The organism is Agromyces sp. CCNWLW203, assembly GCF_036576125.1.
Taxonomy (GTDB): Bacteria; Actinomycetota; Actinomycetes; order Actinomycetales; family Microbacteriaceae; genus Agromyces.
On the sequence record NZ_JAZHYX010000006.1, the window covers coordinates 284,248 to 341,918 of the forward strand.

General features: G+C 67.4%; 50 protein-coding genes and 1 tRNA gene (2 of these 51 only partly in view). 9 read left to right on the forward strand and 42 right to left on the reverse strand.

Annotation, left to right across the window (positions count from 1 at the left end; translation table 11 throughout):
• The 10 genes from VPH61_RS15205 to VPH61_RS15250 form a co-directional block, all read right to left on the reverse strand.
• On the reverse strand, nt 1-279 hold the start of the coding sequence (locus VPH61_RS15205) for an FGGY-family carbohydrate kinase (protein ID WP_332064349.1). The gene continues 1,266 nt to the left of window position 1, outside the view; only the first 279 of its 1,545 coding nucleotides appear in the window; the start codon lies at nt 277-279; its stop codon lies beyond the left edge, outside the window.
• Entirely contained in the window at nt 269-1,087 is an 819-nt protein-coding gene (locus tag VPH61_RS15210; RefSeq protein ID WP_332064350.1) for a class I fructose-bisphosphate aldolase, read from the reverse strand. Before VPH61_RS15210 ends, VPH61_RS15205 begins: the two co-directional genes overlap by 11 nt.
• Nucleotides 1,088-1,110: 23 nt before the next feature.
• Complete coding sequence (locus VPH61_RS15215; protein WP_332064351.1) at nt 1,111-2,832, reverse strand: glycerol-3-phosphate dehydrogenase/oxidase; 1,722 nt, start codon at nt 2,830-2,832, stop codon at nt 1,111-1,113.
• Between the two features lie 59 nt (nt 2,833-2,891).
• Nucleotides 2,892-3,884 (reverse strand): aldo/keto reductase, encoded by a 993-nt coding sequence (locus tag VPH61_RS15220; protein ID WP_332064352.1) that lies wholly within the window; start codon nt 3,882-3,884, stop codon nt 2,892-2,894.
• Complete coding sequence (locus VPH61_RS15225; RefSeq protein WP_332064353.1) at nt 3,881-4,894, reverse strand: sugar-binding transcriptional regulator; 1,014 nt, start codon at nt 4,892-4,894, stop codon at nt 3,881-3,883. The genes VPH61_RS15220 and VPH61_RS15225 overlap by 4 nt, the downstream gene beginning before the upstream one ends.
• On the reverse strand, nt 4,891-5,919 hold the full coding sequence (locus VPH61_RS15230) for an ABC transporter permease (RefSeq protein WP_332064354.1): 1,029 nt from the start codon (nt 5,917-5,919) through the stop codon (nt 4,891-4,893). Before VPH61_RS15230 ends, VPH61_RS15225 begins: the two co-directional genes overlap by 4 nt.
• Nucleotides 5,919-7,436: a sugar ABC transporter ATP-binding protein gene (locus VPH61_RS15235; protein WP_332064355.1), complete on the reverse strand. Its 1,518-nt coding sequence runs from the start codon at nt 7,434-7,436 to the stop codon at nt 5,919-5,921. The genes VPH61_RS15230 and VPH61_RS15235 overlap by 1 nt, the downstream gene beginning before the upstream one ends.
• Before the next feature lie 59 nt (nt 7,437-7,495).
• The gene (locus VPH61_RS15240; protein WP_332064356.1) at nt 7,496-8,536 is read right to left on the reverse strand and encodes a substrate-binding domain-containing protein; all 1,041 of its coding nucleotides are present in this window, start codon (nt 8,534-8,536) and stop codon (nt 7,496-7,498) included.
• A 161-nt stretch (nt 8,537-8,697) separates the two neighbouring features.
• The gene (locus VPH61_RS15245) at nt 8,698-10,101 is read right to left on the reverse strand and encodes an APC family permease (protein WP_332064357.1); all 1,404 of its coding nucleotides are present in this window, start codon (nt 10,099-10,101) and stop codon (nt 8,698-8,700) included.
• A gap of 99 nt (nt 10,102-10,200) precedes the next feature.
• The gene (locus VPH61_RS15250; protein ID WP_332064358.1) at nt 10,201-11,571 is read right to left on the reverse strand and encodes an MFS transporter; all 1,371 of its coding nucleotides are present in this window, start codon (nt 11,569-11,571) and stop codon (nt 10,201-10,203) included.
• Nucleotides 11,572-11,673: 102 nt separating this feature from the next.
• Here VPH61_RS15250 and VPH61_RS15255 point away from each other — a divergent pair, with 102 nt between their 5' ends.
• Both VPH61_RS15255 and VPH61_RS15260 read left to right on the forward strand, forming a co-directional pair.
• Nucleotides 11,674-12,054, forward strand: a complete 381-nt coding sequence (locus VPH61_RS15255) for a winged helix-turn-helix transcriptional regulator (RefSeq protein WP_332064359.1) — start codon at nt 11,674-11,676, stop codon at nt 12,052-12,054.
• Nucleotides 12,055-12,184: 130 nt separating this feature from the next.
• Complete coding sequence (locus tag VPH61_RS15260; RefSeq protein ID WP_332064360.1) at nt 12,185-13,630, forward strand: DUF1254 domain-containing protein; 1,446 nt, start codon at nt 12,185-12,187, stop codon at nt 13,628-13,630.
• 75 nt (nt 13,631-13,705) lie between these two features.
• Here the strand turns inward: VPH61_RS15260 and VPH61_RS15265 are convergent, their stop codons facing one another.
• The 5 genes from VPH61_RS15265 to VPH61_RS15285 form a co-directional block, all read right to left on the reverse strand.
• Nucleotides 13,706-15,943 carry a LuxR C-terminal-related transcriptional regulator gene (locus VPH61_RS15265; protein ID WP_332064361.1) on the reverse strand — a complete coding sequence of 746 codons (2,238 nt, stop codon included), beginning with the start codon at nt 15,941-15,943 and terminating at the stop codon, nt 13,706-13,708.
• Nucleotides 15,944-16,055: 112 nt separating this feature from the next.
• Nucleotides 16,056-17,288, reverse strand: a complete 1,233-nt coding sequence (locus VPH61_RS15270; RefSeq protein WP_332064362.1) for an ROK family transcriptional regulator — start codon at nt 17,286-17,288, stop codon at nt 16,056-16,058.
• Nucleotides 17,289-17,397: 109 nt separating this feature from the next.
• Complete coding sequence (locus tag VPH61_RS15275) at nt 17,398-18,399, reverse strand: sugar phosphate isomerase/epimerase family protein (RefSeq protein WP_332064363.1); 1,002 nt, start codon at nt 18,397-18,399, stop codon at nt 17,398-17,400.
• A gap of 43 nt (nt 18,400-18,442) precedes the next feature.
• On the reverse strand, nt 18,443-19,600 hold the full coding sequence (locus tag VPH61_RS15280) for a Gfo/Idh/MocA family protein (RefSeq protein ID WP_332064414.1): 1,158 nt from the start codon (nt 19,598-19,600) through the stop codon (nt 18,443-18,445).
• A gap of 99 nt (nt 19,601-19,699) precedes the next feature.
• Entirely contained in the window at nt 19,700-20,746 is a 1,047-nt protein-coding gene (locus tag VPH61_RS15285; RefSeq protein ID WP_332064364.1) for a substrate-binding domain-containing protein, read from the reverse strand.
• 231 nt (nt 20,747-20,977) lie between these two features.
• Between VPH61_RS15285 and VPH61_RS15290 the strand changes: the two genes are divergently transcribed.
• Complete coding sequence (locus VPH61_RS15290; protein ID WP_332064365.1) at nt 20,978-22,495, forward strand: sugar ABC transporter ATP-binding protein; 1,518 nt, start codon at nt 20,978-20,980, stop codon at nt 22,493-22,495.
• Nucleotides 22,492-23,556, forward strand: a complete 1,065-nt coding sequence (locus VPH61_RS15295; protein WP_332064366.1) for an ABC transporter permease — start codon at nt 22,492-22,494, stop codon at nt 23,554-23,556. Before VPH61_RS15290 ends, VPH61_RS15295 begins: the two co-directional genes overlap by 4 nt.
• A gap of 69 nt (nt 23,557-23,625) precedes the next feature.
• On the opposite strand, the gene VPH61_RS15300 is transcribed toward VPH61_RS15295, so the two are convergent.
• Nucleotides 23,626-24,720, reverse strand: a complete 1,095-nt coding sequence (locus VPH61_RS15300) for an ROK family protein (RefSeq protein ID WP_332064367.1) — start codon at nt 24,718-24,720, stop codon at nt 23,626-23,628.
• A 421-nt stretch (nt 24,721-25,141) separates the two neighbouring features.
• Here VPH61_RS15300 and VPH61_RS15305 point away from each other — a divergent pair, with 421 nt between their 5' ends.
• Complete coding sequence (locus tag VPH61_RS15305; RefSeq protein WP_332064368.1) at nt 25,142-26,368, forward strand: MFS transporter; 1,227 nt, start codon at nt 25,142-25,144, stop codon at nt 26,366-26,368.
• A gap of 100 nt (nt 26,369-26,468) precedes the next feature.
• Here the strand turns inward: VPH61_RS15305 and VPH61_RS15310 are convergent, their stop codons facing one another.
• From VPH61_RS15310 to VPH61_RS15375, 14 genes are all read right to left on the reverse strand, one after another.
• Nucleotides 26,469-26,996, reverse strand: a complete 528-nt coding sequence (locus VPH61_RS15310; RefSeq protein WP_332064369.1) for a hypothetical protein — start codon at nt 26,994-26,996, stop codon at nt 26,469-26,471.
• 65 nt (nt 26,997-27,061) lie between these two features.
• Nucleotides 27,062-27,676, reverse strand: a complete 615-nt coding sequence (locus VPH61_RS15315; RefSeq protein WP_332064370.1) for a hypothetical protein — start codon at nt 27,674-27,676, stop codon at nt 27,062-27,064.
• Nucleotides 27,677-27,762: 86 nt separating this feature from the next.
• The gene (locus VPH61_RS15320; RefSeq protein WP_332064371.1) at nt 27,763-33,315 is read right to left on the reverse strand and encodes a ThuA domain-containing protein; all 5,553 of its coding nucleotides are present in this window, start codon (nt 33,313-33,315) and stop codon (nt 27,763-27,765) included.
• Between the two features lie 311 nt (nt 33,316-33,626).
• A complete protein-coding gene (locus VPH61_RS15325) occupies nt 33,627-34,217 on the reverse strand; it encodes a thymidine kinase (protein WP_332064372.1) in 591 nt (196 codons plus the stop codon).
• A gap of 156 nt (nt 34,218-34,373) precedes the next feature.
• Nucleotides 34,374-36,212, reverse strand: coding sequence for a glycoside hydrolase family 3 protein (locus VPH61_RS15330; protein WP_332064373.1), 1,839 nt, complete (start codon nt 36,210-36,212; stop codon nt 34,374-34,376).
• 230 nt (nt 36,213-36,442) lie between these two features.
• Nucleotides 36,443-36,865 (reverse strand): DUF7144 family membrane protein, encoded by a 423-nt coding sequence (locus tag VPH61_RS15335; protein ID WP_332064374.1) that lies wholly within the window; start codon nt 36,863-36,865, stop codon nt 36,443-36,445.
• Nucleotides 36,866-36,904: 39 nt separating this feature from the next.
• Complete coding sequence (locus tag VPH61_RS15340) at nt 36,905-38,623, reverse strand: alpha/beta hydrolase (protein ID WP_332064375.1); 1,719 nt, start codon at nt 38,621-38,623, stop codon at nt 36,905-36,907.
• 84 nt (nt 38,624-38,707) lie between these two features.
• Nucleotides 38,708-39,958, reverse strand: a complete 1,251-nt coding sequence (locus tag VPH61_RS15345) for an arginine deiminase (protein WP_332064376.1) — start codon at nt 39,956-39,958, stop codon at nt 38,708-38,710.
• Between the two features lie 19 nt (nt 39,959-39,977).
• The gene (locus VPH61_RS15350) at nt 39,978-41,426 is read right to left on the reverse strand and encodes a basic amino acid/polyamine antiporter (protein ID WP_332064377.1); all 1,449 of its coding nucleotides are present in this window, start codon (nt 41,424-41,426) and stop codon (nt 39,978-39,980) included.
• Nucleotides 41,426-42,934 carry a Na+/H+ antiporter NhaC gene (nhaC, locus tag VPH61_RS15355; protein WP_332064378.1) on the reverse strand — a complete coding sequence of 503 codons (1,509 nt, stop codon included), beginning with the start codon at nt 42,932-42,934 and terminating at the stop codon, nt 41,426-41,428. The genes VPH61_RS15350 and nhaC overlap by 1 nt, the downstream gene beginning before the upstream one ends.
• Nucleotides 42,935-43,122: 188 nt before the next feature.
• Nucleotides 43,123-44,208: a mechanosensitive ion channel family protein gene (locus VPH61_RS15360; RefSeq protein WP_332064379.1), complete on the reverse strand. Its 1,086-nt coding sequence runs from the start codon at nt 44,206-44,208 to the stop codon at nt 43,123-43,125.
• A 33-nt stretch (nt 44,209-44,241) separates the two neighbouring features.
• Complete coding sequence (locus VPH61_RS15365; RefSeq protein ID WP_332064380.1) at nt 44,242-44,643, reverse strand: DUF7144 family membrane protein; 402 nt, start codon at nt 44,641-44,643, stop codon at nt 44,242-44,244.
• Between the two features lie 140 nt (nt 44,644-44,783).
• The gene (locus VPH61_RS15370) at nt 44,784-45,434 is read right to left on the reverse strand and encodes a hypothetical protein (protein WP_332064381.1); all 651 of its coding nucleotides are present in this window, start codon (nt 45,432-45,434) and stop codon (nt 44,784-44,786) included.
• Nucleotides 45,435-46,133: 699 nt separating this feature from the next.
• Nucleotides 46,134-46,523, reverse strand: a complete 390-nt coding sequence (locus VPH61_RS15375; RefSeq protein WP_332064382.1) for a DUF1801 domain-containing protein — start codon at nt 46,521-46,523, stop codon at nt 46,134-46,136.
• A gap of 144 nt (nt 46,524-46,667) precedes the next feature.
• Between VPH61_RS15375 and VPH61_RS15380 the strand changes: the two genes are divergently transcribed.
• Nucleotides 46,668-47,165: a hypothetical protein gene (locus tag VPH61_RS15380; protein ID WP_332064383.1), complete on the forward strand. Its 498-nt coding sequence runs from the start codon at nt 46,668-46,670 to the stop codon at nt 47,163-47,165.
• A gap of 495 nt (nt 47,166-47,660) precedes the next feature.
• On the opposite strand, the gene VPH61_RS15385 is transcribed toward VPH61_RS15380, so the two are convergent.
• Together VPH61_RS15385 and VPH61_RS15390 are read right to left on the reverse strand one after the other, a co-directional pair.
• On the reverse strand, nt 47,661-47,822 hold the full coding sequence (locus tag VPH61_RS15385; protein WP_332064384.1) for a hypothetical protein: 162 nt from the start codon (nt 47,820-47,822) through the stop codon (nt 47,661-47,663).
• 122 nt (nt 47,823-47,944) lie between these two features.
• Complete coding sequence (locus tag VPH61_RS15390; RefSeq protein ID WP_332064385.1) at nt 47,945-48,226, reverse strand: hypothetical protein; 282 nt, start codon at nt 48,224-48,226, stop codon at nt 47,945-47,947.
• 155 nt (nt 48,227-48,381) lie between these two features.
• On the opposite strand from VPH61_RS15390, the gene VPH61_RS15395 reads away from it, so the two are divergent.
• Both VPH61_RS15395 and VPH61_RS15400 read left to right on the forward strand, forming a co-directional pair.
• Nucleotides 48,382-48,726: a hypothetical protein gene (locus tag VPH61_RS15395; RefSeq protein ID WP_332064386.1), complete on the forward strand. Its 345-nt coding sequence runs from the start codon at nt 48,382-48,384 to the stop codon at nt 48,724-48,726.
• Between the two features lie 128 nt (nt 48,727-48,854).
• Nucleotides 48,855-49,451, forward strand: coding sequence for a hypothetical protein (locus tag VPH61_RS15400; protein WP_332064387.1), 597 nt, complete (start codon nt 48,855-48,857; stop codon nt 49,449-49,451).
• A gap of 252 nt (nt 49,452-49,703) precedes the next feature.
• Here VPH61_RS15400 and VPH61_RS15405 read toward each other — a convergent pair.
• From VPH61_RS15405 to VPH61_RS15415, 3 genes are all read right to left on the reverse strand, one after another.
• A tRNA-Pro gene (locus VPH61_RS15405) sits at nt 49,704-49,780 on the reverse strand.
• A 133-nt stretch (nt 49,781-49,913) separates the two neighbouring features.
• Nucleotides 49,914-50,570, reverse strand: a complete 657-nt coding sequence (locus VPH61_RS15410; protein ID WP_332064388.1) for a hypothetical protein — start codon at nt 50,568-50,570, stop codon at nt 49,914-49,916.
• Nucleotides 50,567-51,046 carry a MarR family winged helix-turn-helix transcriptional regulator gene (locus tag VPH61_RS15415; RefSeq protein WP_332064389.1) on the reverse strand — a complete coding sequence of 160 codons (480 nt, stop codon included), beginning with the start codon at nt 51,044-51,046 and terminating at the stop codon, nt 50,567-50,569. The genes VPH61_RS15410 and VPH61_RS15415 overlap by 4 nt, the downstream gene beginning before the upstream one ends.
• Before the next feature lie 121 nt (nt 51,047-51,167).
• On the opposite strand from VPH61_RS15415, the gene VPH61_RS15420 reads away from it, so the two are divergent.
• Nucleotides 51,168-51,800 carry a GNAT family N-acetyltransferase gene (locus VPH61_RS15420; RefSeq protein WP_332064390.1) on the forward strand — a complete coding sequence of 211 codons (633 nt, stop codon included), beginning with the start codon at nt 51,168-51,170 and terminating at the stop codon, nt 51,798-51,800.
• A 36-nt stretch (nt 51,801-51,836) separates the two neighbouring features.
• On the opposite strand, the gene VPH61_RS15425 is transcribed toward VPH61_RS15420, so the two are convergent.
• From VPH61_RS15425 to VPH61_RS15455, 7 genes are all read right to left on the reverse strand, one after another.
• Nucleotides 51,837-52,070: a DUF167 domain-containing protein gene (locus tag VPH61_RS15425; protein ID WP_332064391.1), complete on the reverse strand. Its 234-nt coding sequence runs from the start codon at nt 52,068-52,070 to the stop codon at nt 51,837-51,839.
• Nucleotides 52,071-52,151: 81 nt separating this feature from the next.
• Complete coding sequence (gene der / locus VPH61_RS15430) at nt 52,152-53,666, reverse strand: ribosome biogenesis GTPase Der (RefSeq protein ID WP_332064392.1); 1,515 nt, start codon at nt 53,664-53,666, stop codon at nt 52,152-52,154.
• On the reverse strand, nt 53,663-54,391 hold the full coding sequence (gene cmk / locus VPH61_RS15435) for a (d)CMP kinase (protein WP_332064393.1): 729 nt from the start codon (nt 54,389-54,391) through the stop codon (nt 53,663-53,665). The genes der and cmk overlap by 4 nt, the downstream gene beginning before the upstream one ends.
• Nucleotides 54,392-54,393: 2 nt before the next feature.
• Complete coding sequence (locus VPH61_RS15440; RefSeq protein WP_332064394.1) at nt 54,394-55,476, reverse strand: prephenate dehydrogenase; 1,083 nt, start codon at nt 55,474-55,476, stop codon at nt 54,394-54,396.
• The gene (locus VPH61_RS15445; protein ID WP_332064395.1) at nt 55,473-56,288 is read right to left on the reverse strand and encodes a pseudouridine synthase; all 816 of its coding nucleotides are present in this window, start codon (nt 56,286-56,288) and stop codon (nt 55,473-55,475) included. Before VPH61_RS15445 ends, VPH61_RS15440 begins: the two co-directional genes overlap by 4 nt.
• On the reverse strand, nt 56,281-56,907 hold the full coding sequence (gene scpB, locus VPH61_RS15450; protein ID WP_332064415.1) for an SMC-Scp complex subunit ScpB: 627 nt from the start codon (nt 56,905-56,907) through the stop codon (nt 56,281-56,283). Before scpB ends, VPH61_RS15445 begins: the two co-directional genes overlap by 8 nt.
• Nucleotides 56,908-57,091: 184 nt before the next feature.
• On the reverse strand, nt 57,092-57,671 hold the 3' portion of the coding sequence (locus tag VPH61_RS15455) for a segregation and condensation protein A (RefSeq protein WP_332064396.1). Its footprint extends 242 nt past the window's final position; 580 of the gene's 822 nt are visible here — the last part of the coding sequence; the start codon falls outside the window, past its right edge — the gene reads right to left on this strand; its stop codon occupies nt 57,092-57,094.

A 57,671-nucleotide genomic window follows, 5' to 3' on the forward strand; every position in this document is an offset into this window, starting at 1 on the left:
GTCGAGCAGGTAGAGGCCGTTGCCGTGGCCGGCGCAACCGGCGGCGACGATCTGGCCGGGCTCGATGCCGGCGTCGGCGACGCAGCGTCGGAACGCCTCGCTGGCGTTACGCCACAGCTCCTCGAGATCCCGTTCGACGTGCCCGGGTTCCGGGCGGGTCGATTGCCCGTCGATCGCGTGCGACCCGACCTGGCGCCCCTCGAGATCGAAGAGCACCGCCTTGATCACGGTGTTGCCGACGTCGATTCCGAGCAGGTAGCGCGCCGCGTCATCCGCCATTGTAGATCTCCCATGCTTCGCCGCCCGAGGCTCCGCGGTGCACGATCGCCATCAGGGCGTCGACCACCGCGTTCGGGCTCTCGTGCTGGTAGATGTTGCGGCCGTAGACCAGCCCCGACGCGCCCTGCGCCATCAACGCCGCCGACCTCGCCAGCACCGACTCGAGATCCTCCTTGCCGCCGCCGCGCACGAGCACCGGCACCCGCGCCGCCTCGACGACGCGGTGGAACTCCTCGGCGTCGTCGGTCGGATCGGCCTTGATGATGTCGGCGCCCATCTCGCTCGCGAGGCGCACGAGCGTCACGATCTTCTCGGCATCGCCGTCGACCTGGTAGCCGCCCCGCACCTCGTTCGGCAGCATCACCAACGGCTCGATCATGAGCGGCATGCCGTACTTGCTGCACGAGGCGCGAACCCGGCTGATGTTCTCGACGCACTGACGGAACAGTTCGGGTTCGCCCGGCAGCATGAACAGGTTCACCACCACGCAGGCGGCGTCCATCTCGAGCGCGCCGATGATCGGCTCCTCGTGGTTCTGCAGCATCGACCACATCACCCGGTGGCGCTCGCTGTTGTAGGGGTTGCCCATGTCGATGCGCATGACGAGTGCCGGCTTGTCCTTCGCGGAATGACGCTGCAGCAGGTCGGCCTGGCCGTACGCCATCTGGATCGCATCGGGCTTGGCACCGATCAGGGTCGTGACGACGCCCTCCATGTCCTCGAGGCCGACGAGGAAGCTCGGCTCGTTGCACACGCCGTGGTCGATGGCGACGTCGAGGCAACCTCCGTCGGTGAAGAGGCGATTCATCCTCGCAAGTGTGCTCATGCGCATCAGACTGCAGTCCTTTCCTTGATGCGTCGGTCCAGGACGTCGCGGTCGACGCCGTGGTAGTTCTCGAGGTCCTCGACGAGTCCGTCGATCTCGGCGCGACGTCGCTCGTCGCTCCAGCCGAGTTCCGCGGCCGCGGCGGCTGCGATGGCCTCGATCAGTTCGCCGTCGACGGTGCCGGTGATCACGACCGCCGTGCGGCGCATGATGAGGTCGCTGAGCCGGGTGGCGTGCTCGTGCTGCACGAAGAAGGCGATCTCGGCGGCGGTCAGTTCGATGCCGATGCCGATCGGCTCGTCGTCCGGCCGTTCGGCGCAGAACGCCATGACCTCGCCGGCCCTGGTTCCGTAGGCGTCGACCAGGTGCGCGGCGCGTTCCCGCGAGACGCCCCACGCTCGAACCAGTTCGTGCTCGAGCTCGGCCGCGTCGATGAACCCCAGGCCGCCGCCGATCCCGAGCTCGACGGTCGAGACCGTGCGCGGCCGCCCGAGCTCCGCCAGCACCTCATCGGTCGCATCCTCGGCGAAGGCGCGGAACGTCGTCCACTTGCCGCCGATCATGCAGAACGTCGGCACTTCGCCGTCGACGCGTCGCAGGTCGTGTCCGCGCGTGATCCGCCCGGTGAAGTTGTGCGCGCTCTTCAGCAACGGGCGGATGCCGCTGAAGGAGTAGACGATCTGGTCGGCGGAGAGCTCGATGCCCGGGAAGACGAGCCGCAGCGAACCGAGGATGTAGTCGCGCTCGTCGTCTTCGCAGCGCACCCGTTCCGCTCGTTCCACCTTGATGTCGGTGGAGCCGGCGAGCACCCGCCCGAGGTAGCCGAACACGACGCAGACCCGGCCGTCGGAGTTGTCGAAGTAGACCATGTGCCCGTTGAGGGCCTCGAAGAGCTCGGGACTGTCCAGCACGAGGTGCGAGCCTTTGGTGCCCTCGACCAGTTGCTCCGGCACGTCGGCTGCAGGAAGCAGCTCGGCCAGCGACTCGTCGAGCCAGGCGCCGGTCGCGTTGACCACCGCACGTGCCGTCACCGGGTATCGCACGCCGGTCTCGCCGTCGGTCACGACGAAGCCGGAGCCGGCGACCGCGATCTCGGAGTAGTTGAGCGCGACGGAGGCGGGTGACGAGCGGCAGGCATCGAGGATGAGCTCGACCCCGAGCCGCTCCGGATAGCTGATCCACGCATCGTGGTAGACGGCGGCGTACCGCATGCGCGGCGTGAGCTTCGGCCAGCTTCGGAAGGCCGCGCGCCCGCCGAGGAACCGATGGCGCGGCAGCATCCGCCGCGTGCGACTGACCCAGTCGTAGATCCCGAGCCCGATGCGCACCGGCACCGCGCCTCGCCGGGCGGGCCGGCTGGAGACGTGGAAGAAGCTCGCCGCGGAATTCAGCAGCCCCGAGAACACCGACATGATGGGTACCACGGTCGGCAGGGGCCGCACCATGTGCGGGGCGTTGCGCAGCAGTGCGTCGCGCTCCCGCAGCGACTCGCGCACGAGATCGAACTCGCCGTTCTCGAGGTAGCGCAGACCGCCGTGGATCATGCGCGACGGCGCTGAGCTGCACCCGGAGCAGAAGTCGGCGCGTTCCACGAGCAGCACGCGAAGGCCCTGCATCGCCAGCTCGCGGAAGACGCCTGCGCCGTTGATGCCGCCGCCGACGACGATCACGTCGAATGCGCCATCGGTGCGGAGCGCACCGAATCGCGCGGCTCTGGGATCGGACATGGCTGCGCCTCGAGACGGTTCTGAACGGGCGGGCTGTCGGTCGGTGGTCGGGTCGGGACTCATGCGGCGAGGTCGGTCAGTTCGAGGGCGACGGCCGCGTCGATCACGCGCAGATCGTCGGGCGTCAGTCGGATGCATCCGGCCCTCGCGTTCTCGCGCGCCTGCTGGGGGTTGCGCGCCCCGCACAGCGAGTAGGTGATGCCGGGCTGTTCCAGCGTCCAGGCGATCACCACCTGCGCCTTGGTGGCGGCATGCGCTTCGGCGACGGGCTCGATCGCGTCCATGAGCCGGGCCACCTTCGCTCGATTCGCGAGCGAGAACCGGGGGTTGTCCCTGCGCTGATCGTCGCCCGAGAAGGTGCGCTCGGGTCCCATGCGCCCCGACAGTAGGCCGAGGGCGAGCGACGAGTAGCTGAGGGTCGAGATGCCGGCGTCGGCGGCGATCGGCAGCAGCGTCGACTCGATGTCGCGCGCGACCATGGAGTACTCCTCCTGGATCGCGTCGAGCGCTCCCGTCGCCGCGTACGACCGGAGGTCGTCGACCGACACGTTGCTCGCGCCGATCGACCGGATCTTGCCCTGGTCTCGCAGCAGCACGAGCGTCTCCATCGTCTCCTCGATGGGCGTCGTGCGGTCCTGCCAGTGCGTGAGGTAGAGATCGAGGTAGTCGGTGCCGAGACGCCGGAGGCTCTGCTCGACCTCGTGCACGATCGAGTCTCTGCCGAGGTATCGGTGCACCGGTCGATCGTCGACGTCGAAGAAGTGATCGCCCTGCTGCGTGTGCCAGACGAGCCCGCACTTCGTCGCGAGCACGACCTCATCACGCCGGCCGCGAATGGCCGTGCCCACGATCTCCTCGGCGCGGCCCTGCCCGTACGCGGGTGCCGTGTCGATCAGCGAGACGCCCTCGTCGAGTGAGGCCCGGATCGCGGCGACGGACTCGGCCTCGTCGGTCCCGCCCCACATCCAGCCCCCGATGGCCCAGGTGCCGAGCCCGACGACGGATGCCTCGATCGTCGAGGCACCAAGGGTGCGTGTGCGCATCTCGGTCATTTCACTTCCTGTTCGGTCGATGCCTCGAATGGCGCCCCGGATGTCGCCTCGGTCGAAGCCTGCACCGACGATGCGGTCTCCTCATCGACGATGAGGGAGGAGATGAGGCCGCCCGCGAGGGCGGCGCGGATCGGCCGCACCTTCTCGGGCCCGACCGCGACGCCGATCGTCTTCGGACATGTGGCCAGCTCGGCCGGGTTCAGCGCGACGAGCCTCGAGTTCAGCGGAGAGTCCGCCACCGACCCGTCGTCTCGAATGAGGTGGGCGAGGAACTCGCCGCCGGCGTCGCCGTTCAGCAGCAGCTCGCGCTCCGAGTTCGGCACGAGGTCGTAGTAGCTGGAGCCCTCGGTCGCGATCGAGCCGATGCCGACGAGGGCGACCTGCGCGCGGCGAGCGAGGTCGAGCACCTGACGGATCGAGCCGACCTCCATGAGCGTGTCCCGTTGCTCGCGGCTCTCCGCGAACAGCGGCGCGTGCAGCAACACCGCCGAGCCGCCGAGCTTGTCGGCGAGCTGGGTCGCCAGGTGGTTGACGTCGGTGTAGTACTTGCCCTGCACTCCCCCGGTCAGCGGCACGACGGTGACGTCGAAGGCGCGATCCGGCGCGATGTTCTCCACGATGGCGCTCACCGCCTTGCCGCCGGTGATCGCGATCACGTCTCCGTCTCGGATCGTCTCCAGTAGTTCGTTGGCCGCTGCACGACCCACGACCTGCAGGTTGGTGTCGGGGTTGCCGGGCAGCGACGGCGTCACGACGACCTTGCCGAGACCCGTCGTCAGTGCGAGCGCACGCTCCATGTCGACCAGTCGCTGGAAGGGACCGGCGTCGATCGAGATCCTGACCATGCCGAGTTCGCGCCCCTGCCTGATCAGGCGATTCACCTTCGAGGTCGAGAGGTTCAGCCGTGCAGCGATCTCCGACTGCTTCATGCCTTCGATGAAGTGGAGGGTCAGCACGGTGTGGATCTTGCGGATCGTGGCGGTCTCGTCGTTGCCGTCGGCGATGCTCATCGCTGCACCGTCCTTCCCCGAGTCAGGTAGTGGTCGATCAGGAGCGCCGCGAGCAGGATGGAGCCGCGAACGATCTCCTGCCAGTAGACCGAGACGTCGAGGAGCGCGAGCGAGCTCGACACGACCGAGAGCAGGATCACGCCGAGCGTGGCACCGAGGATCGTGCCGGAACCGCCCTTGAGGCTGGCGCCGCCGATCACGGCGGCGGCGATCACGTTCAGTTCCATGCCGATGCCGAACGTCGGCTGCGCCGACCCGAAGCGGGCCATGTAGATGATGCCGGCGACGCCGCAGAGCGCCGAGCAGAGGGTCGTCGTCAGGAAGATGGCGCGCTTCGTGCGGATTCCCGAGTACGCGGCCGCCCGCTCGTTGCTGCCGGTGTAGAAGACCTTCCGGAACGCCGTCGTGCGGCGCAGCATGAAGTCGAAGGCGATGACCACCGCGAGGAACAGGATGATGACGACGGGGATCGGGCCGATGGAGCCCTGGCCGATGAACTTGAAGCTGTCGGGAAGCGAGTACAGCCCCAGCGGGCGGCCACCCGTCAGGAGGAGGCAGAAACCGCGAGCGATCACCATCACGGCGAGCGTCACGACGAAGTGGTTCAACCCGACCTTCGTGACGAGGAAGCCCATCGAGGCGCCGATGGCGATGCTGGCGAGCAGGGCGACGCCCGACGCGAGCCATGGGTCGATGCCGGCGAGGAACAGCCAGCCGGCGATCACCATGGACAACGCGGTCACCGACCCCACCGAGAGGTCGATGCCGCCCGAGATGAGGAGGATCGTCATGCCGACGACGACGATGCCCTCGACGGCGAAGGCCATCGCCATCGCCTCGATGTTGGCCAGGGTCAGGAAGTACGGCGAGGCGAACGACATGACGATGATGAGAGCGAGCAGGATCAGGAGCAGGCCGGTCTCGCGCATTCGGAGCAGTCGCCCGGCGTAGTACTTCGGCCCGCGGCGCTCGATCGGATCCGGGAGCGCCGGTGGTTCGGTCAGTACGGTCTGTAGTTGGGTCATCACACCAGCTCCTGCTTCCGGTCGGCCATCGAGGCCAGATTCATGATGTTCTCTTCGGTCATCGCGTCGCCGACGACCTCGCCGGCGACCTCGCCCTCGCGGATGACGATCACTCGATCGCAGACGCCGATGAGTTCCGGCATCTCGGAGGAGATCACGACGATGCCGATTCCCTCTCGCGCGAGATCGCGCAAGAGGGTGTGGATCTCTGCCTTCGCTCCGACGTCGACGCCGCGCGTCGGCTCGTCGAGGAAGATCACCTGCGGGTTGACCGCGAGCAGCTTGGCCAGAGCGACCTTCTGCTGGTTGCCGCCCGAGAGCGTGGACACGTCGTCGTCCAGGTGGCCGAACTTCAGTCGCAGGTCGCGACCGGTGCGTTCCGCCAGGCGCCGTTCCCGGCGCCGGTTGATGACACCGAATCGCGAGACCTTGCGCAGCGACATCGCCGAGGTGTTCGCGGCGATCGACATGTCGAGGAACACGCCGTCGCCCTTCCGGTCCTCGGAGAGGTACACGATGCCGTTCGCGATGCAGTCCTGGTAGTGGCGCAGGTCGAGTCGTCGCCCCTTCAGGCTCACCCCACCCGTTACCTCCCCCTCGAGCCGGCAGACGCCCTTGGCGATCTCGCTGCGACCGGCGCCGATGAGCCCGGCGAACCCGAGAATCTCACCTCGCTTCACCTCGAAGGAGATGTCGCGGAAGCGTCGGCGCTCCGTCAGTCCCTGCACCGCGAGGATCACCTCGTCGGAGCGCTCCCCGGCATGCTGCTTCTCGGGATACTGACGGTCGAGCACTCGACCGACCATCGACTTGACCAGCTCCGACGGCGTCGTGTCGGCGACACGACTCGTCATGATGTGCTCGCCGTCGCGGAACACGGAGACCCGGTCGCAATTGCCGAAGATCTCGACCAGCCGGTGCGAAATGTAGATGATCGAGATGCCGCGGGCCGTGAGGCCGCGCATGATGCCGAACAGCGTCTCCGCTTCGACCTCGGTGAGGGCGGCCGTCGGTTCGTCGAGGATCAGCACCCGGCAGTCGAGGGTCAACGCCTTCGCGATCTCGACGAGCTGCTGGTTGGAGATCGACAGGTCGCGCACGAGCGCCTTCGGGTCGATGTCGCCGAGTTGTCGCAGGACCTCGCCCGCCCGCCGCTCGAGCGAGTCCGGATCCATCAGCCAGGACTTGCTGGCGTTGGTGGCGGCCATGAACATGTTCTCCGCCACCGTCACGTCGGGGCAGAGCTCGATCTCCTGGTGGACGAAACCGATGCCGAGCTTCTGCGCGACGGCCGGCGAGGTGATCTCGACCGGCTCGCCGTCGAGCAGGATCGTGCCGCTGTCGGGCCGCACGATCCCGTCGATGACGTTCATCAGCGTGGACTTGCCTGCGCCGTTCTCGCCGGCGACGGCGTGCACTTCCCCTCGGCGTAAGTCGAAGTTGACGGACTTCAGTGCCTGGACCGGGCCGAACGACTTGCTGACGTTCGTGAGGTCGAGGATCTTCGCGGGTTCCATGGTTCTTCCAGCCGTCGAGTTCGAGCACAGGTGTAGATGGGGAGGTGGCAGCCGAGCCGCTACTCCGTGCTGCGACCCTCCATGTACGCCTCGAGGTCGAAGGAGTCGGCGTTCTCCTTCGTGATGACGGAGAATCCGTTGTCGATGAACGGAACCTGGGCCGGGTTGAAGCCCGACGCCTTGTAGTCGTTGAACGGATCGATCAGTTCGGGGTGCGCCGCCATGAAGAGCGTCATGAATCCCATGTATCCCTGGATCCCCTGGTTCGGGTTCAGCGACATGTGGATGGTGCCGTCCTTGATGAGGTCGAGCGCGGTCGGCGTGACGTCGGCGTGCAGGATCAGCACGTCGGAACCGGCCTCGACCACCGCGGCGGCGGCGCCCTCGGCCGAGCCGGCCTCGGGAATCCACATCGCGTCGAGCTCGGGATTGGCCTGCAGGATGGAGCCGGTCGCCTGGTACGCCTTGTTGCTGTCTTGGTTCGTCGCCTGGCGACCGACCAGTTGCATCCCGGGGTAGTTCGCGGCCATGTAGTCGATGAACGCCGTCACGCGCAGGTCGTGGTTGCTCTGGCCGGGGTTCTCGAGCACGGCGTACTCGCCCTCCTCGCCGACGACCTTGATGATCTCCTCGGCCGCGAACGCGGCTTCGGCACGGTTGTCGGAGGTGACGTACGAGGTGCGGTTCGACTCCGGCGAGTCGGCGGCGAAGGTGACGACCTCGATGCCGCCGTCGATGGCCGCGTTGATCGGCTCGATGAAGGGGTCGGACTGCATGGGGTGCAGCAGCACACCGGCCGGGTTCTCGACGAGGTCCTGCTCGAACGAGGCGATCTGCTTGCTGATGTCGTATTCGGGGGTGCCCGAGAACGCGGTCTCGCACCCCATCGCCTCGGCCGCCTGCTTGAAGCCCTGGTACACCGGCACCCAGTACGGGTGGGCCGAGACCATGACGTTCATCACATAGGTCTCGCCCTCTTCGCACTGGAAGCCGCCTGCGGCGTCGGTCTTGGGGGTTTCGGCAGCCGGCATGGTGCAGCCGGCCAAGGCAGTTGCTGCGATCATCGCGCCGAGCACGGCGGCGATACGGGTGATCTTCATTGATGCCCCTATCAGTTGTGAATGGTGAAGGTGGCTCGATACTGCCAAGCATGGTGGCGTTCCGCAAGAGATTTCAGAGACTGAAATTTATTGCAGCCCGCAGTCGCGCAGGACGCAGGTTCGCACATCGCTCGGCCGACCCGAGCTCGGCGAGAGAGGCGTCAGACGCGACGGCGTCGCGAAGCCGTGTACACGCGCTCCACGATCCACAGCACGACACCGATCGCGAGCAGCGCGAGCGCGATGCCGTACTGGCCGGCGGGCCGGCCCGACGTCCACGGGAACACCAGGTACAGGCAGGTGATGGCGCCGATGATCGGCAGGACGGTGGGAGTGCGGAAGTGCCCGTGCTCGACCGGCTGCCGCCGCAGCACCAGCACCGTGACGTTGACGATCGCGAACACCGTCAGCAGCAGGAGCGACGTCGTACCGCCGAGCAGCGCGACGATCGAGCCCTCGGCGTCGAGCGAGACGTACACGATGAGGCCGATGGCGAGCGCACTCGTGAAGAGGATCGCCGCCCAGGGCGTCTGCCGTTTCGGGGCGACCTTGCCGAGGAACGGCGGCAGCACCTGCTGCCGACTCATGCCGTAGAGCAGGCGGCTCGCCATCATCATGTTGATCAGTGCGGTGTTGGCGACCGCGAACATGGAGATGAACGGCAGCAGGTCGTTGATCGGGAACCCGGGCGCTGCGGCCTCGACCGCGGTCACGAGCGGCGTCTCGCTGCCGACGAGATCGCCGATCGGCACGAGCGCGACCACGGTGATCGACACCAGCACGTAGATCACCGCGGCGATGCCGAGCCCGCTCAGCATCATCTTCGGGAAGATGCGGCTCGGGTCCTTCGTCTCCTCGGCCATGTTCACCGAATCCTCGAAGCCGACCATGGCGAAGAACGCGAGGGATGTCGCGGTGCTGACCGCGAGCAGCACACCCTTGTCCTCCGGCGTCTCGAAGGCGACGACGCGCGACCAGTCGGCGTTGCCGCCGGCGATCGCCCACATGCCGATGAGGATCACGAGCAGCAGACCCGACAGCTCGACGAGCGTCAGGAAGACGTTCAGCCATACGCTCTCACTCACGCCGCGCAGGTTCACGAGCATGATGAGCACGATGAACGCGAGCGCGATGAGCATCGTCGTCACCGCGGCATCCGGAATACCGAAGGCGACCAGGAGATTCGCGGCGAATGCGCGCGAGGCCGTCGATGCCGAGGTGATGCCCGAGGTCATCACGATGAAGCACACGATGAACGTGAAGAAGTGGATGCCGAACGCCTTGTGCGTGTAGAGCGCTGCGCCGGCGGCCTGCGGGTACTTCGTGACGAGTTCGAGGTAGGAGAACGCGGTCACGGTCGCCACCGCGAACGCGAGGAGGAACGGCAGCCACGCGGCCCCGCCGACCTCCGCGGCGACCTGACCCGTGAGGGCGTAGATGCCCGTGCCCAGGATGTCGCCGACGATGAACAGGAGCAGGAGTCCCGGCCCCAGCACCCGTTTGAGTTCGGGACGCTCCGGCTCGGCGACCTGCACGACTTTCGTCCACGACGGGTCGTCATTCATGTCGCACCCCTTCCCCCGACCCCAGCCGACCACATCCGGCGCGCCAACTCAACCCATCGCACGCCCGAACGCGGCCGTGCGAGGAACCGGCGCGCGTGGTCAGGAGTCCCCTGGCGTTGCCGGCGCACCGCTCGCTGTCCGGCGGCGAACGAGTGGGAGGATCGCCGCGGCGACGAGCGCGATCGCCGCGACGAGAACAGCGGCGGCGAATCCGCCGCCCGAGACCGCAGCGATCGTCCCGAGGATGGCGATGCCGAGCCCGCCGCCGAGCGCGAAGCCGACCTCCTGGATCGCGCCGACCTGGCCGGCGTCGTCCTCGGTGGTCGCGTCGAACAACGCCGTCGCCGCAAGCGTTCCCGCGATGCCGAATCCGAGGCCGACGCACGCCAGTGGCACGGCGACGAGCTCCGGGTCCATGACGAGCCATCCCATACCGACGGCCTGCAGGAGAAGCGCTACGACGGTGAGTGTCTGTGCGCGCAACCAGCGAAGCGCGATCGGCGCGACCACCCCTCCGATCGCGATCGCCGCCGCCTGGGGCAGGATCGCGAGTCCGGCATCCGCGGCGCTCTGGCCCCTCGTGTCCTGCAGATGCAGGCTCACGAGCAGGACGGACGCGGACGCGACGCCGCTGGCGATGAGCACTCGAACGATGGCAGGGCTGAACCCCGGCAGCCCGAACAGTCTCATGTCGATGAGCGGTTCGCTCAGCCGTCGTTGCCTGGCGACGAAGAAGACGAGACTCACGACGGCGATCGCACCGGCGACCGCGGCGGACACCGGCGCCGCGAGTGCCTCGTGCAGCGCGAAAGTGAGGGCGCCGAGCGCGACGATCGAGGAGACGATGCTCGGGATGTCCCAGGACTGCGGTCGGGAACTGCGCGAGTCCGGGACCAACCAGAACGTGAGAACCCCGGCGAGCACCGCAAGCGGCACGCTCCCCAGCAGCAGCCAGCGCCACCCCGGTCCGTCCGAGAGCAGCCCGCCGAGGACGGGACCGAGTGCGCTTCCGACGCCGAAGGTCGCCGTCCACAGTCCGTACGCGAGCACGCGCTCCCTGGCCTGGTAGTTGGCGCCGATCGTGGCGACCACTCCGGCGACGACGAACGCTTCGGCGACTCCGAGCAGCCCGCGGATGACGATGAGCAGGGTCCCGTTGTCGGCGAGGCCTCCGACCGCGTTGAGCACCGCGAATCCCGCGAGGCCGACGAGGACGATCCGCTTCCGACCGAACGCGTCGCCGATCCGCGCGGCGACGATGAGGGTTGCGGCCAGCGAGAGCGAGTAGATGTCGACGAACCAGAGCCCCTCGGTATCGGTGAAGGCCAGATCGGCACGTATTCGGGGAAGAGCGGTGGAGACGCTGCTGATCGCGAGCGCGCCGATGAGGATTCCGAGAAGCAATGGGACCATCGCGAGCCAGAGGCGGAGGGTCGAGCGCGAATCGATGATGGCGGTTGGTGAGGTCACATCACGAGTCTGTAAAGTACAGACAGAAGGTGCAAGTACCGACAGAATTGTCACGTACTTACCAATTGGATACTGTCAACGGCCGACAGGAGGGAGCTCTCCATGAGGGAGAAGACGGAACGGATCGTCCGCGAGTGGTCCGATTCATGTGACGCCGAGGTGTCGATCGCCGTGCTCGGCGGGGCCTGGAAGCCGAGCATCCTCACCCTCCTCGACGAGCACGAGGTTCTGCGATTCGGCGAACTCGGCCGGCTCCTTCAGGATCCGACGTCGCGCGTGCTCACCCGCCAGCTGCGCGAGCTCGAGGAGGACGGCCTCATCACGCGCACGGTGTACCGACAAGTGCCGCCGAAGGTCGAGTACCGGCTGAGCGAACTCGGAGTCAGCGCGACCCCGCTGCTCGGCGAGCTGACACGCTGGGGCACGCAGTATGCGGAACAGCAGCGCTCAACGCCTGACCGGGTTTCGACCCCGTCGGATTGAAGTCCGGTGCGGCTCCGAAGGGTCTGGCGAAGGGCTGGAGCAATTCATGAGGCTCATGCGATCCGCATGATGGGCTCCTCCCTCTCCGCTGCGACGATCGTCTGGTAACGAACGACGATGGGGGCTGAACATGACGATCGAACACACAATCCGAGCCGGACTGACGACGGAACAACTCGCTGAGGAGGTGGCGCACGTCTCGACGCCCGACCGACTGTCGACGCCGTTCGGCGAGTTCGAGTTCTTCGACGGCGTGCCGAAGCCCGAGTCGGTCCAGCCCATCTTCGACGGCCTCGACCTCGTTCGCGGCATCACCGCGTTCCTCGACACGGTTCCCGGCGCATCGCTCGTCGCCATGCGACGCGGGCTGCGTGCCGCAGGTGTCGACTCCCCCGACAAGATCGGCTACACCGACCCGAGGTGCACGTCGACGCCCATCTTCCTCACGCCGAACACCGAGACCACGTACGGCCTGACGTTCCTCGACCTGAAGACATGGGGGCCTACGGTCATCGAGGTGCCGCCGCAGTCGCTCTGCGTCGTCGACGACTTCTGGTTCCGCTATGTCGCCGACATGGGGATCGCGGGACCCGATCAGGGCGCCGGCGGCAGCTACCTCTTCCTGCCGCCGGGATACGACGGTGAACGGCCCGACGGCTACCACACGTACGAGAGCCCGACCTTCACGAACTTCGTCGTGATCCGAGCGCTCGGCGGCGTCGCCGCCATCAAGCAGTCGCGCATCTACCGGCTCGGTGATGCCGAGGCCGCTCCCGAGAACACCTTCGTGAACATCGGCGAGCAGTCGTTCAACACCGTCCACTCCAACGATTTCTCGTTCTTCGAAGAGATCGCCGAACTCGTCGCCGAAGAACCGACCGACGCACTCGACCCCGAGCGGGCCGGCGCCCTCGCCTCACTCGGCATCGCTCATGCGAGGCCCTTCGCTCCCGACGAGCGGCTCCGCGGCATCCTCGACGACGCGGCGCGCACCGGTGCGGCGATGGCACGTGCCAATCTCTACGCTGCCCGCAACGCCGATTCCTTCCGCTGGGAGGGTTCGTCGTGGAAGAACGGCTTCGTGGGCGGCAGCTACGAGTTCCTGAACGACGGCGCGCGCAACCTCGACGCTCGCACGCTCTTCCACTACGCGGCGACGGTCATCACGCCCGCCATGGCGCATGCGCAGGTCGGGGCCGGGTCCGCCTACATCTACACTGCGGAGGACTCCGAGGGCGCTCCGCTCGACGGTGCCGCCACCTACTCGCTGACGATTCCCGCGAACCCGCCGGCCAAGAACTTCTGGTCGATCGACATCTACGACACCCAGACGCGATCGCTCCTGCAGTCAGCCGAGTATCCCGCGGTGTCGAGCCTGACCGGAGACCTGCAGGTCGAGGCCGACGGGTCGTATGTGCTGTGGTTCGCCCCGACCGTGCCCGCGGGCAAGGAGTCCAACTGGATCCCCACGTTGCCGGGCAAGTCGTGGTGGCCGCTGCTTCGCCTGTATGGCCCGCTCGAGACGTGGTTCGACCTGTCGTGGCAGCTGCCGGAGTTCGTGCGGGCACGGCCATGACGGCGGCCCGCGGCATCCGGCAGTCATGACGAGCAGCTGCGGGTCGACCGTGCTCGGGGCGGCGGTCGGCGACGGTCAGTCGCCGAGCAGGCCGACGGCGATCGCGCGGTCGACGGCCGCACTCCTCGTGGTCGCGTTCAACTTTCGATAGATCGAGCCGACCTCGGAGCTGACCGTGTTCCTCGAGATGAACAGTCGGGTACCGATCTCTCCGATCGTCAGGTGCGTCTGCAGGTACGGCAGCAGTCGGAGTTCGGCCGGTGTGAGCGGGATCGCGCCGCTCCAGCCCGACATGCGATCGAGCCGAAGCTGCAACGCTTCGATCTCCTCACCGAGGACTCCGAGGTTCGGGCGCCTGCGAAGCAACTCCTGCATCTCGCGCATCAGGTGCCGCGCGGTGACGTGATCGCCGATCTCGACGAACGCCTTCGCGAGCTGCAGACGCACCTTCAGCGAGATGAACGGGAGCACGAAGGTGCACTGGACTCGCGCGCGCATCGCACGTGCCAGATATCGTTCCGCCCGAGCCCGCTCGCCGACGTGGATCGCGATCCGGGCCGCAACGGCGAGGGCCAGGGCAGACGTGGAGTAGCCCTCCATGTGGTTCGCGTCGATCGCATCCAACGCGACCCGAGCGCGCTCGTCCGCGACCCGCCAATGTCCGGCTTCGACCGCGAGGATCGCCGACTCCGCCTCGGCGATGAGCAGCGCACCGGTATTGCCCGAGGTCGGTGCGAGAGCGGATGTCTCCGCGAAGGCGTCGCGGGCGGACTCCACGTCGCCGACGAGCAGACAGATCGACCCGTGGAGCTGCAGCGCCAACGCACGCCACGGCCCCCATGACGGCTCGTTCGCCACCGCGAACGCGGCATCCGCCAACGCCCGCTCGGGCCCGTCTGCGCAGATCGCGGCACGCAGCATCGCGCGAGAGGAATCCAGCGTCCGTCGTTCGTCATCCGACGCGTCGACCCAGTCGATCCGCTCCAGTGTCTGCATCCAGCGTTCCGCATCTGCCGTCGCACCCAGCAGGACGCTCTTCCACGCCGCCATGACGACCAACGGAGGATACGTCTCGACCACGGCATCGCCGAGTGCCGAGATCCATCGCTCCACCACCGCTACCTGCCCCGACTGGTACATCGGCAGGGCGAGCCGTGCGACGAGACGCGCAGAACGATCACGATCCCCTCCCGCCAGCAGATGCTCGATGGCGTGAGCTGGGAGCCCGTTGGTCTCGAGCCAGCTGGCTGCGCGCAGATGCAGGCCATCGACCTCGGATGCCTCGACCACCTGCAACTCGGCGAGGAGGAATTCGCGGAACAGCGCGTGGTACCGATACCAACCTCGTCGGCGATCGAGCGGGATGAGGAAGAGGTTGAGGGACTCCAGTTCGCGGAGGACCGCGGCGGAGTTCGTCGTCTCGAGCACCGCGTCGCAGACGGCACCCGAGAGCTGCTCGAGCACCGCCGTCCGGCGCAGGAATCGCTGCAACTCATCGGACAGCTGCCCGACGCACTCGCGGTAGAGGTAGTCGGCGATGAACCGATCATCGCCGGTGATTGCAAGCGCCTCGCCGCCTGATCGCGCCACCAACGCGCAGAGGAACACCCCGGTCGGCCAGCCCTCGCATCGCTCCACGACGTCGGCGAGTCGTTCCTCATCCACGTCGATGCGAACTCGTTCGAAGATGGTGCGCGCACCCTCGACTCCGATTCTGAGTTCAGCGGCTCCGATCTCGACGGCATCCCCGTTCGCCCGCAAGCGGGCGAGATGCGGTTGTTCGTGCCGGCTCGCCAGCACGATCTGGGAGCCCTCCGGGACGCCGGTCAGCACGATCTCCAAGGCGTCCTGACAGCTCAGCGAAATCGCGAGGTGGAGATCGTCGACGAGCAGGACGAACGGATCGGGGGTGTTCCTGAGGGCGGCGGCCAGCAGCGGTGCCGATCTTCCGAGCGTTGATGCTCCGACCCCTCGCATCTCGAGCATGACCGCCGCCGCGTGCGTGGAGATCGTCGAACACGCCGATGCCAGGAGCGACAGCAGCGTCGCGGGTTCGTCATCGAGCCGGTCGATCGAGGCCCACGCGACGGGGCGATCCTCGATCTCCGCCCATTCCGCGAGCATCGTGGACTTGCCGTACCCGGCAGGCGCGGTGACTCCCACCACACGTGCATCGCTCGCGCGCGCGTTCTCGATGAGCTCGCGCCGGCTCACGCCTCCGCCGGCCCGCGTCGGTACGCGGATCTTTCCCCTGAGCAGGAGTTGCTGCAGATCGAGTCGTGACGCAACCGACTCCGGATTCCCCTCAATCACCGTCGCATCATATGGGGCGCGAGATCGCAGCAGACGTCGACGCACCGGTGTTCCGCGCACGGTCACCGCTGCGACATCGTTCCTCGGCTGCGAACGGCAGACCTGCGAAGGATCACTGCACGAGCGCCGGCGCAACGGCCCGCGTCGGCATCACGGTCGGGTCGCCGAGCGCCTCAGCGAAGACCAGCTCCGCCGCGCCGATGAGGAGGAGTTCGTCGTCGAGCTGCGCGCCGATGATCTCGGGCTCGCTCCCCTCACCCGGCAGGGTCGGGGCGATCCGTCGATGGAACTCGTGCTCGCCGACGACGGCGAGGAGGTGAGCGAGGTGTCCGCCGAGGATGACGGTGCGCGGGTTGAAGATGTTGACGATCGATCGGAGCGCGACGGCCAGGCGGCTCACCTGGCGGTCGATCTCCCTCGCCCCCGCACTGTCGGGGTCGAGCCACGCCACGGCCATCGCCGCCTGCAGGGCGCCGAGTTCGACGTCGCCGAGCCCTGCGGCCTCGACGAACCGGTCGCGGCGCACCTCGGTCTCGAGGCATCCGGTCGCCCCGCAGTGGCACCGTCGCCCCTGGGTCGAGACCGCCGTGTGCCCGAATTCGCCCGCGTTCCCTCCCTCACCGACGACGAGCCTGCCGTTGATGACGATGCCGCCGCCGATACCGCTCGCGCCGCCGTTGAGGTAGACGATCACGCCCTCGCCGCGCCCGGCGCCGAAGGTGCTCTCGGCGACGACGCCGCAGTTCGCGTCGTTGCCGACGATCGCCCGCATTCCGGTCGCCTCCTCGACGAGCTGTGCGATCGGCGCGTCCCGCCAGCCGAGGTGCGGCGCCAGGATGACCGACCCGTCGACCTCGCGGACGAGGCCCGGCAGCGCGACGCCGATGCCCAGCACCGTGACGTCGCCGAACGCGGGACGCATCCCCTCGATGATCGCGCTGACGACGTTGATGAACTCCCCCACCGTCGGGGTGCGCTCGTTCTGGTACCTGACCCGGTGCAGCACGCGGCCGCTGAGGCCGACGAGCGCCATGTCGATGGCATCCACCTCGGGGTTGACGGCGATGGCGGTCGCCTGGTCGGACGCCGCGACCGATGGACTCGGACGCCCGACCTTGCGAGCCGTCGGCGCGGCATTCTCGACCACGAGCCCTCGATGGGAGAGGTCGGTCACCAGCCCGCCGATCGTCGACCGGTTCAGCCCGGTCGCCCTCGTGATCTCGGACCGCGACATGGGGCCGTCCCGGTGCACCAGCCTGAGCACCTGTGCCAGGTTCTGTCGCCGGAGGTCGTCGATCGTCGATCCGAGCGTCGAACTCGTTCCGGGCGTGCTCGATCCGTCCATGACCTCCCTTTCCTCTCGCGGCGAAGCGGCGCGCATCCCGGCGAAGTGAGCTGCGGCGCGCCGCGGCGGAGGCTCACACCGTCACGGCGGAGCCTCTCGCCCCGGCGAATCAGTTGCTGGCGAAGGCCGCATCGAAGGCGGCGGCCGGTGGCGTGATCGCGTTGAGCCGACGCACGAAGGCGAGCGCCTCCGGAGCGCCCTGCAACCGGTCCATGCCCGCGTCCTCCCATTCCACGCTGGTCGGGCCGTCGTAGCCGATCGCGTTCAACGCACGGAACACGGGCTCCCACGGCACTGCCCCGTGCCCGGTGGACACGAAGGTCCATCCTCGCCGGGGGTTCGCCCATGGCAGGTGCGACCCGAGCACGCCGTTGCGGCCGTCGAGGTTGGTCACCGACTCCTTGACGTGCACGTGGAAGATGTGGTCGGCGAAGTCGAGCACGAACGCGACGCTGTCGAGCTGCTGCCACACGAAGTGCGACGGATCGAAGTTGAACCCGAAGCTCGGCCGATCGCCGATCGCCTCGAGTGCGCGCTTCGCGGTCCAGTAGTCGTAGGCGATCTCGGAGGGATGCACCTCGAGCGCGAATCGCACGCCGACCTCCTCGAAGACGTCGAGGATCGGGTTCCAGCGGTCGGCGAAGTCGCGGTAGCCGGCGTCGATCCACTCGTCGGATGCGGGCGGGAACATGGCCACGCCCTTCCAGATGGACGACCCGGTGAACCCGTTGACGGTGCGCACTCCGAGCTTCGCGGCGAAGCGCGCGGTGTCCTTCATGTCCTCCGCAGCGCGCTGGCGCACGCCCTCCGGGTCGCCGTCGCCCCAGACCCGGTCGCTGAGGATGTCGCGGTGACGCTCATCGATCGGATCATCGCAGACGGCCTGCCCGGTGAGGTGGTTCGAGATCGCGAAGACGGTCAGTCCGTTCCGCTCGAGGATGTCCTTGCGGCTCTGGACGTAGGCGTCGTCGTCCCACCTCGAGACATCGAGGTGATCGCCCCAACAGGCGATCTCCAGGCCGTCGTACCCCCATTCGCCCGCCATGCGGGCGACGTCCTCGAACGGCAGGTCGGCCCACTGGCCGGTGAACAACGTGATCGGTCGCGTCATTGCGCTTGCTCCTTGTTTCAGTGCGTGGGTGTGCTGGTGCTCGTCATCGCTCGACCGTCGTCCAGGCCGCGTCGCCCGCCGAACTGCGCTCGACGGCGTCGAGCACGCGTTGGAGGTGCAGGCCGTCAGAGAACGAGGGGCTCGGCGCCACCCCGTCCGCGATCGACGTGACCAGTTCGACGACCTGGTGCGAGAAGCCGTGCTCGTATCCGAGCATGTGCCCGGCGGGCCACCACGCCGCCATGTAGGGGTGTCCGGGCTCGGTGGCCAGGATGGTGCGGAATCCCTGTTCGAGGTCGGGGTCGCCCGCGTCGTAGAACTCGAGCTCGTTGAGTCGCTCGATGTCGAAGGCGATCGCGCCGCGGGATCCGGAGACCTCGATCGTCAGCGAGTTCTTGCGCCCGGTTGCGAATCGGGTCGCCTCGAACGTGCCGATGGGTGCGAAGCCTGCCGCTGAGCTGAATCTTCCGGTGAAGATCGCGACGTCGTCGACCGTCACGGTGCCGACCTCCTCCGAGGCCGTGCCCGAGAGCCCGATGCGCTCCCCGAGCAGCGGTCGCTCGGCGACGACGGTCTCCAGGACGCCCGAGACCCGCTCGAGTCGCAGCCCGGTGATGTACTCGGCGAGGTCGACGGCGTGGGCGCCGATGTCACCGAGCGCCCCCGAGCCGGCGCGGTGCTTCTCGAGCCTCCAGGTCATGGGCCCGCTCTCGTCGCGGAGCCAGTCCTGACGGTAGGCGGCGCGCACTTGGCGCACGTCGCCGATGCGGCCGGCTGCGACGAGATCGCGTGCCAGCGTCACGGCGGGCACTCGCCGGTAGGTGAAGCCGACCATGGCCCGGATGCCGCGCTCAGCCGCTCGAGCGGCGGCGTCGGCCATCGCCTGCGCCTCGTCGACGGTGTTCGCGAGGGGCTTCTCGCAGAGCACGTGCTTGCCGGCCTCGAGCGCGGCGATCGCGATCTCGGCGTGCGTGTCGCCCGGGGTGACGATGTCGACGAGGTCGATGTCGTCACGGGCGATCACCTCGCGCCAGTCGTCGGAGGCCTCGGCCCATCCCCACTTCTGAGCGGTTCGCTCGACCGACGCGAGGTCGCGCCCGGCCAGGACCTGCATGGTGGGCTGCACGGGGAGATCGAAGAATCTGGGGGCGACGCGCCATCCTTGGGAATGCGCGGCGCCCATGAATCCCGCGCCGATCATCGCTACGCGGAGTGTGTCGGGCATGTCGCCCCTTTCTCTGGTCTGCCGAATCGGGTGCCGGAGTGCCCGGCGTGGAAGCCGGGCACCCCGGTCATCGGATCACGAGTCGAACGCGAGATCGATGTACTCGTCGACGTTGTCCTTCGTGACCACGGGGGCATCGAGGACGATGCGGGTGGGCACGCTGGGCGTGATCAGGTCGCTCATCGTCTTGCCCTGCGCGATCAGGCGGGCGAGCGCGATGCCGTCGGCGGCCTGCGTCGACGGGTAGATGATGGTCGCCTTCAGCACGCCGTCGTCGGCTTTGATGGCCTCCATCGCGTTCTTCGAACCGGCGCCGCCGACCATGAAGAACTCGTCACGACCGGCCGCGTCGATCGCCGCGAGCACGCCGATGCCCTGGTCGTCGTCGTGGTTCCAGATGGCATCGATCTTCGGGTTCGCCGAGAGCAGCTGCGAGGTCGCGGATTCCCCGCCCTGCACGGTGAAGTCCGCGGCCACGCGGGCCGAGACCTCGAGGCCGCAGTCGTCGAGCGCGTCGGCGAAGCCCTCCGAACGGTCCTGGGTGAGCGGCAGCGAGTCGATGCCGGCGATCTCCGCGACGACCGCATCGTCGTTGCCTGCGAGCTGCTCGCAGATGTAGGTGCCCGCGGAGACGCCCATGCCGTAGTTGTCGCCGAGCACCGTGGTTCGTGCGGCGAAGGGGCTCGAGAACTCGCGGTCGACGTTGATGACCGGGATCCCGGCATCCATCGCCTTGATCGCGACCTCGGTGAGTGCCGCCCCGTCGCTCGGGAGCAGCACGATGGCGTCGACGCCCTCGTTGATGAAGGTCTCGACGGCGGCGATCTGCGCGTTGGCGTCGTTCGTGCCCTCGGCCATCTGCAGCTCGACGTCGTCGAAGCCCTCCGCCGCTGCCTGCGCCCCGGAGTTGATCGCTCCGAGCCAGCCGTGGTCGGCGGCCGGACCCGAGAATCCGATGACGACGCTGTCGCCCGAGGCCGCGTTCTCCTCGCTGCTGGTGCCCTGCTCGGTGACGTTCTCGTCGACGCCTCCGCCGGTGCAGGACGCGAGGAGTCCGATGGCGAGGACGGACGCCCCCACACCGAACAGCGCGCGCTTCGCGAGCGTGTGTTTCCGTGCCATGAGTTCTCTCCTTTGAGGTGCATTGCTCTGTGATCGCGCGACGATGCGGGATCGGCATCGCCGATTCGACGTTTGTTCTGAGTCACATCAAATAACGCCGTTCGCACCATACCAACCTGCTCTTTTGCTGTCCACAAGTAATTTCGACGCCAGTCAGTCCTCGCGCGCGGTCCGCGTCGGTGCGCGTTTTGGGGGATTTCGGTGGTGCGCACCGTCTGATATGTTGCGACCATGATCAAAGTCGACCATCCCGTGTTGCTCGACGCCCGCGGCCTGCAGAAGTCCTTCGGCGGCGTGCGCGCCCTGAAAGACGTGACGCTGGAGATCCGGGCCGGCGAGGTCCACTGCATCCTCGGCCAGAACGGTGCGGGCAAGTCCACGCTCATCAAGACCCTCGCTGGCGTCCACCAGCCCGACGGGGGCGAGATCCTCTGGCTCGGCAGCTCCGTCTCGATCCCCGACCCGCAGGCGGCCCTCGAACTCGGCATCGCGACCATGTACCAGGAACTCGATGTCGTCGACGGGCTCACGGTCGCCGAGAACATCTTCCTGGGCCACGAGTTCGCCAAGGCCGGGTTCACGCGCCGGGGCCAGACGCACCGGCGCGCCCGCGAGCTCATGGAACGACTGGGGCACGGATCGATCTCGCCGAACACCGAGGTCGGATCGCTCAGCGCAGCCAACAAGCAGATCGTGAGCATGGCGCGTGCCCTCTCGCACGACATCAAGTTGATCATCATGGACGAGCCGAGCGCCGTGCTCGACTCCGAGGAGGTGAAGAACCTCTTCGCCGTGGTTCGCGAACTCACGAACGCCGGCATCGCGGTGGTCTACATCACCCACCGTCTGGAGGAGATCCGCCAGATCGGCGACCGGATCACCGTCATCAAGGACGGCCGCAGCATGGCTCACGGGCTCGCGGTCGCGGAAACGCCGACGACCGAGCTCATCCGGCTCATGACGGGCCGGAACGTCGAGAACGTCTTCCCGCCGGCGGTTCCGTTCCCGGCCGATGCACCGGTCATGCTCGAGGTCGAGAGCCTCGAGTTGCCGGGCGTCTTCTCCGACGTCTCCTTCTCGGTGCGGGCGGGCGAGATCGTCGGCCTCGCAGGCCTCGTGGGCTCCGGGCGGTCCGAGATCCTCGAGACCGTCTACGGCGCGCGCAAGTCTTCGCGGGGCAGCGTGGCTGTCGCGGGCGCGCCGCTCCGCCGCGGATCCGTCGTCGCCGCTGTCGCAGCGGGCATGGGCCTCTCGCCCGAGGAGCGCAAGAGCCAGGGGCTCGTGCTCGAGGAGCCGATCTACGTCAACGTGACGCTCTCGTCGATCTCGCGCTTCTCCCGTGCCGGATGGCTCGATACGCGCGCCGAGCGCAAGGCGGCTTCGGAGCAGATCGAGGCGCTCGAACTGCGGCCTGCCGACCCCGACCGGGCGGCAGCCACCCTTTCCGGCGGAAACCAGCAGAAGATCCTGCTCGCCCGCTGGCTCGTGCACGGCACCCGCGTGCTCCTGCTGGACGAACCCACACGGGGCGTCGACGTCGGCGCCCGCGCCGAGATCTACGCCCTCATCCGCCGCCTCGCAGCCGCGGGCAACGCCATCGTCGTCGTCTCCAGTGAGATCGAGGAGGTGCTCGGCCTCGCCGACACCGTGCTCGTCATCGCCGACGGCCGCGTGCTCGACACCCTCCCCGCCTCCGAAATCGACGAGCACGGCGTGCTCGAACTGGTCATGAAAGGAGCTGCCGCGTGAGCGAGCAGATCACCCCCGGCGCTGAAGTCATCGCCCCCTCCGACCCCACCGGCACCACCAGTTCGGTCGTCGTGACAGAACCGCCCTCGTCGGCCAGGCGCCTGCTCGGCGGCCCGGTGGGTCGCAACGCCGGGCTCGTGCTCGCGCTGGCGCTCATCATCGTCGTCGGCGCGATCACCGCCGGTGACGACTTCTTCCAGGTCTCGAACATGCTGACCATCCTGCGCCAGGCCTCGATCATCGGCGTCATCAGCGTCGGCATGACGCTCGTCATCATCGCCGGCGGCATCGACCTCTCGGTCGGCTCGGTGATGGGCCTCGCCTCGATCGCTGCGACGCTGGCCGCGGTGCAGAACCTCGCCGACCAGTCGCACTGGGTCGTGATGATCGCGATCGCCCTCGCCGTCGGACTCGTGGCCGGCCTCATGAACGGCATCGTGATCGCATACGGCAAGGTCGTCGCCTTCATGGCGACGCTCGCGATGCTCGTCGCTGCTCGAGGGCTCGCCGAGATCCTGGCCGAGCGGCGCACGCTCGTGATCGGGAGCCGCGACTTCATCGACTTCATGAACGCGGACCTCCTCGGCGTCGACATCCTCATCTGGATCTTCGCCGTCGTCGCCGTGGCCGGGTGGCTGATCCTGAACCGCACCACGTTCGGTCGCCGCACGGTCGCCATCGGCGGCAACGGCGAGGCAGCACGCCTGGCCGGCATCGACGTGAAGCGCCACACGATGTGGCTGTACGCCATCGCCGGCCTGTGCGCCGGCATCGCCGCCGTCATGATGATCGGCCGCACGACCGCCGGAACGTCGACGCACGGCACGCTCTACGAACTCGACGCGATCGCCGCCGTCGTGGTCGGCGGCACGCTGCTCATCGGCGGCCGAGGCACGATCACCGGAACCGTGTTCGGTGTGCTGATCTTCGCCACGTTGACCAACGTGTTCGTGCAGAACAACCTCTCGTCGTCGGTCCAGGCCGTCGCGAAGGGCGTCATCATCGTCGTCGCCGTGCTGCTGCAGCAGCGGTTCGCGAAGCCGGCCGGGAGCCGGGAATAGCGCGTCTCAGCGCCGTCGCCCCGCCCATTCCTGCCGTCCGGTTCCTGCGAATCGGACGGCAGGGGCGCGTCAGCTCGCGGCGACCCGCCGCGCCTCGCTGTCGGACTCGGAGCCGGCCGACGACACCGAGGTCGACACCGACGCCGGGTCGCGGAGGATCGTGCGGAAGACGAGCTCGCCCGCGCCGATGAGCACGTTGTCGTCGAGGCTCGACGACACGATCCTCACCTCTGACGAGGGTCCGGCCAATGCCGAGCGCTCGACCGTCTCCTGCAGTCGCTCCTGCGTGACGTTCCGCACCGCGGCCAGGAACCCGCCGAGCACGATCGTGCCCGGGTTGAAGATGTTCACGATGTTGCGCAACCCCACGCCGAGGAAGTCGAGTTGCCGATCGACGGCGGCGGTCACCGCGGGATCCGTGCCGTAGGTGTCGCGCAGACGCTGCTCCAGCAATCCGGCCTCGGCGTCGGCAAGTCCGACGACGCGAAGCAGGTCGTGGCGGTTCACCTCGGTCTCGAGGCATCCGACCGCACCGCAATGGCAGTGCACGCCATCGGAGTTGACGAGCATGTGACCGAGTTCGCCGCTGTAGCCGTTGACACCCGAGAGCAACTGCCCACCGACGATCGCTCCGCCGCCGATGCCGCCTGCGCCGCCGTTCAGGTACACCAAGTTGTCTTCGTCGACGCCCTGTCCGAACCGCCCCTCGGCGACGACGGCGCATGTGGCGTCGTTCGCCGCCCACGTGGGAAGCCCGGTCGCGGTGGCGACCATGTCGACGAGCGGTTCGTCGTGCCAGTCCAGGTGGGGCGCGACCCGCACGACCCCGTCACGTGCGTCGACCAGCCCGGGAACGCCGATACCGATGCCCAGGACGGTTCCGCCGTCGGAGAGCTCGAGTCCGCGGAGCAGTGCCTGGAGCGTGTTGACGGTGTGCACGGCGGTCGGTGCGCTCTCGACGTCGAAGCGGAACTCCCGGAGCACCTCACCACCCAGGGCGACCACACCGATGGCGATCGCGTCGGTATCGGGGTACACCGCGACCGCGATGTGGCGCTGCGAAGGACGAACGACCGTGCTCGGGCGGCCGACTCGCTTCGTATCGAGCGGCTGCGACACGGTGACGAGTTGCAACGAGTCCAGCTCGGTGACGATCGTCGCCACCGTGGATCTGTTGAGGCCCGTCGCATGCGTGAGATCCGCGCGGGTCAACGAGCGATTCGCGTGCAGCAGCGAGAGCACGGCGCTGAGGTTCTGCCGACGCAGGTCCTCAAGGTTCCTGCCCTGGGACCCGACACGCGAGGTGCCTCCGATCGGATCCTTCATCCCACCTCCAGGTAGGTGATCGCCTGCGGCACTATTCGGCAGGACGTGGTTGAACTTCGATGCTACTCGGATTGCCCGAGGGAGCGCCGAAGGCGCTCGAGTGCCGGACAGGTATATATGTTGTGACTCCAGCCATATGACCATACGCTGCTTGAGACGGCGAACCACGCCGGTCCGCGATGAAGCCGACCGCGCTTCGAAGCAGAACGCATGCGTCTCGGCGTCGTCCAGACCGATCGACCCTACGAACAGGATCGCCATGACCCCCACCCCGCTCGCCCCGCCTGCCACGCCGTTGCGCGTCGGGCTCATCGTGGGGGCCGTAGCGCTCACGGCCTTCAACCTCCGAACCGGTGTCACCGGCTTCAGCCCGCTCGCGGATCGCATCGGCGACGAGCTCGGCTTCGGCGCACCGACGATCGGCGCGATCGGAACCATCGTCACGGCCTGCTTCGCCGTCTTCGGACTGGTCTCCCCGGCCGTCGCACGCCGGATCGGTCTCGAGCGCGCGATGGTGCTCGCGCTGGCCCTGTCGACGCTCGGCACGCTCCTGCGATCGGCATCGTCGTCGACCGAGTTCCTGATCGGCTCGAGCGTGCTGCTGTTCGCGGGCATCGGAATGGCCAACGTGCTGACCATCCCCTTGATCAAGCGCTGGTTCCCCGCCAAGCTCGGCACCCTGAGCAGCGTGTACGCCGTGCTGCTCCAGGTCGGCCAGGTGGTCGCCCCCGTCATCTCGGTGGCCGTCGCGGAGCCCCTCGGCTGGCGATGGGCCCTGGCCATCTGGGCCGCCCCGCTGGCCGTCGCGGCCGCCCTGTGGGCGATGCCGGCGCTCAGGGCCGGCGCATCCGCAGGCTCCCCCGCCGTCCCGGCTCGCCTCGATGCCAGGACTCGACGACGGTACTGGCGAACCCGTCCGGTGCGCGGACTCATCCTCCTCTTCTCCATGACGGCGCTGCACACCTACACGATCGTCACGTGGCTCCCGAACATCGCGATCGATGCCGGACTCGGCGAGGGCGGCGGGGCCGCCCTCCTCGCGTTCTTCTCGGCCTTCGGCATCGCCGCCGGCTTCGTGGTTCCCGGGCTCACCCTCCGCATGCGCAACCCGTTCAGCGTGGTGGTCGTCTGCGCCGCCCTGCTCGCGTGCGGCTATCTCCTACTGGCGGTCGACGCGACCGCCTTCGCATGGCTGGCGACCGCGGCCCTCGGGCTCGGGGTCAGCACCTTCCCGCTCTGCCTCGCCCTCGTGCATCGACGTTCGACCACGCCCGAGGGCGGCACGTTCCTCTCCGGGGCGATGCAGGGAATCGGCTACGGCGTCGCGTGCGTCGGCCCGCTCTTCGTCGGGTGGGTGCTGACCGCCACCGACAGCTGGCTGCCGGTGTACGTCGGCCTGATCGCAACGCTCGCCATCACCGTCTACGGCGGCGTGCTGGCCTGCCGCCCGGGATCCGTGGAGGCCGAAGCATCCGTTCGCGCCTGACGGATCGGGACGACTGTGTGTGAGAGGGTGCCGGCGCGCAAGAGGACGGGGATGCCGCGGCATCCCCGTCCTCTTCGATTCGGTCTCGGTTCCGTCTGCGTCACACCGACACGCGCGACCTCCGGAGCACGATCAACGCCACGAGCACGACGACCGCCACGACCGCGGCGCCGCCGAGCCCCAGACCGAGCCAGGAGCTGAACGCAGCCCCCGCCCCGCCGTCGGACTGGGCCGCCGGTGCGACGTGGTCGTCTGCCACGACGTCGGCCATGACGATCTCGAGCGGTGCGCTCGTCTCGTAGGCGATCGGCTCGGTGACCCGAACCGTGACCTCCCACTCCCCCTCGGGGAAGGTGCCGGGGGGCGCTCCCCAGATGCCCGAACCCTGACTCGCGGAGACGAGCACGACGGGATCGAGCACCTCGCCGCTCGCCGACCGCCCTTCGACCGTCGCGACGACGAGCGCCTCGACGGGGTGGGAGTCCTCGACATAACTGAACGAGACGTAGATGCCGCCCTCACCGTCTTGGGCGATCTGGCCCTCGATGGGGCCGCCGTGCGCCTGTGCCGGACTGACACCGAGCCCGAGCAGCATGGCGGAGGCCATCGCGAGCAGCATGACGAACATCGCCCCGACCCTCCGGTGCGAGGCGGGCGCGGCGACCGCCACGACCGGTGTCGAACCCGTGCCCATCACTCGAAGAGGGAGAGGGTCAGCGTCGAGGTGTAGTTGCCGGGCTCGACCGTCGCAGGCGTACGCAGCGACAGGTCGGCGGTCGCGGTCCAACTGCCCTCGTCGACGATGGCCTCGGACGCCGCCGCCATCGCGAGGAGTTCGACGTCGACCAACCCCGGTCCGGCATCGAGCTCGCCATCGACCGGATCGCCGGCGCCCACCAGGCCGGAATCGCCGCCGTCGATCAATGCGGGCACCCAGCCCAGCAACGAGGCCGGGATCGAGGGCTGCCCGGCGGCGCCCGCGAAATCAGTCGCGCTGCCCAGTACGTACCAGTACGCGTCGTCGGGTATCTCGTCGGCGGTGCGAGTGTCGGTCACCGTCACGGTGGGCAGAGCCCCCGTGAACTGGCGGACCGATGGGGTGGATCCCGACTCGCTCAGTGCGGCGTATCCGCCAGCGACCGTGAGGGCGAGCACGCCGGGCTCGTCGATCCGGGCGATCTCGACGGACACGTCGATGTCTTCGCCGCCGTGCTGCTCCTCGGCGGACGCCGTGGTCGCGACGCTGCCGAGCACGACCGCTCCAGCCGCGACCAGCGCGCATCGGGCGAGCAGTTCTCTTCTCCGCATGGTCTTCTCCTTCTCGTGGGCCGGTGTCATCGACGCCGGAAGCCGGGGTAAGGGGCGGCCCGCCGAGGGCGGGCCGCCCGTTGGAATCAGCCGCAGGGGTGCGCGGCGTATCCGGTTTCGACGGTGCTCGTCACGGTCTCTCCGTCGACGACGCCCGTCACGGAGACCGAGACGGTTCCGGCGGGCAGCTGCGCGAGGCGGGTCGTGAACGCGTGGAACGCGTTCTTGCCCGGCGCGACGGCGGCGAACGACTTCGTGCCGTACACCGACGTGTAGCCGATCGTCAGCGGCACGCCCTCGTTGTTCGTCGTCTGCACCGTGAGCAGTGCCTTGCCCGCGATGCATCGGGCACCCGCCACGACGGTCACGTCGAGCGGGGTGCCTCCGTCCGGCACGTCGAGGCGTCCGACCTCGCTCGTGTTGCCCGCGGCATCCGCTGCTCGGTACTCGACCGTCACCGCGCCGCTCGGCAGCGCGACCGGGCCGACGAAGGCGGTCCACTCGGCTTCGGCGATGCGGTACTCGATCGACTCGACCCCGCTCGTTGCGTCCACGGCCTCGAGGCCGAGTACGCGCACGTTGGGATCGTTCTCGTCGGTGGTGACCGCTGCGGTCGGCACCGGCGCCGTGGCGTCGATCTTGAAGGAGACCGATGCCGTCTCGGTCGAGCCCCCCGACGACGTCGAGGCACGGTACTGCAGCTCGTGCTCGCCGTCTTCGGCCACGACGACGGGCGTCGTGTACTCGACCCATCCCGCGCCGTCGAGGTTGACCTCCCGGTACACCGTGCCGCTGCCGCCCTGTGCGTCGACCGTGACCGTCACGTCACCGGAGTACCACCCGTTCGCGCCGGTCGGCGATTCCGGTGTCACGGATGCCGCGACCTGCAGCGGATCCTCGACGACGGTGAAGGAATCGAAGAACACGGTGTTGGACACCTCGCCCTGCGACGGGTTGCCGAGCGCGTACAGACCCACCTCGGCGTCGGCGAGCGCGGCGTTCTGCACCGGCTCCGCCATCGGGGTCCACGTGATGCCGTCGGTGCTGGAGTACCCGGTGAAGGTCGTGCCGACCTTCTCCAGCCGCAGTCGCACCAGTCCGTCCGCCGGCGCCGGAGCGTTCGGCTGCGGGCTCTGCACGACGTTGCCGACTTCGCTGCGCATCTCGATGTTGCGGGCGACCGGCTGATCGGCCCCATTCGTGGCGAGGATGTCGAGCTTCACGTAGTTGGCTTCATCCTTGAAGAGGATCAGGCCGCCCTGCTGGTAGCTCCGGTCGAGCTGCGAGGCGTCGACCTGCGTCTCCACGACCCAGTCGGCACCCGGCTGAGGCTGCAGCACGAAGTTCGTCGCGCCTGTCTCCTCGCTGTAGATGTCGAACGGCGAGGTGTCGATCTGCAGCTTCCCGTCTGCGACGCGGTAGCTGTCGGCGTCCTCGTTCACGACCTCCCATCGGCAGGCCTCGAGCGAGGTGCCGTCGAACTCGTCGTTCGGCGATGCGGCCGTCGCCGTGTCGTCGGGCGTCACCTGGAACCAGTCGTACGTCGCGTCGACGACGCCGTACGCCTGCGAAGCCGCACTGTTGGAGCCGAGCGCGAGCAGACCGATCTTCGGGTTCGAGATGCCCGCGAGGGTGAACGTGTCCGTCATCGTCGTGAAGTCGGTGCCGTTCGCCGAGTACGAGGCGCTGACCGTCGTACCGTCGCTCGTCAGCCGCACGTAGTACGTGTCGGGGAAGTCCGCTCCGAGCGTCGCCGTGTTGCGTTCGACCGGCGTCGCGTCATCTTCCTTCAGGAACTGGAAGATACGATTCGCGGCGTCGGACGACCCGCCACGTGCCTGGAGCACGAACTTGAGGTAGTTGTCGTCGTCGCCGTAGATCGTGAGGCCGGCCTGCTGGTACTGCACCCGCGCCGGGAAGCTCAGCTTCGCGGTCATCGAGAACGCACCATCTGGGATGTCCTGCAGGACGATGTTGGACGTGCCGGTGCCGGCGGCGTGGATGTCCGTCAGCGAGGCCGGGATCGTGAGCTCGCCGTTCGCCACCTGGGCGAACTGATCGATTCTCACCGAGCGGTTCCATCGGCCGCTCGTGTCGAGCGACGTGCCGTCGAACCCGTCGGACCGCCCGCTGAAGCACATGCCGATCGGCGGCGACTCGACCGTGATCGTCTCCTTGAAGTCGCGGTACGCGCCGCCCTCGTCGGTCGCCCGCACCGTGAGGGTGTAGGCGCCCGGCTCGGTGTACTCGTACGTGAACTCCGAGGTTCCGGCGACGAAGCCGCCACCGGTCCCGGCATCCCACTGGTACGTGAGGAGGCCGGAGTCGCCGTCGGGGTCGGTCGCCTCGACCGAGGCGTTCACCGTCAGCGGAGGCTCACCGTTGGTCGTGTCGACCGTGAGCTCACCCGTCGGCGATGCGTTCGTGTCGACGCCGTCGCCCTCGAACACGAGGTTGTTGACGTTGGCGCCACCCGAGGTGAGCACGAAGTACAACGTGCCGGTCTCACCGTTCGTCGCCTCCGCGTTCAACGTCATCGGGAAGTCGCTGTACGTCTGCCAGGCGGGCTGGCCGTCGGACCCGTTGGTGGGCTGGAAGGTCACCGTGCCGAGCGTCGGGCCGGTCGGCGAGTTCCACCGCGCCTCGATCGTGCCGTCGCCAGCGAATCCCTTGGCGATGCGCATCGACACCGAGTCGATGCCCTTCAGGTTGATCGGCTCGTACGCCCACCAGTCGTTCGTCTCGATGTGGCTGACGTTCTTCCCGCCGCCCGCCGTGTCACCGGTGGTCTCGGTGCGCACGCCGTCATCGGCTCCGCCGGTGCCGCCGACGCGGCCCGTCTCGTCGAAGTACTCCGCCTGGAAGTACTTCGGGTTCAGGATGTTGGTCCCGAATCCGGTGAGCGGCACGCCGGCCGCGCCACCGTCGTCGGCGTAGTTCACGTTGATCACCCAGAACAGGTTCGCCTCGAGGCCGTGGCCCGCGTCGCGGATCGTCTGGATGCTGCCTTCGCAACCGTGCTGTTCTCCGAAGTCGTGGTTGTGGGAGTCGTGGCCGAGCGCCGCGACGACCGTGACGTTCGAGCAGTCGACCGGCCCCGAGGCATCCGGATCGTTCACCGTGACCTCGTAGCGCACCTGGTCGCCCCACTCGAAGAAGCCGCCCTGCTCGGGGAAGCTGATCTCCACCGTGGGAACCGCGTTGCCGACGACGATCTGCACGTTGGCGACGGCCGAGCTGCCGAGTTCGTCGGTCACGGCGAGTTGCGCCGTGTACGCGCCGGCCCCTGCATAGGTGTGGGTCGGGTTGGCCTCGGTCGAGGTCGGCGTACCGTCACCGAAGTTCCACTCGATCGTGTAGTCGAGCGCGAGCGGGTGCCGCGTGCCCTCGGAACTGAAGTTGACCGTCAGCGTCTCGTTCGGCCCGTTCGTGACGTCGGCCGAGGCGCGGGCGATCGGCGAGGGGCTGCCCTCGACGTAGTCGATGCGGTAGACACCCGAGTCGGTCGTCGAGCCGCTGAAGTCCGAACCCCAGTCGATGACGTAGAGCGCACCGTCGGGGCCGAACTCGAAGTCCATCGAGCGGTGCCAGTCGCCGCCGCCGTCGAAGATGCCGGGCAGCATGCGGTTGATGTCGACGATCTCCGAACCCGTCGCCTCGTCGAGCTGGATCGAGTACTGCCGACCCTGGTTCCACTCGCCGAAGATCGCCTTGCCGTCCCAGTACTCGGGCCACTTGGTCTCGGACTCGAGAGCGGGGTCGAATCGGTACACGGGTCCGCCCATGGGCGCACCGCTGTTGCCGATCTCGGGGTAGATCGCCGAGGTGCCGTTCTCCGTCCACCACTCCGGCTGGATCACGGGCGGGAGGGTGGTCAGTCCGGTGTTGTTCGGGCTGTTGTTGATCGGTGCGGCCGGGTCGAAGGCAGCTCCCGCGGTCGAGGTGGCGAAGTTCCAGTCGCGGTAGCACTTGATGCCCACGCAGAGCGGCCATCCGTAGTTGCCGGGTTCGTCGACGATGTTCCACTCGACGGTGCCGCCGGGGCCGCGGTTCGCGTTCGCGGACCCGGCGTCGGGGCCGTAGTCGGCGACGAACAGCTTGTTCGTCTGCGGGTCGAGGCCGATCCGGAACGGGTTGCGGAAGCCCATGGCGTAGACCTCGGGGCGGGTCTTGTTCGTCGCGTCATCCGCTTCGTCGAACAGGTTGCCGTCGGGGATCGTGTACGTGCCGTCGGCCTGCGGCGTGATCCTGAGCACCTTGCCGCGAAGGTCGTTCGTGTTCGCCGACGACTTCTGCGCGTCGTAGTCGGACCGGCCCGTGCGCTCGTCGATCGGCGCGTAGCCGTCGGACTCGAACGGGTTGGTGTTGTCGCCGGTGGCGAGGACGAGGTTGCCGTCGTTGTCGAAGAGCATGTCCCCACCGGCGTGGCAGCAGGTGTTGCGCTGCGTCGTCACCTTCAGGAGGATCTTCTCGGAATCGAGCGCTGCGGTCTTCGTGTCGAAGTCGTAGGTGAATCGCGAGACACGGTTGTGCGGGCCGTCGCCGCCGAGGCTGTTGGGTGCGTAGTAGAGGTACACCCAGCCGTTCTCGGCGAAGGCGGGGTCGAGCACGACACCGAGCAGTCCGTCTTCGTTGGCCTGGGTGACGGAGAGCGTCAGCGCGGTCGACGTCGACTTGGTCTCGGGATCGATCTGCTGCAGTCGTCCGTTGCGCTCGGCGTAGAACACCTTGCCGTCAGGCGCGACATCCATCGCCATGGGGTTCTGCGTGTTGTCGTCGAGCGTGACCTTCTCGTAGTTCGCGCTCTGCGTGGCCGAGCAGCCTGCCGGCACGACGCCGGCCGCGATTTCGAGGCCGCCGAGGATGTGCTGCCGGAATGCCGGGATCTCGTAGTTCGACTCGATGTGGCCGAGGCCCGTGTACCACGAGCGGCCTCCCTCGTAGTCGCTCTGGCACCAGGCGATGGGGTGATCGGCGCCCTGGGTGCCGCCCGTGTAGCTCGATTCGTCGAGCGACAGCAGCACGTGCACGTCGTCGCGCGTGAAGTTGCGGTAGTTGTACCACTCGTCGCTCAGCGTCCACGTGTCGCCCTCGAGGTGCGCGGTCGACGGGTTGACCTTGTCCTCGATCTTGACCGTCGCCTCCTGGGGCGCCGGGTGGCCGTTGAAATAGCCGCCGACGAGTGCGCCGTAGAAGGGCCAGTCGTACTCGGTGTCGCTCGCGGAATGGATGCCGGCGTAGCCGCCGCCGCCGCGGATGTACTCCTCGAAGGTGGTCTGCTCGTCGGCGGTGAGCACGTCGCCCGTCGTCGAGTTGAAGACGACGGCGTCGAAGAGCGCGAGGTCGCTCGCATTCGCAGGGGCGAAGACGCTCGAGTCCTCGGTGAAGACGGCTTCGAATCCGTTCTCCTCGGCGAGATCGGCGATGAGGGTGTTCGCCGGAGCGATCGACCCGTGGCGGAAGCCGGCCGTCTCGGAGAAGACGAGCACGCGGAAGTCCGCTGCCGCTTCGACCTCAGCAGCTTCTGCTGCGGGTGGGCTCGAGATGGCCGGCACTGCGAGGCCGGCCATGACCGCGAACGCGGTCGCGAACGCCGCGAGCCGGCGTCTGGTTCCTGGAATGGGGACTGCTCTGTGCACCATTGCTCCTGAGGTCGTCGGTCACTCGCGCGCCCGGGCATCGACCAGACATCGTCGACATTGACAGCGCTGTGGCCGATGTTATGGAGGGCTTTTGTTGTTTGTCAAGCAAAATATGCTTTACGCCCGACACGCCGGTACTGCAGGGCGGTATCAGCGCACTGATCCTCGCAACCGTTGAATCGTCTTCATTCCCAACAATTCGTCGCGCGGTGCGCGACCTCGGCCGCGTCGTGATGACCGCACTGCCTCTCGCCGACAAGGGACGGGGTCGCCGGTCGCCCGGCCCTACCCGCCGTGACTGGCGCGCATCACGCTGAGCGACGGCCTCGTTCGCCGAAGTGCTGCCGACAGCGCGCCTGGTACGACTCGATCCCGCCCACGTGCTCGGCAGTCGCGGCGCGAGCGTCCGCGACGTCGTCGGCGCGGACCCGCTGATGGAACGCGGCATCCTGCCCGCAGACGGCGCAGACGGCCGTGAGCTTCGTCACGTCCTCGGCGAGCGCCATGAGCGATGGAAGCGGCTCGAAGGGGCGGCCGTCGAACGTCACGCAGAGACCGGCGACGACGACCGACATTCCAGTGAGCACGAGCCTGCTCACCGCCGGCACGAGCTCCGTCCCGAAGAACTGGGCCTCATCGATCGCCAGCAGGTCCAGCTCGCGATCGCCCACCAGCTCCACCAGCGAGCCGACGTCGGGCACTGATCGAGACGCGATGCTGAGCCCCGAATGCGAGGCCACTCGGCCCGCGGCGTGCCGATCGTCGAGCGCGTGGTTGACGACCTCGACGGCGAGTCCGGCGAGTTGCGCACGACGCACTCGCCGCAGCAGCTCCTCGGACTTGCCGGCGAACATCGGGCCGCAGACCACCTGGAGCCGGCCGTTCGGCGTACTGCGCATGGATCAGAGCCTAAAGGAGGCCGCCGTCAGGTGGAGCAATCGGCATACCTCGCAACGCGGTCGCACGAGCGTTGCCGAGTCGTGGCCCACCAGAGTGAGCGGATGCCGCGGCATCCGCTCACCCCTCGCGCGTCAGCGCGTCGGCACGTCAGCGCGTCAGTCGAACCCGAGACCGTGGCCGAACGGGTAGAGCACGCCGGTGCGGTCGGCCGTCGGAATCGTGACCGGCAATGTGCCGACCGGGTCGTTCTCGCCGTAGAGCACACGCGTGAGCGACTCGAGCGACGCCGCCGTGTAACCGTACGTCGCGAGGGCCGTCGGCACGTTCGTCATGACCGAGATGTCGTACGGGTTGCGCATCGCCGACACGACGACGGGCGTGCCGCTCGCCAGCAGCGCCTGCACGAAGGCCTGCTGGGCTGCGGCCGACGCGGTCGGCAGCCCGGTCGTCGCCGAGACGTTCGACGCATTGTTCGTCGAGACTACGACGAGGTCGTGGTTCGCAGCCGCCGCGGCGACCTCGGCGATCACGGCCGCACTCGGCGTGAGCCCCGTTTCGCGCACCGTGACGCCCTGCCCGCGCGCGGCGATCGCGGCTCCGAGGGTCGACGTCGTCGTGACGCCCCAACCGGTGACGAGCACGTCGCGCGGCTCGCTCGAGAGCGGCAGCACGCCGGCGTCGTTCTTGAGGAGCGTGGTCGTGTCGTCGGTGATCGTCTGCGCGTCGGCGACATGAGCGGGTGCGCCGACGATCGATGCCGCGGATGCGGCATCGACGAACGGGTCCTCGAAGATGCCGCGCTGCATCTTGAGCCGCAGGATGCGGTACACCGACTCGTCGAGCCGCTGCTCGGAGATCTCACCGCTCAGCACCGCGTCGAGCACGGCGTTGTAGGCGACATCCATCTGGGGCGCGAGCACGAGCATGTCGGCGCCCGCCTTGAACGCCTCGACGGGCGCGACGTTCGGCGGATACGTACTCGTCGCACCCTGCATGTCGAGCGCGTCGGTGACGATGAGGCCGTCATAGCCGAGCTCGTCGCGCAGGAGGCCCGTGAGGATCGGCTCCGACATCGTGGCGGGAGCGCCGCTCGGGTCGATCGAGCGCAGCACGACGTGGGCGGTCATGATCGTGTCGACGCCTTCGGCGATCGCGGCCTGGAACGGCGGCAGGTCGATGGCCTCGAGCTGCTCGCGCGTGTGCGTCACCTCGGGGAGTCCGAAGTGGCTGTCGGTCGCCGTGTCGCCGTGGCCCGGGAAGTGCTTCGCGGCGGCCGCGATGCCGCCGTCGTGGAAGCCGTCGACCTCGGCGGCGACGAGCTCGGCAACGAGCTGCGGGTCTTCGCCGATCGAGCGGATGCCGATGACCGGGTTGGCCGGGTTGACGTTGACGTCGGCGACCGGCGCATAGTCCTGGTTGATGCCGACCGCGGCGAGCTCGGTGCCGATCACCTCGGCCGAGCGGTGCGCGTGCTCCGCCGAGCGGCTCGCGCCGAGGGGCATCTGCCCGGGCATCTGCGTCGCCGGAGCGCCGAAGCGGGCGACGAGGGCGCCGCCCTCCTGGTCGGTCGAGATGAGCAGCGGGATGCCGGCCGGCTGGTCGGTCGCCGCCGTCTGCAGCCCGTTCGAGAGCGTCGCGACCTGGGTCGGCGTGCCGAAGTTGTCGGGCCCGCGCGTCGTGAAGTAGATGACCCCGCCGGGCTTGTACTTGTCGATGACCTGGGCCGGAGTATCGACGCCGTACAGCCGTCGGTTGTTCGCGGCAGCGGTGTCGCTCACGGCCGTGGCGTCTCGCCCGTACACCTCGACGACGAAGAGCTGACCCACCTTCTCCTCGACGCTCATGTGCTGGAGCATGCTCACGATGCGCCCGCGGAACGGAGCGTCGTCCGAGTGCCCCGGGCCTGCGGCCGCGGCCGGGGTCACCGCGAATCCCAGCATCCCGATGACGGCGGCGGCCGTGATCAACGACCTCCTGCCGATTCCGTGTGTCATGTCGACCTCCTTGTCGCACACCGGCCGTTGTGACCGTTCCCGCGGATGCTATCGAGTGACTCGTGTCCGTGTCACCCCTTCTGGGGTCAAGTGGACGGTACCCGGGCCATCGAGCACGAACGCCGCCTCACGATGCGGACAAGGCCCGGCAAGACGAGGATCGAATCGTGACACCGCAAAGGTCCCGGAAACCCAAGCGTTTTCGGGACTTCTGGTCGGGCTGACAGGTTTCAGCTGGGTCGACGATCAGACCGGGCGGCGGTCAGCTCTCGTCCGTGCACCGTTATCGCGTAGATCACGAGGATGTCGAGCGTGAGCACGATCAGCGACCACCACGGCTGCACAGGGAGTAGGGCGAGCTGGCCGATGGCGTTGAGCGTCACGAGAATCACGGCGACCACTCTTGCCCACGTGGCCCCGGAGAACAGCGCGGCGCCGATCAGGACGAGCAGGACGCCGCTGACCACGTGCCACCAGCCCCAGCCCTCCACGTCGAAGACGAGCAGTGCCCCCTTCGGCGCCGTCAAGTAGGCGCTGTCGGGCATGGCGAGCGCGATGAAGCCATACAGCACGTCGAAGCCGCCGGCGAGCATCAGCATGATCGCGGCGAACACTCCCCATCCAACCCAGCCGGTAACCTTCGGATCGTTCATAGGACTCACTCCTTGGTCGTGCAACGGTCGGTCACGCGCCTACTCGAGGTAGCGGCCGATGGGTTGTGTCGGGGCGTACGCCTCGATCCTGGCTTGGATGCGATCGATGACGTCCTGCGACAGACCGGCGTCGCCCGAGACCGAGCGCCAGCCGTCGACGTAGACGTCGCCGTAATTGTGACCGTGACTTGCCGGGACGTGGTCACTGGCGAACTTGTCGACCACGAGCTGCACCGCCGTCACGAGCGGGATCCAGACCATCGAATCGCTCACGTCGGGCGCCCGTTGCCCGGGTTCCAGCCATTCGGGGCTCGACCAGATCAGTTCCGGCCCCAGCCAGGTGACGGGGTCCGTGCCGTGCTGCAAGTAGGCGATACGCGGTTCGTCCCATCGGCCCTCGATGGCGTCGAAGTCACCGAACTCCGACAGCCACCGGACTTCGCGGCCTCCGTCCACGATGGGTTTCCAGGCAGGGCTTCCGGCGTCGCGGCGGTCGGTCAGGTCGCGCCACATCGTCGAATGGTTCGGGCTGCCCGCGAAGAGGGCGCCCGAGGTGCCGGCACGAAGCTCTTCCAGATCGGGAAAGGTGGCTTGCGCTCCATGGGATCCGAGGCTGAGACCGTACAGGTACAGGTCCGGCCGGTCAGAGGCCGCCAGTGCAGCCCACCGCTCGTGGACGGCCCGGTACAACTCGATCGATGACGGAACGGGCGCATCGGGGTTGAGCAGGAACGACACGAAGCTCGGTTGGTGCGAATACTGGATGGCGACGATGGCGGTGTCGCCGCCGTGGAGGTATTCGATCGCGTCGACAGCCTGCGGCTCCAGCCATCCCGACCCGGTCGTGGTCGCGAGAACAAGCACGTCGCGTTCGAAGCCGCCGGTTCGTTCGAGCTCGCGAACAGCGATCGCGGCACGCTCTTCGACCGTCGGTGCGCTCGCGACGCCGACGTAGACCCTGACGGGCTCGAGGGCGTCTGCGCCCGTGATCGCTTCGATGTCGTCGACGGTCGGGCCACCTGAGAGGAAGGTGCTGCCGTGGCGACCGACCTGGTCCCAGTGCATCTCGGAGTCGGGGCCGGCCGACCGGAACTCACTTCCGGGTTCGACGACACCCTCGGCGACCGGGCCGTTCGTGGAGAGATACAACCGATCCAACGCCATGAACGCCAGGGCGAGCACCCCGACGATCACGACGACAAGGCCGACCACGGTGATGATTGCGCCCCACCCTGTGCCGAGGCGGCGAGCCAGCACACGGTAGAGGCGACGGATGCCGCGACCGATCGCGATCCCGACTGCGATGGTAGGCACGAAGGCTGCAAGGAACAGCACGACGTCGAACGCGTCAACGGTGGGCACCTCGACCGCGCGCCGCACGTCGTTCTGCCAATTCAGTGACGCGACTGCGAACGCGACCACCAGACCACCGACGATCAAGGCCGCCACGATCCGGAAGGTGGCTCGGCGTCGACGACTGAGCGCCCACGGCCGGATGCGGGCAATGACCGCCGAGAGTCCGGCCCCGATCGAGTACCCGGCCAGGAATGCGATGCCGGAGACGATGCCCTGCGCCAGGTCGGTGCGGGGCATGAGTGACGGGGTCATCGCAACGGCCGCGAGAAGCAGTCCGCCCACGATGCCGCCGAAGTCGAGATGCCACCAGCGACGGCCGCGATTCGGCTCCCGGTCACCGTCGTCGCCAGGCGCCGCCGTTTCGCGTACTCCGGCCGTCATCGTCTCAGGAGTGGACGTCACGTCACCTCCCCTTCGCTTTGGATCTCCGCATGTCGGACTGAAGCTGGATTCTCGGTGGCTGGGGTGGTCGGTGACGGCGAGCTGTCAATAGTCGACAGGTTCGCGGATGATGGGCGAGGTCATGCAGTGCCCGCCCCCTCGGCCGCGGCCGAGCTCGCCGCCCACGATGGTGATGACCTCGATACCGGCCTTGCTGAGCAGGTCGTTCGTCTGGGTGTTGCGATCGTAGGTGTAGACGACGCCGGGCTTCAGTGCGACGGCGTTGTTGCCACTGTCCCATTGCTGGCGCTCTGAGGCGTAGACGTCGCCGCCCGTCTGGATGACCTGGAGCTTGGGAAGCCCGAGCCCATTGGCTACGACATCGACGAACGGGGTGGTGCCTTCGTCAGTGAGGTGAACCGGTTTTCCGTTACCGCCTGGCCGAAGCGAGAACGAGTGGATGCTGTCCACGATGTTCGGGAACAGGGTGACGATGTCGCGATCCGCGAACGTGAAGACGGTATCGAGGTGCATCGCCGCGCGAAGCTTCGGCATACCGGCCACGATCACCTGCTCGGCAGCACCCTGCGCGAACAGGGCGGAGGCGACCTGCGTGATCGCTTGACGGGAAGTACGTTCGCTCATGCCCATCAGGACGACGCCGTTGCCGACGGGCATGATGTCACCGCCCTCGAACGTGGCCTGTCCCCAGTCCTGCTCGGGATCTCCCCACCAGATGGTGGAGCCGACGAAATCGGGGTGGAACGTGTAGACCGCCTTCATGAGCAGGGTCTCGTCATGTCGCGCGGGCCAGTAGAGAGGGTTAAGGGTCACACCGCCATACAGCCAGCAGGTCGTGTCTCGGGTGTAGAGCGTGTTCGGAAGGGGCGGCATCAGGTACTCGCGCACCCCGGTCGACTCACGTGCGAGGGCTGCATAGTCGGAGCGGAACTCGTCGGGCACGTCCGAGGTCGCCAGGCCGCCGATCAGATATTCCGCGAGCTCAGCGGGTTGGAGGGTCTCGAGGAATCCCCGTGTTGCGTCGATGAGTCCGAGGCCAACCTCGTTGGCGGTGATCTTCCGGTCGAGGAGCCAGTTGCGTGCCTCCGGGATCGCTATCGTCTCGGCCAGAAGCTCGTGTAACTCGACGACATCGACTCCGTGTGAACGCAGGCTCGCGACGAAGTCGGCGTGGTCGCGCTGCGCGTTCTCGACCCACAGCACGTCGTCGAACAGGAGCGAGTCCGCATTCGTGGGTGTGAGGCGACGGTGCGCGAGACCGGGTGCACAGACCAGTACCTTGCGCAGGGTACCGACTTCGGAGTGGACGCCATAGGCGGCGGACGTCGTGTTCATTGAATTGCCTTCCTGACTACTAGATGCTGACGAAACCGGTGATGAGGCCCACGACGCAGATCACTGCGCCGATCAGCACGACGATGAACACCACCCACCCGGGGGTGGTGAACAGGCGCTGCCTCTGCTCGCGACGCGCGAACCCGTACAGCAGCGTCGCTGGAGCCAGGAGCAGGCACGCGAGCAGCAAGAACTGCAGCCCTGCAGCGAAGACCAGGAACAGCGTGTAGACGACGGCGATCGCTCCGACGATGAGGTCGCGGGTACGAATGGATCGCGGGAGTTCCGAGTATCCGTCGCGGGTGATCGCGATCTTCAAGGCGTACCCGGCAGCAAGAGCGAACGGCATGAGTGCCAGGGCGGCCGTGAGGTCGAGCATGAAGTCCAAGGCGCCCTCGGCGAAGAGCACCACGACGAGAAGCAGCTGGATGAACAGCGTCGAGATGAGCAACGCGTTGCCAGGGACTCCCTTCGGAGTCGCCTTGGCGAGGAAGGCCGGCATGTCCTTGTCCTTCGCCGCCGCGAAGAGCACTTCCGCAGCCATGAGGCTCCACGCGAGGTAGGCGCCGAGCACGGAGATGATGAGGCCGGCACTGATGAACCATGCGCCCCACGGACCGACCACGGCCTCCAGCACGCTGCCGACCGACGGCTGGCGTAGTTCCGCAAGCTCGGACTGCGGGAGGATGCCGTAGGAGATGATCGAGATCGTCGCGAACAGGGCGAGCACGGAGAGGAAGCCGAGCACGGTGGCCCTGCCGACATCCTCACGCTTCTTCGCGTACCTCGAGTAGACGCTCGCGCCCTCGATTCCGAGGAACACGAACACCGTGACGAGCATGGTGCCCTGCACCTGGCCGAAGAGGCTCTCACCGCCGAGGTCGTAGCCGCCGGTGAGGTTTCCGATGAACACCGCGGGGTCGAATGCGAAGACGACCACGACGACGAACAGCAGGAGCGGGACGATCTTTGCGGCAGTGACGATCGCGTTGATTCCCGCGGCCTCTTTCACGCCGCGCATGATGAGGAGGTAGAAACCCCAGACGAACACGGATGAGACGGCGACCGCCCAGATGGTGTCGCCGTCGCCGAACGCCGGGATCAAGGGCTTGAGCGTCGAGGTGATGAGCACCCAGTAGAACGTGTTCCCCGCGCAGGAGCTCGCCCAGAATCCGAATGCTGAGAGGAAGCCCGGATACACTCCGAACCCGGTTCGGGCGTAGACGTACACGCCGTTGTCGAGATTGGGTTTGCGCACCGCGAGACTCTGGAATACGAACGCCAGCATGAGCATGCCGGCGCCCGCGATCGCCCAGGCGATGACCGCGCCGTAGACGCCGGTCTCGCTTGCGAACCGCTGCGGCAGGGTGAAGACGCCCGCTCCGACCATCGAGCCGACGACCATGGCGGTCAGTGCCGGGACGCTGAGCTTGTCCGGTGCGGTCGTGGTCGTCGTCGCTGTGCTCATCAGTGGTTCTCCTCGCTGGTTGTTCCACCGTCGGTACTCGATGCCGGATGCTGGTCGGCCCGCTCGATCCTGAAGCCGGTGAAGCCGTACAGGACGCTCAGGATGGGACTGAGGATGTTGAAGAAGCAGTACGGCAGGTAGGTGAGCGTCGGGACGCCGAGGACAGCCGCCATGAATGCACCGCACGAGTTCCACGGCACCAGTGGAGACGTGACGGTGCCGCTGTCGGCTGCGAGACGAGAGAGCATCGTCGGCGCCAGCCCGCGGGTCTCGAACTCGGCGCGGAACACGCGCGTCGGGAGCACCAGGGCGATGTACTGGTCACCGGCGACCAGGTTGAGGCCGAGCGCGCAACCGAACACCGTCAGGTACAGTCGGCCGGTGGTCTTCGCCCGATGGATGAGGGGGTCGATGAGACGTGAGATCAGGCCGAACTTCTCCAGCACGGCACCGAACGTCACCGCACCGAGAATCAGCCACAAGGTCGGAAGCATGCTGTCCATGCCGCCCCGCGAGACGAGCTGGTCGATCTCCGGAATACCCGTTTCGATGGAGAATCCGTTCGCCATGGCGATCCACGCGGCGCGAATCCCATCGAGTACCGTCGTCCCAGTGTCCCCGGCGAATTCTCGAACGACGTCGGGTTGCAGGAACGGGGCGAGTAGTCCAGCGAAAAGCGCCGAGAAGGTGAGCGCGAGCGACGCCGGCACCTTGCGGATCGAGAGCACGATCAGCAGAGCCAATGGCAACAGGTTCCACGGCGTGATCTGGTAGATCGAACTGAGACTGCTCAATTCGGTGTCGACGCCGACCGGATTCTCGACGTCGGGCGCGCCGATGAAACCGAGAACGAGGAACCCGGCCAACGCGAGCACGAACGCCGGGATCGAGGTCCACGCCTGACGTTTGATGTGCTCGTAGATGTCGGCTTTCACAAGTTGCGAGGCGAGAACCGACGTCTCGGAGAGCGGCGAGAGCTTGTCGCCGAGGTACGCGCCGGAGATCACGGCACCGGCGGTGATCGCCGGCGACACACCCAGCATCAGCGCGATCCCGACGAGGCCGACACCGATCGTCGCCGTCGTCGTCCACGAGCTGCCGATGCTCAATGCGATGAGCCCGCAGATCAGCGCAGCGGCCGCGTAGTACCAGGACGGCTGGAGCACCTGGATGCCGTAGTAGACGAGCGTCGGGATCGTTCCGGACAGGTTCCACGTGCCGATCAACGCACCCACGGCGAGCAGGATGAAGATCGCGCTCGTGATCGACGACAGCGCTTCTTGGCCGGCCTCTTGCACCGACGACCACGGGTGGCCGTTCTTCACCGCGACGAGGGCGGCGATCATCGCGCACAGGATCAACGCAACCTGGATCGGACCGTCGAGCGCGTCCAGCCCGAACACGGCCAGCGACCCGCCCAGCAGCGCCGCCAACGCGAACAGCGGGATCAGGGCGTCGAAGAGCGACGGCGCACGGATCGCGCGCGGCGTCGCTCGTACCTTTGCCAAGACACGTCCCCCCGGTTGGACTCCTTGTGGCGAATCTACGCAGGTGCATCGGTCATTGTCGAGAGCTTCGTGAAACGTTTACATCGCGCCGCCTTGCCGCCCGAACGCGCGCTACCCAGTAGACACCTCGGGCGCGCCCCCTCGAGATCGGCACGCTGCCTCGCAGGGCTCGACCGATCGGGGCCGCCTCATAGAGAGCCGCGGGCGTCGTGTGGCGTTTCCTTCAGATCCAGCCCACTCGGTCGGGGATCGAAGCCGACTCGTTGCAGCGGGACCCAATCCGGGTGCTCATCGCGCACCCACGCGGCAAGCGTTTCGCGAACATGGCAGCGCAGCTCCCACAGCGTCGGCGCATCCTTCGCACTGACGAGCACCCGAACCAGGACGTGCCCGGCACTCGTGTCGGTCACGTGGACTCGCACGACCTCACCATCCCAGAGATCAGTCTGGGCGAGGATGCCGTCGAGGTACTCGCGCAGTATCGGCACGGATGTTCGCCAATCCAGGATCATCTCGACCGTCCCCGACAGGTCGTTGCCGAGCTTGGTCCAGTTCTCGAACGGCAGTGTCGTGAATCGGGTGCACGGCAGCACCAGTACGCGGCGGTCCCAGGTGACCACGACCACGTAGCTGAGCGTGATCTCATGCACACGGCCCCATTGCTGGTCGACGACGACTGCATCGCCGACGCGGATAGCTTCACTGAACGCGAGCTGCATGCCGGCGAAGACGTTGCCGAGCACCGATTGCGCTGCCAAGCCGACAACCACCGAGAAGATGCCGGCGGAGGCGAGCAGGCTGGCGCCGAGTGCGCGCACTGTCTCGAAGGTCATCAGGATTGCGCCCAACGCGACGATCACGATCACCGCGATGACGAGACGCCGAATGACTTGGACTTGCGTCCGAAGTCGGCGTCCTTCGCGGGTGTCCGACTCCGCCAGGCGTGATCGCGAGACACCGAAGTCGATGACGACGGAGAACGCCGCAGCGGCCAGCCAGGCGCCTGTGGCGATCACCACGATGCCGAACATGTGCCCGAGCGCGTCAGCCCACGCAGGGTCCGGGAGATACATGACGGCGAACGCCACCGCCGCGAGCGGCGCTGTCAGTGCCAGGGGCCACCGGATGCGGCGGCGGAGCGCTTCCGCGAACTGGCTTCGTCGCCCGACGACGCGAAGTCCGACCCCGACTGTCACGACGATGACGATCGCGACAAGCAGCCCGATCCCGAGTTCGACCCAGAACAGCAGCCAATCGTCTTCGATGCCGTCCATGTTGCCCCCTTGGTCGTCGGTCCAGCTCGCGGCTCAGCTCCTGAAGAAGGCGTTCGCTCGGCCTGTCCACAGGAGTGCGATGACGATGAGCGCTGCCGCGATACTGAGGTACTCGCCGATGGCGCCTCCCGGATAGGCGATCGCCAAGAACGCCGAGCCGGCGATCGATATGGCCTCGAGCACCGTGATCGCCACCCTGGCGGCATTGCTGCCACGCAACAGTCCGATCGCGAGAACGATGACGGCCACGCCGACAATGATCGTGATCAGGCCGGAACCGATCAACGGAGCGGCGCCGCCGAGCTTGTCCACTATCGCGTCAACACCTGACTGGAACAGCAGTACGCTGCCGCCGATGATGTCCAGAACGCCGGAGATCCAGGCGAGCACCGCAACAAGCGTCACGCTCCCAGGACGCGAGATCGAGGTTGACATGATCACTCCCGTCGGCACCGCCAGGAGACGGCGCGTCTGGTGGGAATGCTAGCCAGTTATCCGCTCGCGTGACGGCCGGACGCACCGCTCGAGTCCAGTTCCGGGTGATCCATGACCCGCTTTCGCTTGTCCCAGTCCGACTACTCGTTGTTTGGTTGCCCTACCGGTGCCACGGATGCGGCTGAAGCGGGCGTCGAGCGATCTCTCATGGCCACGATGATCGGCCGGCCGGCTTTCGCTGGCACCAGAATCTCGATCGTGGCTTCGCCCGAGAACCATCCGCTCTTGTCGTGGAGTCGCAGCACCCTATTCGGCGCCGGCCAGAATGGCGTCGCAATCGGCTTGTATCGTGTTGCCTTGGCGACGAGGTGCAACGGGACCTCATAGGACTCAATGACTCTCGTGGCGACTTCCCCGAGCCACCATTGGTGCATATAACGCGCGTACCGATTCATCACGGCGACCAGCGCGATGAAGAAGAGCAGCAGCACGCACCAGACGACAGCCCAAAAGATCGCGTCAGGCGTCGCCGCTTCTTCGTATGGATGGATCACGGCATTCACGAGCGAAGGGATCGCACCGAAATAGGCGACGAAGAACGCGGCGAGCTGGGCGGCGCCTTGGGCAACGATTCCGGCGGTGAGAATGCCGATCCGGCTGATGTAGGGCGAGATTGCCGGATGCGTCCGCGGAGGCACCATCGCGAGTGTCGGTGTCCGGGCGACCATCCGGTTGTATGCGGCGACCGGCCATCCCTGGCGAACGCTGTTCCGTTGACGTGGGGCGTTCATGTTGTAGTCGTGACCGGCGCGACCGGGGTCACGCGATCGGTTCGTGAGATCGACTCCGCCACAATCCCTCCCTCGGCGCGGCGAGATCGCGCCTCGGTGCGATGCTATCCGCAACCGGGAACGCGGTCCTGTGGGCCACAGGCATTTGCCGAGCTTCGTCCGTTCGGGTCTGAGCGCCGTCGTGCCGCTGGCGCCGTTCCAGTCGCGGTACGCCGCGACCATGCGCGCGGGCCGCTGCCAGCAGCGCAGTTGTGTCTGCGCGGCAGCTGTCCGAGCTCCCGAGGCCATGCCTCCCTCGCGACGAACGACTGGTCCAGGAACCTCTTAACCTCAAAAGTCCCGGAAACCCTGAGGTTTCCGGGACTTTCTGGTCGGGCTGACAGGATTTGAACCTGCGACCCCTTGGAGGATTCGGGCGTATGCCGGTCACCTCCGGAAATGTCCGGAAACCCGCGGATTCCCTTGCGTTTACAGGGAACCGGGCGGTTCGCTGTCTCCGATTCTCTCCGGCCGATTGGAGTCCCTCACGGTTCAATCTGATGGGTAAATGATGGGAATTCCAGAGGCCCGGCATGATCGCCCATGAGTAGCCGCTGCCTGACTCGGATTCACGCGCAGTCCTCGCATGGGTCAGGCAATGCGAAGGTCGCGATCGATTGCCTGACGTGGGTGACCGGTTCGGCTCTTCCGTCACCACTGTCACCTGGCTGCGACGTTGAGTTCCACGGCCTCAGTCACGAGTGCCTTGACCGCCGCGTCGTCCACGCGGTCTCCGTCGAAGTAGTCGATGGCTCGGACGACTTTGCTGTCCAGCCGCGTGTTGAAGAGATCGCTGCTTTCCATGCTGGCTCCCTTCGCGAACGTCAGCCTTACGGCGCTCTTCAGCACGTCAACGAAGCAGACGTCTCCGTCATGCGTCCAAAACGGAACTCCCTCAGGTTTGGAGGGTTTCTTGTACTTGACCACCTCGACGGCAGCTGGGTCGGCGGCTGTGATCGCGGCTCGAAGCGCAACGAGCACGTCCTGTTTCCAGCCGCTCTGCTGCGCGATGATGTCGTCGATCTGCTCGGAATCGGACTTGTCACTCATTCGCGAATACTTGCGAAGAGAGCCGGCGAAGTCAACAGCCGAAGTCGGTCGCAAACGCGCGTGGCAGGCTCCCTCACCGACGGACCGCATCGGCCTTGTGTGGAGATCGGCGTACTGCGTCAACGTGCCCGTAGGGATCGCTGGGTGGACCCGAACACTGCGAGATCGACGCTAGGGATGAGACGCCTGCCGCCTTGGGGAGAGGCCATCGGACGGCTCACGGTGATGCAGTTCTTCCTGGGTGGGTTCGTGCTCTTCGGTACTGCCATTGGGCTCATGGTCGGGTGGGCGACCTGGTACGACGGCGCTACCTCGTTGATCGGATGGATCGTGGGCGCTGTCTCGATCGCCGTGATCTCGATGGTCGTCGCGCTCCTGGTCGGCCTGCCTCTCCGGCTCGTGCCCAGGCTCCGGTCGCGGTGGCTTGCGAACGGCGAGCTGACGGTCGCGGGCATTGCTCTCGGGTTCGTGGTCATCGGGATCGTTATTGCCGCAGCGCCCGTCGCGACGGTGGTGGATGAGTTCGGATCGTACGAAGCGCGCGACGTGAATGGCTGGGCCCTCCTCATCGCGTGGTCGCTGTTCGCGTTCTCGATCGCCCACTTCGTCTGGCCCCTGCGATGGACTCGGCGCCGATATTGACGGCGGCCGGCGACAAGGTGTTCGCCGGGTGAGCACCGCAGGCCGGTCCCCCACCGGCGCTCGCGTTCTACATCAGCGTCTAAGCGACCGGCTTGCGGGCAGGCGACCTAAGACAGCTCGCACGGGTGACCACAATCACCCCGGTCGGGATGAGAATGGGCAGATGCACACGAGCAGGTACCAACGGAGGCATTGATGGATTCGCTCGAAGACCCCTCATGTCTTACGCTCACCTCTCGGCAGGCGTTCCTAACCATGACAGAGTTCATCTGGCGTTGTGCCCAGTCGGCTGGCGATGATCTGCTTACGTTGATTGGCGACGCCGGCATCGAATCGGATGGCGGGCCCACGGACCCGGCGGCGTGGGATGACTGGTCCGATAGCGTCGCCTGGATCCTAGAAGGTCCACCGCGCACCGCATTGACTTGACGGCGGAAACGCCGCCGTTGCGATGTTGCTCACAACGATCAGTGACGGGCGTTCGAGCCCAGTGGTCTAGACCGAGACGCCATCGCGAAGCTGCACGGTGAATGCGTCAAGGACGGCGTCCGCAATCAGCGGTGACATGTCTTCCAGCCTCCGATGTACGCCGAGTTGAGCATCGATCTCCTCCGCGATCACGGTCGCTAACGCGCGTGCAACGTTCAACTCGTCCATCGAAATCCTCCTGTGCATAAGCCGCCTCACATGATCACACCTTCTGATTCACGATCACGCATCTGACCTGCCCGGTAGCGACCAGCCCTCGGGTCAAATTCAGGCCCAGTACGGGCTGAGATTCAGTCCGAGCTTGCAGATCGCAACTGCAGGGGCTCGAAGTGATCCGTGACCCGCCACCCACTGGGCAGTTCTTCTCTCAACCGGGCCACGGTGGCGCGGACTGCGGTGTTGAATCTGTAGAGCTCAGCCTGGCTCCAAAGCCATTCGCCGGCCGGGTCCTCCCAGTCGACCGCAGAATCATAGGAATGGGCGAGTGAATCGAGCTCGTCACGTAGATTTTGGCTAACTGGCAGACGCTGGTGGTCGACAAACGGATACCCGTAGCACTCGCGGTCGGCCACTGACGCATCGTCGACCCAAAGGGTCGTACATGACCCCGCATCGAAGAAGAACCGAACGCTCACCATGCAGGTCAGTATGCCTCCCAGAAGCGCAGGTGGAGCCGCAAAGCTAGCGCCCGCGCACCGCGCGTTTGCGGATCCGATACGCTCCACGCATGATCGAGGGCCCGGACAGGCAAGCCGACCCCTTCCGGGCCCAGTTGGACTTCCGGTGGGAGAAGTACCTGTCAACGTGCGAAGCCGCGGATGACCACGAACGGTGGATCACCATGGCTCTCTCCTCTTACCGTGACGAGATCGTTCACTACGGAGCGCAGCTCTTGAACGACTCCACCATTCGGCCCTGGGACGCCGAAACTGCGCAGGCTCGATTCAACGACTATCAGGCGGCTGCCCACGCGTACGATGCTGACCCACAGAAATGGGATGCTGCCTTCTGGGCGCGGGTTCGTAGCCGCGCGGCGACCGGCCGACACTCGCCGTACGGACAGAAGCCATAGGTAGACGACCCCACGGCGGCCATGAGCGGGCGCCCGCAATTGGATCGCAGCGCGTATCGCGTGCTGTGCTGTGCGTCTACGGAAGGCGCGGTCCATGTCGGCACGTCGCCAGACGATATCCTGCGTGAATGTTCGTGGCGCCGTTCATCGTCCTCTTCCTGATCTTGATGACCGGAACGGTGATCTTCCTGGTGATCTGGACAATCAATCGTGCTCGCAAGCGAGGCGCGGCGCAGGTTCTCAAGACTGTCGGAATGTGGACTCTCGCCGGACTGCTCATCGTTCTTGCAGGCGGCGCCTACAACTTCGCTTTCGGACGTTCGCCGGTTTCGGCCTCCGCGAGCGGGCTGACCGGCACTTGGACGAACGAATCATCTGAGGGGACGGCTACGATCGGCCTACGATCCGATGGCTCCGCATTCGTGAATGGTATTCCGTCGGCTGCGGCGTGGGAGGTCGGATTCGGTGCCGATGACCTCGGGCTCCCGCCGTTGCTTTCAGGTGAAGGAACATGGGATGTCAGCTCGCATATCCGGGTGAAACTCACCTGCGACAGCGGGCAGCCGATTACCCTCCTCGCGGACGCGGTGGAAGGTGCGACAGGTTCGACATACCTCCAGTTCATGGCGGGCGACCCGGATGCGCCGACCTACTTCCGAGAGTTCAGTCGGGTCGACTCCAGTTCAGGAGCTCACCGAGAAGAAGTCACAGAACCGAGCTGCTGAGGTCATCGATCGGCGGGCCGACGATCGTTCACCGGGCGGTAAGACTGATCCGCAGATCCTCGTGCGTGTTCATGCCGGTCAGGTGCGGATTGCGCCCCAGAGCGATAGGAACCGACCGGTGACGACACGGCCGTCTCGGACGAGAAGTCCGGATCAGAGGTGCTGCAGAGGTGAAAGTGATGGGTTTTCGATGGGAGGATCAAATCTCTTAACCGCAAAAGTCCCGGAAACCCTAGAGTTTCCGGGACTTTCTGGTCGGGCTGACAGGATTTGAACCTGCGACCCCTTGACCCCCAGTCAAGTGCGCTACCAAGCTGCGCCACAGCCCGATGCCACCGGATTTCTCCGAAGACAACTTGACCATCATAGCGGCATCCGAGGGGGTGCTCGTGACACAGGGGCGACCACGAGGCATCCGCTCGGTTCGAAATGCGGCCGCCGAACCGGCGCACTCGACGCCGCTCAGATGTACTTCCGCACCTCATCCATGAAGGCGACCGGGTCGTCGACCCAGATGCGCAGCGCCGTCAACGACTGCTCGCCGCCGGCCTTGCCGTGTCCGGGCAACGTGACGAGGGTCGGCCCCTCGAGCTCGATCTCAAGATTGGTCTCGTCGGTCATGCGCAGCATGAGGGTGCGCGAGGCATCGGTCTCGACGATCTTCGGCGACTTCGGCTCGTCGACGCGAAGGTTGCGCGCGACCGACGCGATGTCGTCCCAGCGCAGCGCGATGTCGAGCTCGAGCCCGCCGCGCACGCGAATGCCGTCGGGACCGACGGTGTGCGGCTTCATGAGGTAGGCGCACAGCAGCCCGAACATCCAGGTGAGTCCCCAGATGCCGAGCACGAGCAGCGTGATGCGCACGGCGGGCCAGCGATGCACGATGAGGTCGAAGATCGGGATCTCAACGGCCGAGAGCACGATGAAGATCATGAGGATCGTCATCACGGGCTTGTGGAAGCTGAACCCCTTCGCCCCGCGCGGCACGGCCGGGCGGCGCGCGACGAACCGCCCGATGCTCGCGTAGATACTGAGTTCCATGAGCAGCGCGCGCTTCAAGAACCATCCGGTTCGGCGCCAGACGGATGCCTCGGCGCGCGTCGAGGTCGCGGTGCTCACTCCCCCGCCGCCTTCTGCTGTTGAGCGGCCCGCCGCTGCTCGTCGGCCTCGATGAGCTCGCGCAGGCGCCCGGCGATCGCTTCGACGCCGCGCAGCAGTGCATCGCGGTCCGCGGGAGCGACGGCGCCGAGCAGTTCGGCCGAGAGCTCGGCATGGTCGCGCTGCATGTCGCGCATGAATTCCTCAGCGGATGCCGCGAGCGACACGATGATCGCCCGCCGATCGCTCGGGTGGGGCGAGCGCACGACGTAGCCACCTGCCTCGAGCGCGTCGACGAGACCCGTGATGTTGCGCGGGCTCACCTCGAGGCGGGCCGCGAGCGCGTGCTGCGTCGACGGACCGGTCGCCGCGAGCTCCCAGAGCAGCCTTGTGCGCGACGGCGTCAGCGGGGTGCCGGCGAAGGCGTTGGCCATGTCCTTCTGGAAGAGCTCGCTGACCTCGAGTAGTCGGTCGAGCACGGTGATCTCGGGAGTCATATCATGATGATACTGCATTGTTACCTACATTCACTATTCGACGGGCGATCGCGTCGCGAGCGTCGTCGTCGTCGCCTCCGCCACGGCAGCGGATGTCGGTGGCCGGCGCTACATTCGAATGGTGATCACCGACGTGACCGAAGACCTCGAGCCGTTGCGGCTCCGGGTCGCTCCCGCGAGCGACGTGCCTTTCACCGACGTCGAAGCCGTCTTCGGCACGCGAGGCGACCCGGCCCACTGCTGGTGCCAGTGGTACAAGATCCCCGGCAGCGACTGGCGCAGGTTCGGCGACGACGGCCTGCACGACCGATTGAGAGATCAATTGCGCGCTCCCGGCATCGGGCGCGGGCTCATCGCATACGACGGCGAGACGCCGGTCGGCTGGTGCGCCGTCGAGCCGCGCAACGAACTCCCCCGGCTCAGCCGGAGCACGATCGTCAAGGGCGGCACCGCCCACCCCGACCTCGACGACGCCGCTGTCTGGGCAGTCTCCTGCTTCGTCGTGCCACGCGACCATCGCGGCCGGGGCGTCGCCCGCGCCCTCGCCGAAGCCGCGGTCGGATTCGCCCGCGCCGGAGGCGCCCGAATCGTCGAGGCCTACGCGGTCGACCCGAAGATCCGGGCGAAGGTCTCGGCCGACGCGCTCTTCCACGGCACGGTCTCGATGTTCACCCACGCGGGCTTCACCGAGGTCGCGCGCCCCCGACCAGACCGCGCGATCATGCAGGTCGAGCTGGCCGAGCCGTCGAACTGAGTGAGTAACGGGGCTTGAACCCGCGACCTCCAGGGGTCAGTCGTCGACCCGCACGCGCTTCACGCGCGAGGACTCCCCTCGCAGAATGTGAACACGGCTGCGCGGTACACCGTAGTGGGCGGCGAGCGCAGCGATGACCCCGGCGTTCGCGGCGCCGTCGACCGCTCGCTCCCGCACGAACACCGTGAATGAGGCCGCAGGGTCATCGACGAGGGTCTCGACGAGTGGCCCTTTGCGGCTCCCGGGCTTGACCCTGATCGTGACGTCCATCACAACCTGTCGCCAGAGAGACCGCGAACGCCCGAGTCGCGTCCCTCGCGGGAACGACTCAGGCGCCGCGACATCCGTTGCCTACTTCGAACGGTCGCGCTTCTCGCGCACCCGCATGTTGATGACGATGGGCGAACCCTCGAAACCGTAGATCTCGCGCAGGCGCCGCTGGATGAACCGCCGGTACCCAGGGTCGAGGAACCCGGTCGTGAAGAGCACGAATGTCGGCGGTCGGCTGGCCGCCTGGGTGCCGAACAGCACGCGCGGCTGCTTGCCGCCGCGCACCGGGTGGGGGTGCTCCTGCGTCAGCTCCGTGAGGAACGCGTTGAACTTGCCCGTCGGAATGCGGGTGTCCCACGACTCGAGTGCCGTCTCGAGTGCGGGCACGAGCTTCTCGAGGTGACGCCCGGTCTTGGCCGAGATGTTGACGCGCGGCGCCCAGGCCACGTGGTGGAGGTCCTGCTCGATCTCGCGCTCGAGGTAGCGACGGCGCTCGTCGTCCAGCAGGTCCCACTTGTTGAAGGCGAGCACGAGCGCGCGGCCCGACTCGAGCACGAGGTCGATGATGCGCACGTCCTGCTCGGAGAGCTCCTGCGAGACGTCGAGCAGCACGACGGCGACCTCGGCCTTCTCGAGCGCGGCCTGCGTGCGGAGCGAGGCGTAGAAATCGGCGCCCTGCTGCAGGTGCACGCGACGACGGATGCCGGCGGTGTCGACGAATCGCCAGATCTTGCCGCCGAGCTCGATCTGCTCGTCGACGGGGTCGCGAGTCGTGCCCGCGAGCTCGTTGACGACGACGCGCTCTTCACCGGCGGTCTTGTTGAGCAGGCTCGACTTGCCGACGTTCGGGCGACCGAGGATCGCGACGCGGCGGGGGCCGCCGAACTCGTCCTTCGCAACGGCCGAGACCTGCGGCAGCACCTTGAAGACGGCTTCGAGCATGTCGGCGACACCGCGGCCGTGCAGCGCCGAGACGGGGTGGGGCTCGCCGAGACCGAGGTTCCAGAGCGCAGCGGCCTCGGGCTCCTGGCGAGCATCGTCGACCTTGTTGGCGAGGAGGAACACGGGCTTCTTCGTCTTGCGCAGCAGCCGCACGACGTGCTCGTCGGTCGAGGTGGCACCGACCGTGGCGTCGACGACGAACAGCACGACGTCGCAGAGTTCGATGGCGACCTCGGCCTGCAGGGCGACCGAGGCGTCGATGCCCTTCGCGTCGGGCTCCCAGCCGCCGGTGTCGACGAGCGTGAAGCGACGGTCGAGGTACTCGCCCTTGTACGAGACGCGGTCGCGCGTGACACCGGGGGTGTCTTCGACGACGGCCTCACGCCGGCCGAGGATGCGGTTCACGAGCGCCGACTTGCCGACGTTCGGCCGGCCGACGATCGCGATGACCGGCAGCGCGGGGAGGTAGCGGATGGCCTCCTCGCCCTCCTCCGACAGCTCGAGCACGTCGAGGTCGTCGTCATCGAGGGCGTAATCGGCGAGCCCGGAACGCAGGGTCGCTGCGCGCTGCTCGGCGAGCTCGTCGTCGACGCCGGCGAGGCGCTCGACGAGGTCGTCGTCGGGAGCGTCGTACTCTTCGCTCTGGTCGGTCATGGTGTCTCCTCTGAAATCTGTGCACCCGTGGCGTCGTACTCACGGGTGAGCGTCGGGCCCGCCGCGCGGATCACGCCGATCACCGCCTCGACCGTCTGGTCGAAGTCGAGCTCCGTCGAATCGACGGTGGTGACGCCGTCTGCCGCAGTCATGAAGTCCACGACCTTGGAGTCCGCCGCGTCGCGCTTGCGCAACTGCTCCCCCACAACTTCGACCGACGATCCGGTCAGCTCAGCGGAGCGCCTGCCCATTCTAACCGCTTCGGATGCTGTGAGGAGGATGCGAACGGGGGCATCGGGCGCCACGACGGTCGTGATGTCGCGCCCCTCGACGATGATGCCGGGCGCATCGACCGCGGCCATGATCGACCGGAACAGCTCGATGAGGTGACGGCGCACCTCTGGCACCCGGGCGACGGCGCTCACGACGGCGGAGATCTGCGGATCGCGGATCGCCTCGGTCACGTCGACGGCGCCGACGTGCACGGCGTAGCCGGTCGGGTCGGTGCCGATGCGGTAATCGAAGGAATCGAGGCATGAGACCACGGATGCCGCGTCGTCGGTGTCGACCCCGGATGCCTCCGCGTGCCATGCCAGCGCGCGATACGCGGCCCCCGTGTCGAGGAAGCCGAAGTCGAGCCGGCGCGCGACCTCCTTCGAGACGCTCGACTTGCCGCTGCCGGCCGGACCGTCGACGGCCACGACGAACGGGATGACGGGTGACACGTTCAACCTGCAATCCGCCAGCCGCGTGCGGCCAGCTCATCGGTGAGGTGCTGCTGCACCTCGGGGAGCACGGAGATCTCGGCGAGGCCGATCTGCGCGCCCGGCGAGTGCTCGAGGCGCAGGTCTTCGATGTTCGCGCCGGCCTCGCCGACGTCGTTGAAGAGCCGGGCGAGTTGACCGGGCCGGTCGTCGATCATGACGATGAGACTCGAGTAGCGGCGATCGACGCCGTGCTTGCCGGGCAGCCGCTCGACGCCGGTGTTGCCGCCGAAGAGCTCCTCGGCGACGCGGCGCCGGGCGCCGGGCGCGTCCATGTTGTCGAGCGCGTCGATGAAGCGGTCGAGGTCGTCGCGGTAGCCGCGGAGGATCTCGGCGACGGGCTCGGCATTCTGCCCGAGGATCTGCACCCAGAGTTCGGGGTCGCTGGCAGCGACGCGCGTGACGTCGCGGAGGCCCTGCCCCGCGAGGTTGACCGAGGCGTGGGGCGCGTCGATGAGGCGCCGCGCCATGAGGCTCGAGACGACCTGCGGCACGTGGGAGACGAGGGCGACGGCGGCGTCGTGCTGTTCGGGCGTGAGCTCGACGAGCGTGGCACCGAGGTCGAGGATGAGGTCGTCGATCGCCGATCCGTCCTGGTACGAGATACCGCCGTGGGCGGCGACGACCCACGGGCGACCGACGAAGAGGTCGGCACGGCCCGACATGGGGCCGCCGCGCTCGCGCCCGGCCATCGGGTGCGTGCCGATGTAGCGCGAGAGGTCGGCGCCGCGCGCCTGCAGGTTCTCGTAGACGGCGAGCTTCACGCTCGCGACATCCGTGACGATCGCCTCGGGGTGGGCCTCGAGTTCGGCCGCGACGACGTCGGCCGTGACGTCGGGCGGCACGCACACGACGACGAGCTGCGGACGGTCACCGGGTGTGGCAGGCCGACCGGCACCGTAGTCGACCGCGATCGCGAGGTGCGTCGGCGAGGCGTCGGCGAGGATCACCTCGACGCCCTTCGCACGCAGCCCGAGGCCGATGCTCGCACCGAGCAGTCCCACGCCGACCACGCGAACCGGGCCGGTCAGGCGGGATTCGGTCACGATTCGCCTTCGTTCCCGGCTGCGCCGTCGTGCTGGTCGGCGTCGGCGGCGCGGGAGATGGTGAGCAGCTGGCCCCGCTCCTCCTTCGTCAGCTCGCGCATCTGGCCCGAGCGCAGTGTGCCGAGATTCAGGGGCCCGAAGCTGCGTCGCACGAGATCGACGACCGGATGCCCCACGGCGTCGAGCATGCGGCGCACGATGCGGTTGCGGCCCGAGTGGAGCGTGAGTTCGACCATCGAGTGACGGTCATCGCCCTGCTGCTGCAGGATGCGCGCCTTGTCGGCCTTGATGGGGCCGTCTTCGAGCTCGATGCCGTTCTTCAGCTGCTGGATCACCTGCGGGGAGACTCGGCCCGTGACCTTCGCGATGTACGTCTTCGAGACGCCGAACGACGGGTGCGCGAGCACGTGCGCGAGGTCGCCGTCGTTCGTGAGCAGCAGCAGCCCGCTCGTCTCGGCGTCGAGGCGGCCGACGTTGAACACCCGCTCCTCGAGGTCGTCGGTGAAGCGCGTGAGGTCGGGTCGCCCCTGCTCGTCGCGCATCGACGAGACCACGCCGCGCGGCTTGTTCAGCATGTAGTACCGCTTCGCGGGGTCGAGCTGCACGGCGACGCCGTCGACCGCGACGAGGTCGGTCTCTGGATCGATGCGGCGGCCGAGCTCGGTGACGATCTCGCCGTTCACCTCGACGCGGCCCTCGGCGATGTACTGCTCCGAGACCCGCCTGCTCGCGACACCCGCGGCGGCGAGCACCTTCTGCAGTCGTACGCCCTCAGGGGCGGGTTCGCCGCCCCAGCCGGTTGCGTCAGTCAAAGTCGAATCCTTCCTGGCCGTCGTCGAGCAACGGCGAGATGTGGGGCAGCTCGTCGAGCGAGTTGATGCCGAGGTTCGTGAGCAGCAGTTCGGTCGTGCCGTAGAGGATCGCGCCGGTCTCGGGGTCGGTGTCGACCTCGGTGACGAGGCCGCGCCCGAGCAGCGTGCGCACGACCGAGTCGACGTTCACCGCACGGATCGACGCGACCTGCGAACGCGAGATGGGCTGCTTGTAGGCGATCACCGAGAGCGTCTCGAGCGCTGCCTGCGAGAGCCTCGTCGACGACTGCGTCAGCACGAAGTCGGCCACGAGGGTGTCGTACTCGGCTCTGACATAGAAGCGCCAGCCGCCGCCGACCTCGCGAAGTTCGAACCCGCGACGGATGCTTCGCGGCTCGGGCTCCCCCGCGACATCCGTTCGCGGCTCGCCCGACGCGCCGTCGCCGTCGTAGTCGGCCCGCAAGCGGGCGATCGACGCGCGCACCTCGGCGACGGGCCGCGCAACGGCGGCCGCGAGGGAGACGACGCTCTGCGGCTCATCGGCGATGAAGAGGATCGCCTCGAGGGCGCGGTCGAGGTCGAGGCGCGGCTGGCCGGGCACGTCGAGCGGGGTCACGATCGAGAGCTCGGGCCCGCGCTCCGCGGCGTGAGGGGCCGACGTCTCCTCCGCGGATCGGGGAGCCGAAACATCCGCGGATCGAGGAGACGACTCCTCCGCGGGTTGAGGAGCCGACGAAGGAGGCGTCTCGAAACCCTTCGTCGCTTCGCCGAGATCGTCGGGCGCCTCGGCCTGCACGTTCGTCTCATTCGTCATAGTCAGCCCCCAGGCTCTCGAGGTTCTCGTCCGACCAGTTCTCGGCCGACCAGCGCAGCGTCAGCTCGCCGAGCGGTTCGAGCTGCTCGAACCCGATCGCGGCATGCCGGTAGAGCTCGAGCACGGCGAGGAAGCGCGCGACGACGACGCCCGACTGGCCGACCCCGGCGATGAGCTGGCGGAAGGTCACGGGGTCGCCGCGGCGGAGCACGGCGACGACGTGCGCCGCCTGCTCGCGGATCGAGACGAGCGGCGCGTGCAGGTGATCGAGGCCGACGACCGGGATCTCGCGCGGCGTCAGCGCCAGTGTCGCGAGTGCGGCGAAGTCTTCGGCCGATAGGGTCCAGACGAGCTCGGGCGCGCGCCTGCGGAACTTCTCCTCGAGGCGCACATTGCGTGCGTGCCGCAGCGACTCGCGCTCGAGATTGCCCGAGAACCAGCGTGCCGCCTCCTTGAAGGCGCGGTACTGCAGCAGGCGGGCGAACAGCAGGTCGCGGGCCTCGAGCAGGGCGACGTCTTCGGCGTCGACGAGCTCGCCCTGCGGCAGGAGCCCCGCGACCTTCAGGTCG

Coding starts and splice junctions, on each gene's coding strand:
- VPH61_RS15310 (WP_332064369.1), bottom strand. CDS start 26,996: ATGTTCGTCATGCTGCTCGCGATGGCCTCCGCCATGCTGCTCGGGCTC.
- VPH61_RS15245 (WP_332064357.1), bottom strand. CDS start 10,101: ATGAATGACGACCCGTCGTGGACGAAAGTCGTGCAGGTCGCCGAGCCG.
- VPH61_RS15220 (WP_332064352.1), bottom strand. CDS start 3,884: ATGACCGAGATGCGCACACGCACCCTTGGTGCCTCGACGATCGAGGCA.
- VPH61_RS15425 (WP_332064391.1), bottom strand. CDS start 52,070: ATGGACGTCACGATCAGGGTCAAGCCCGGGAGCCGCAAAGGGCCACTC.
- VPH61_RS15255 (WP_332064359.1), top strand. CDS start 11,674: ATGAGGGAGAAGACGGAACGGATCGTCCGCGAGTGGTCCGATTCATGT.
- VPH61_RS15415 (WP_332064389.1), bottom strand. CDS start 51,046: ATGACTCCCGAGATCACCGTGCTCGACCGACTACTCGAGGTCAGCGAG.
- VPH61_RS15375 (WP_332064382.1), bottom strand. CDS start 46,523: ATGAGTGACAAGTCCGATTCCGAGCAGATCGACGACATCATCGCGCAG.
- VPH61_RS15350 (WP_332064377.1), bottom strand. CDS start 41,426: ATGAGCACAGCGACGACGACCACGACCGCACCGGACAAGCTCAGCGTC.
- VPH61_RS15365 (WP_332064380.1), bottom strand. CDS start 44,643: ATGTCAACCTCGATCTCGCGTCCTGGGAGCGTGACGCTTGTTGCGGTG.
- VPH61_RS15315 (WP_332064370.1), bottom strand. CDS start 27,676: ATGCGGAGAAGAGAACTGCTCGCCCGATGCGCGCTGGTCGCGGCTGGA.
- VPH61_RS15225 (WP_332064353.1), bottom strand. CDS start 4,894: ATGAGCATCGCCGACGGCAACGACGAGACCGCCACGATCCGCAAGATC.
- VPH61_RS15335 (WP_332064374.1), bottom strand. CDS start 36,865: ATGAACGATCCGAAGGTTACCGGCTGGGTTGGATGGGGAGTGTTCGCC.
- VPH61_RS15305 (WP_332064368.1), top strand. CDS start 25,142: ATGACCCCCACCCCGCTCGCCCCGCCTGCCACGCCGTTGCGCGTCGGG.
- VPH61_RS15330 (WP_332064373.1), bottom strand. CDS start 36,212: ATGACACACGGAATCGGCAGGAGGTCGTTGATCACGGCCGCCGCCGTC.
- VPH61_RS15275 (WP_332064363.1), bottom strand. CDS start 18,399: ATGACGCGACCGATCACGTTGTTCACCGGCCAGTGGGCCGACCTGCCG.
- VPH61_RS15235 (WP_332064355.1), bottom strand. CDS start 7,436: ATGGAACCCGCGAAGATCCTCGACCTCACGAACGTCAGCAAGTCGTTC.
- VPH61_RS15215 (WP_332064351.1), bottom strand. CDS start 2,832: ATGTCCGATCCCAGAGCCGCGCGATTCGGTGCGCTCCGCACCGATGGC.
- VPH61_RS15385 (WP_332064384.1), bottom strand. CDS start 47,822: ATGGACGAGTTGAACGTTGCACGCGCGTTAGCGACCGTGATCGCGGAG.
- VPH61_RS15240 (WP_332064356.1), bottom strand. CDS start 8,536: ATGAAGATCACCCGTATCGCCGCCGTGCTCGGCGCGATGATCGCAGCA.
- VPH61_RS15270 (WP_332064362.1), bottom strand. CDS start 17,288: ATGGACGGATCGAGCACGCCCGGAACGAGTTCGACGCTCGGATCGACG.
- VPH61_RS15400 (WP_332064387.1), top strand. CDS start 48,855: ATGTTCGTGGCGCCGTTCATCGTCCTCTTCCTGATCTTGATGACCGGA.
- VPH61_RS15370 (WP_332064381.1), bottom strand. CDS start 45,434: ATGAACGCCCCACGTCAACGGAACAGCGTTCGCCAGGGATGGCCGGTC.
- VPH61_RS15290 (WP_332064365.1), top strand. CDS start 20,978: ATGATCAAAGTCGACCATCCCGTGTTGCTCGACGCCCGCGGCCTGCAG.
- VPH61_RS15230 (WP_332064354.1), bottom strand. CDS start 5,919: ATGACCCAACTACAGACCGTACTGACCGAACCACCGGCGCTCCCGGAT.
- VPH61_RS15285 (WP_332064364.1), bottom strand. CDS start 20,746: ATGGCACGGAAACACACGCTCGCGAAGCGCGCGCTGTTCGGTGTGGGG.
- VPH61_RS15260 (WP_332064360.1), top strand. CDS start 12,185: ATGACGATCGAACACACAATCCGAGCCGGACTGACGACGGAACAACTC.
- VPH61_RS15325 (WP_332064372.1), bottom strand. CDS start 34,217: ATGCGCAGTACGCCGAACGGCCGGCTCCAGGTGGTCTGCGGCCCGATG.
- der (WP_332064392.1), bottom strand. CDS start 53,666: ATGACCGACCAGAGCGAAGAGTACGACGCTCCCGACGACGACCTCGTC.
- VPH61_RS15210 (WP_332064350.1), bottom strand. CDS start 1,087: ATGAATCGCCTCTTCACCGACGGAGGTTGCCTCGACGTCGCCATCGAC.
- VPH61_RS15345 (WP_332064376.1), bottom strand. CDS start 39,958: ATGAACACGACGTCCGCCGCCTATGGCGTCCACTCCGAAGTCGGTACC.
- VPH61_RS15360 (WP_332064379.1), bottom strand. CDS start 44,208: ATGGACGGCATCGAAGACGATTGGCTGCTGTTCTGGGTCGAACTCGGG.
- VPH61_RS15395 (WP_332064386.1), top strand. CDS start 48,382: ATGATCGAGGGCCCGGACAGGCAAGCCGACCCCTTCCGGGCCCAGTTG.
- VPH61_RS15280 (WP_332064414.1), bottom strand. CDS start 19,600: ATGATCGGCGCGGGATTCATGGGCGCCGCGCATTCCCAAGGATGGCGC.